52 protein-coding genes, 2 tRNA genes and 1 other RNA gene (2 of these 55 only partly in view) are annotated in these 55,848 nt (G+C 65.7%); 32 read left to right on the forward strand and 23 right to left on the reverse strand.

Annotated elements, in window-relative coordinates:
- Positions 1 to 495 carry the 5' end (the start) of an amino acid permease gene (locus ACFPPB_RS08800; RefSeq protein WP_377326395.1) on the reverse strand. 951 nt of this gene lie to the left of the window's left edge, so only the first 495 of its 1,446 coding nucleotides appear in the window; its start codon is at positions 493 to 495; its stop codon lies off the left edge, out of view.
- A 75-nt stretch (positions 496 to 570) separates the two neighbouring features.
- Entirely contained in the window at positions 571 to 2,055 is a 1,485-nt protein-coding gene (locus tag ACFPPB_RS08805; protein ID WP_377326396.1) for an amino acid permease, read from the reverse strand.
- A gap of 182 nt (positions 2,056 to 2,237) precedes the next feature.
- On the opposite strand from ACFPPB_RS08805, the gene ACFPPB_RS08810 reads away from it, so the two are divergent.
- Positions 2,238 to 2,765, forward strand: coding sequence for an NUDIX hydrolase (locus ACFPPB_RS08810; protein WP_377326397.1), 528 nt, complete (start codon positions 2,238 to 2,240; stop codon positions 2,763 to 2,765).
- 66 nt (positions 2,766 to 2,831) lie between these two features.
- On the opposite strand, the gene ACFPPB_RS08815 is transcribed toward ACFPPB_RS08810, so the two are convergent.
- The 4 genes from ACFPPB_RS08815 to msrA form a co-directional block, all read right to left on the reverse strand.
- Positions 2,832 to 3,353: a 3-hydroxyanthranilate 3,4-dioxygenase gene (locus ACFPPB_RS08815; protein WP_377326398.1), complete on the reverse strand. Its 522-nt coding sequence runs from the start codon at positions 3,351 to 3,353 to the stop codon at positions 2,832 to 2,834.
- A gap of 72 nt (positions 3,354 to 3,425) precedes the next feature.
- Positions 3,426 to 5,315 carry a DNA topoisomerase IV subunit B gene (gene parE / locus ACFPPB_RS08820; protein ID WP_377326399.1) on the reverse strand — a complete coding sequence of 630 codons (1,890 nt, stop codon included), beginning with the start codon at positions 5,313 to 5,315 and terminating at the stop codon, positions 3,426 to 3,428.
- A gap of 75 nt (positions 5,316 to 5,390) precedes the next feature.
- On the reverse strand, positions 5,391 to 7,253 hold the full coding sequence (locus ACFPPB_RS08825) for an ABC transporter ATP-binding protein (RefSeq protein ID WP_377326400.1): 1,863 nt from the start codon (positions 7,251 to 7,253) through the stop codon (positions 5,391 to 5,393).
- Positions 7,254 to 7,344: 91 nt separating this feature from the next.
- The gene (msrA, locus tag ACFPPB_RS08830) at positions 7,345 to 8,055 is read right to left on the reverse strand and encodes a peptide-methionine (S)-S-oxide reductase MsrA (RefSeq protein ID WP_377326401.1); all 711 of its coding nucleotides are present in this window, start codon (positions 8,053 to 8,055) and stop codon (positions 7,345 to 7,347) included.
- A gap of 197 nt (positions 8,056 to 8,252) precedes the next feature.
- On the opposite strand from msrA, the gene ACFPPB_RS08835 reads away from it, so the two are divergent.
- Complete coding sequence (locus ACFPPB_RS08835; protein WP_377326402.1) at positions 8,253 to 9,080, forward strand: arylamine N-acetyltransferase family protein; 828 nt, start codon at positions 8,253 to 8,255, stop codon at positions 9,078 to 9,080.
- 153 nt (positions 9,081 to 9,233) lie between these two features.
- Here the strand turns inward: ACFPPB_RS08835 and ACFPPB_RS08840 are convergent, their stop codons facing one another.
- The 4 genes from ACFPPB_RS08840 to ACFPPB_RS08855 all read right to left on the reverse strand — a co-directional run bounded on the left by ACFPPB_RS08840 (position 9,234) and on the right by ACFPPB_RS08855 (position 11,292).
- Positions 9,234 to 9,461 carry an RNA-binding S4 domain-containing protein gene (locus ACFPPB_RS08840; protein ID WP_377326403.1) on the reverse strand — a complete coding sequence of 76 codons (228 nt, stop codon included), beginning with the start codon at positions 9,459 to 9,461 and terminating at the stop codon, positions 9,234 to 9,236.
- A gap of 42 nt (positions 9,462 to 9,503) precedes the next feature.
- Positions 9,504 to 9,947 carry a barstar family protein gene (locus ACFPPB_RS08845; RefSeq protein ID WP_377326404.1) on the reverse strand — a complete coding sequence of 148 codons (444 nt, stop codon included), beginning with the start codon at positions 9,945 to 9,947 and terminating at the stop codon, positions 9,504 to 9,506.
- Positions 9,944 to 10,357: a guanyl-specific ribonuclease gene (locus ACFPPB_RS08850; RefSeq protein ID WP_377326405.1), complete on the reverse strand. Its 414-nt coding sequence runs from the start codon at positions 10,355 to 10,357 to the stop codon at positions 9,944 to 9,946. Before ACFPPB_RS08850 ends, ACFPPB_RS08845 begins: the two co-directional genes overlap by 4 nt.
- An 83-nt stretch (positions 10,358 to 10,440) precedes the next feature.
- Positions 10,441 to 11,292 (reverse strand): DUF72 domain-containing protein, encoded by an 852-nt coding sequence (locus ACFPPB_RS08855; RefSeq protein WP_377326406.1) that lies wholly within the window; start codon positions 11,290 to 11,292, stop codon positions 10,441 to 10,443.
- Between the two features lie 149 nt (positions 11,293 to 11,441).
- Between ACFPPB_RS08855 and ACFPPB_RS08860 the strand changes: the two genes are divergently transcribed.
- Both ACFPPB_RS08860 and ACFPPB_RS08865 read left to right on the forward strand, forming a co-directional pair.
- Positions 11,442 to 13,097: a serine hydrolase gene (locus tag ACFPPB_RS08860; RefSeq protein WP_377326407.1), complete on the forward strand. Its 1,656-nt coding sequence runs from the start codon at positions 11,442 to 11,444 to the stop codon at positions 13,095 to 13,097.
- Positions 13,098 to 13,255: 158 nt separating this feature from the next.
- Complete coding sequence (locus tag ACFPPB_RS08865; protein ID WP_377326408.1) at positions 13,256 to 13,750, forward strand: DUF3761 domain-containing protein; 495 nt, start codon at positions 13,256 to 13,258, stop codon at positions 13,748 to 13,750.
- Positions 13,751 to 13,810: 60 nt separating this feature from the next.
- On the opposite strand, the gene ACFPPB_RS08870 is transcribed toward ACFPPB_RS08865, so the two are convergent.
- Positions 13,811 to 14,245 carry a VOC family protein gene (locus ACFPPB_RS08870; RefSeq protein WP_377326409.1) on the reverse strand — a complete coding sequence of 145 codons (435 nt, stop codon included), beginning with the start codon at positions 14,243 to 14,245 and terminating at the stop codon, positions 13,811 to 13,813.
- A gap of 61 nt (positions 14,246 to 14,306) precedes the next feature.
- Positions 14,307 to 16,721 (reverse strand): DUF3772 domain-containing protein, encoded by a 2,415-nt coding sequence (locus ACFPPB_RS08875; RefSeq protein WP_377326410.1) that lies wholly within the window; start codon positions 16,719 to 16,721, stop codon positions 14,307 to 14,309.
- Between the two features lie 383 nt (positions 16,722 to 17,104).
- Here ACFPPB_RS08875 and ACFPPB_RS08880 point away from each other — a divergent pair, with 383 nt between their 5' ends.
- From ACFPPB_RS08880 to ACFPPB_RS08890, 3 genes are all read left to right on the forward strand, one after another.
- Positions 17,105 to 17,569, forward strand: coding sequence for a DUF3471 domain-containing protein (locus ACFPPB_RS08880; protein ID WP_377326411.1), 465 nt, complete (start codon positions 17,105 to 17,107; stop codon positions 17,567 to 17,569).
- Positions 17,569 to 19,410, forward strand: a complete 1,842-nt coding sequence (locus tag ACFPPB_RS08885; protein WP_377326514.1) for an ABC transporter ATP-binding protein — start codon at positions 17,569 to 17,571, stop codon at positions 19,408 to 19,410. Before ACFPPB_RS08880 ends, ACFPPB_RS08885 begins: the two co-directional genes overlap by 1 nt.
- Positions 19,411 to 19,497: 87 nt before the next feature.
- The gene (locus tag ACFPPB_RS08890; protein ID WP_377326412.1) at positions 19,498 to 19,965 is read left to right on the forward strand and encodes a GNAT family N-acetyltransferase; all 468 of its coding nucleotides are present in this window, start codon (positions 19,498 to 19,500) and stop codon (positions 19,963 to 19,965) included.
- Between the two features lie 49 nt (positions 19,966 to 20,014).
- On the opposite strand, the gene ACFPPB_RS08895 is transcribed toward ACFPPB_RS08890, so the two are convergent.
- Genes ACFPPB_RS08895 through ACFPPB_RS08905 form a run of 3 tightly spaced genes read right to left on the reverse strand, consistent with a single transcriptional unit; the run spans position 20,015 to position 24,905 of the window.
- A complete protein-coding gene (locus tag ACFPPB_RS08895; RefSeq protein WP_377326413.1) occupies positions 20,015 to 23,068 on the reverse strand; it encodes a GGDEF/EAL domain-containing response regulator in 3,054 nt (1,017 codons plus the stop codon).
- Positions 23,065 to 23,445 carry a response regulator gene (locus tag ACFPPB_RS08900; RefSeq protein ID WP_377326414.1) on the reverse strand — a complete coding sequence of 127 codons (381 nt, stop codon included), beginning with the start codon at positions 23,443 to 23,445 and terminating at the stop codon, positions 23,065 to 23,067. The genes ACFPPB_RS08895 and ACFPPB_RS08900 overlap by 4 nt, the downstream gene beginning before the upstream one ends.
- Complete coding sequence (locus ACFPPB_RS08905; RefSeq protein WP_377326415.1) at positions 23,442 to 24,905, reverse strand: PAS domain S-box protein; 1,464 nt, start codon at positions 24,903 to 24,905, stop codon at positions 23,442 to 23,444. Before ACFPPB_RS08905 ends, ACFPPB_RS08900 begins: the two co-directional genes overlap by 4 nt.
- A 355-nt stretch (positions 24,906 to 25,260) precedes the next feature.
- Here ACFPPB_RS08905 and ACFPPB_RS08910 point away from each other — a divergent pair, with 355 nt between their 5' ends.
- The 7 genes from ACFPPB_RS08910 to ACFPPB_RS08940 all read left to right on the forward strand — a co-directional run bounded on the left by ACFPPB_RS08910 (position 25,261) and on the right by ACFPPB_RS08940 (position 33,916).
- Positions 25,261 to 25,686 (forward strand): heavy metal-responsive transcriptional regulator, encoded by a 426-nt coding sequence (locus ACFPPB_RS08910; protein ID WP_377326416.1) that lies wholly within the window; start codon positions 25,261 to 25,263, stop codon positions 25,684 to 25,686.
- Complete coding sequence (locus tag ACFPPB_RS08915) at positions 25,683 to 28,022, forward strand: heavy metal translocating P-type ATPase (protein WP_377326417.1); 2,340 nt, start codon at positions 25,683 to 25,685, stop codon at positions 28,020 to 28,022. Before ACFPPB_RS08910 ends, ACFPPB_RS08915 begins: the two co-directional genes overlap by 4 nt.
- Positions 28,023 to 28,253: 231 nt before the next feature.
- A complete protein-coding gene (folC, locus tag ACFPPB_RS08920; protein WP_377326418.1) occupies positions 28,254 to 29,549 on the forward strand; it encodes a bifunctional tetrahydrofolate synthase/dihydrofolate synthase in 1,296 nt (431 codons plus the stop codon).
- A 226-nt stretch (positions 29,550 to 29,775) separates the two neighbouring features.
- Positions 29,776 to 30,798 (forward strand): SPOR domain-containing protein, encoded by a 1,023-nt coding sequence (locus tag ACFPPB_RS08925; RefSeq protein ID WP_377326419.1) that lies wholly within the window; start codon positions 29,776 to 29,778, stop codon positions 30,796 to 30,798.
- A gap of 42 nt (positions 30,799 to 30,840) precedes the next feature.
- A complete protein-coding gene (locus ACFPPB_RS08930; protein WP_377326420.1) occupies positions 30,841 to 31,470 on the forward strand; it encodes a CvpA family protein in 630 nt (209 codons plus the stop codon).
- Positions 31,471 to 31,513: 43 nt separating this feature from the next.
- Entirely contained in the window at positions 31,514 to 32,989 is a 1,476-nt protein-coding gene (purF, locus tag ACFPPB_RS08935) for an amidophosphoribosyltransferase (protein WP_377326421.1), read from the forward strand.
- Between the two features lie 105 nt (positions 32,990 to 33,094).
- On the forward strand, positions 33,095 to 33,916 hold the full coding sequence (locus ACFPPB_RS08940; protein WP_377326422.1) for a ferritin-like domain-containing protein: 822 nt from the start codon (positions 33,095 to 33,097) through the stop codon (positions 33,914 to 33,916).
- A gap of 117 nt (positions 33,917 to 34,033) precedes the next feature.
- Here the strand turns inward: ACFPPB_RS08940 and ACFPPB_RS08945 are convergent.
- Positions 34,034 to 34,110: transfer RNA gene (locus ACFPPB_RS08945), tRNA-Pro, on the reverse strand.
- A 167-nt stretch (positions 34,111 to 34,277) separates the two neighbouring features.
- Between ACFPPB_RS08945 and hisS the strand changes: the two genes are divergently transcribed.
- From hisS to ACFPPB_RS08960, 3 genes are read left to right on the forward strand one after another with little or no spacing between them, the layout of a single operon-like run.
- Positions 34,278 to 35,663, forward strand: a complete 1,386-nt coding sequence (hisS, locus tag ACFPPB_RS08950) for a histidine--tRNA ligase (RefSeq protein WP_377326423.1) — start codon at positions 34,278 to 34,280, stop codon at positions 35,661 to 35,663.
- A 51-nt stretch (positions 35,664 to 35,714) separates the two neighbouring features.
- Entirely contained in the window at positions 35,715 to 37,646 is a 1,932-nt protein-coding gene (locus tag ACFPPB_RS08955; protein ID WP_377326424.1) for an HAL/PAL/TAL family ammonia-lyase, read from the forward strand.
- A gap of 26 nt (positions 37,647 to 37,672) precedes the next feature.
- Complete coding sequence (locus ACFPPB_RS08960) at positions 37,673 to 38,071, forward strand: DUF6165 family protein (protein WP_377326425.1); 399 nt, start codon at positions 37,673 to 37,675, stop codon at positions 38,069 to 38,071.
- 95 nt (positions 38,072 to 38,166) lie between these two features.
- Here ACFPPB_RS08960 and ACFPPB_RS08965 read toward each other — a convergent pair whose 3' ends face one another.
- The gene (locus tag ACFPPB_RS08965) at positions 38,167 to 39,225 is read right to left on the reverse strand and encodes a glycosyltransferase family 9 protein (protein ID WP_377326426.1); all 1,059 of its coding nucleotides are present in this window, start codon (positions 39,223 to 39,225) and stop codon (positions 38,167 to 38,169) included.
- 35 nt (positions 39,226 to 39,260) lie between these two features.
- Here ACFPPB_RS08965 and ACFPPB_RS08970 point away from each other — a divergent pair, with 35 nt between their 5' ends.
- The 8 genes from ACFPPB_RS08970 to ACFPPB_RS09005 all read left to right on the forward strand — a co-directional run bounded on the left by ACFPPB_RS08970 (position 39,261) and on the right by ACFPPB_RS09005 (position 44,483).
- Positions 39,261 to 39,992, forward strand: coding sequence for a 3-deoxy-D-manno-octulosonic acid kinase (locus ACFPPB_RS08970; RefSeq protein ID WP_377326427.1), 732 nt, complete (start codon positions 39,261 to 39,263; stop codon positions 39,990 to 39,992).
- Positions 39,989 to 40,747 carry an MBL fold metallo-hydrolase gene (locus tag ACFPPB_RS08975; protein ID WP_377326428.1) on the forward strand — a complete coding sequence of 253 codons (759 nt, stop codon included), beginning with the start codon at positions 39,989 to 39,991 and terminating at the stop codon, positions 40,745 to 40,747. Before ACFPPB_RS08970 ends, ACFPPB_RS08975 begins: the two co-directional genes overlap by 4 nt.
- Before the next feature lie 98 nt (positions 40,748 to 40,845).
- Positions 40,846 to 40,935 (forward strand) — tRNA-Ser (locus tag ACFPPB_RS08980).
- Positions 40,936 to 41,123: 188 nt separating this feature from the next.
- An RNA gene (gene ffs, locus ACFPPB_RS08985) (signal recognition particle sRNA small type) lies at positions 41,124 to 41,220 on the forward strand.
- A 131-nt stretch (positions 41,221 to 41,351) separates the two neighbouring features.
- Entirely contained in the window at positions 41,352 to 43,049 is a 1,698-nt protein-coding gene (gene dnaX, locus ACFPPB_RS08990) for a DNA polymerase III subunit gamma/tau (protein ID WP_377326429.1), read from the forward strand.
- On the forward strand, positions 43,049 to 43,372 hold the full coding sequence (locus ACFPPB_RS08995; RefSeq protein WP_072760871.1) for a YbaB/EbfC family nucleoid-associated protein: 324 nt from the start codon (positions 43,049 to 43,051) through the stop codon (positions 43,370 to 43,372). Before dnaX ends, ACFPPB_RS08995 begins: the two co-directional genes overlap by 1 nt.
- Positions 43,373 to 43,518: 146 nt before the next feature.
- The gene (gene recR, locus ACFPPB_RS09000; RefSeq protein ID WP_377326430.1) at positions 43,519 to 44,118 is read left to right on the forward strand and encodes a recombination mediator RecR; all 600 of its coding nucleotides are present in this window, start codon (positions 43,519 to 43,521) and stop codon (positions 44,116 to 44,118) included.
- A 20-nt stretch (positions 44,119 to 44,138) separates the two neighbouring features.
- Entirely contained in the window at positions 44,139 to 44,483 is a 345-nt protein-coding gene (locus ACFPPB_RS09005) for a histidine triad nucleotide-binding protein (RefSeq protein WP_377326431.1), read from the forward strand.
- Positions 44,484 to 44,540: 57 nt separating this feature from the next.
- On the opposite strand, the gene ACFPPB_RS09010 is transcribed toward ACFPPB_RS09005, so the two are convergent.
- From ACFPPB_RS09010 to ACFPPB_RS09035, 6 genes are all read right to left on the reverse strand, one after another.
- Positions 44,541 to 45,140, reverse strand: coding sequence for a Slp family lipoprotein (locus ACFPPB_RS09010; RefSeq protein WP_377326432.1), 600 nt, complete (start codon positions 45,138 to 45,140; stop codon positions 44,541 to 44,543).
- A 46-nt stretch (positions 45,141 to 45,186) separates the two neighbouring features.
- Complete coding sequence (locus ACFPPB_RS09015; protein ID WP_377326433.1) at positions 45,187 to 47,169, reverse strand: transglutaminase TgpA family protein; 1,983 nt, start codon at positions 47,167 to 47,169, stop codon at positions 45,187 to 45,189.
- Positions 47,166 to 48,119, reverse strand: a complete 954-nt coding sequence (locus tag ACFPPB_RS09020; RefSeq protein ID WP_377326434.1) for a DUF58 domain-containing protein — start codon at positions 48,117 to 48,119, stop codon at positions 47,166 to 47,168. Before ACFPPB_RS09020 ends, ACFPPB_RS09015 begins: the two co-directional genes overlap by 4 nt.
- Complete coding sequence (locus ACFPPB_RS09025) at positions 48,119 to 49,060, reverse strand: AAA family ATPase (protein WP_377326435.1); 942 nt, start codon at positions 49,058 to 49,060, stop codon at positions 48,119 to 48,121. The genes ACFPPB_RS09020 and ACFPPB_RS09025 overlap by 1 nt, the downstream gene beginning before the upstream one ends.
- An 81-nt stretch (positions 49,061 to 49,141) precedes the next feature.
- Positions 49,142 to 49,741 (reverse strand): Maf family protein, encoded by a 600-nt coding sequence (locus ACFPPB_RS09030; RefSeq protein ID WP_377326436.1) that lies wholly within the window; start codon positions 49,739 to 49,741, stop codon positions 49,142 to 49,144.
- Positions 49,738 to 50,193, reverse strand: coding sequence for a hypothetical protein (locus tag ACFPPB_RS09035; RefSeq protein ID WP_377326437.1), 456 nt, complete (start codon positions 50,191 to 50,193; stop codon positions 49,738 to 49,740). Before ACFPPB_RS09035 ends, ACFPPB_RS09030 begins: the two co-directional genes overlap by 4 nt.
- Before the next feature lie 184 nt (positions 50,194 to 50,377).
- Between ACFPPB_RS09035 and ACFPPB_RS09040 the strand changes: the two genes are divergently transcribed.
- The 7 genes from ACFPPB_RS09040 to fabF all read left to right on the forward strand — a co-directional run.
- Positions 50,378 to 50,857, forward strand: a complete 480-nt coding sequence (locus ACFPPB_RS09040; protein WP_377326515.1) for a YceD family protein — start codon at positions 50,378 to 50,380, stop codon at positions 50,855 to 50,857.
- A 68-nt stretch (positions 50,858 to 50,925) separates the two neighbouring features.
- Positions 50,926 to 51,120 (forward strand): 50S ribosomal protein L32, encoded by a 195-nt coding sequence (gene rpmF, locus ACFPPB_RS09045; protein ID WP_072760892.1) that lies wholly within the window; start codon positions 50,926 to 50,928, stop codon positions 51,118 to 51,120.
- A gap of 160 nt (positions 51,121 to 51,280) precedes the next feature.
- Entirely contained in the window at positions 51,281 to 52,255 is a 975-nt protein-coding gene (locus tag ACFPPB_RS09050) for a beta-ketoacyl-ACP synthase III (protein WP_377326438.1), read from the forward strand.
- 136 nt (positions 52,256 to 52,391) lie between these two features.
- Complete coding sequence (gene fabD, locus ACFPPB_RS09055) at positions 52,392 to 53,339, forward strand: ACP S-malonyltransferase (RefSeq protein WP_377326439.1); 948 nt, start codon at positions 52,392 to 52,394, stop codon at positions 53,337 to 53,339.
- Positions 53,340 to 53,390: 51 nt separating this feature from the next.
- Positions 53,391 to 54,134, forward strand: a complete 744-nt coding sequence (gene fabG, locus ACFPPB_RS09060) for a 3-oxoacyl-ACP reductase FabG (RefSeq protein ID WP_377326440.1) — start codon at positions 53,391 to 53,393, stop codon at positions 54,132 to 54,134.
- A gap of 196 nt (positions 54,135 to 54,330) precedes the next feature.
- Positions 54,331 to 54,570 (forward strand): acyl carrier protein, encoded by a 240-nt coding sequence (gene acpP / locus ACFPPB_RS09065; RefSeq protein WP_007805185.1) that lies wholly within the window; start codon positions 54,331 to 54,333, stop codon positions 54,568 to 54,570.
- A gap of 267 nt (positions 54,571 to 54,837) precedes the next feature.
- Positions 54,838 to 55,848, forward strand: partial view of a beta-ketoacyl-ACP synthase II gene (gene fabF / locus ACFPPB_RS09070; RefSeq protein WP_377326441.1) — the 5' portion only. It continues 228 nt past the right edge of the window; 1,011 of the gene's 1,239 nt are visible here — the first part of the coding sequence; its start codon is at positions 54,838 to 54,840; its stop codon lies off the right edge, out of view.

Genomic DNA, 55,848 nt, shown 5'->3' on the forward strand with positions numbered 1-55,848 from the left:
GAACAGCGCGCCGGTCGTCACGAGATGACCGTCCACGTAGGCAAGTGGCGCATTCGTCAGCACGACAGGCAGATGGAGGCCGCAGTTATCGAGCAGGCTGACGAAATAGCCGGTCCAGCTGACCGCGACGGCCGAGGCCGATACGCCGTATTCCAGCACCATGTTCCAGCCGATGAACCAGGCCACCAGTTCGCCCAGCGTGGCGTACGCGTAGGAGTACGAACTGCCCGACATCGGGATCAGGGTCGCGAACTCGGCATAGCACAGTGCAGTGAAACTGCAGCAGATGGCCGCGATCACGAACGAGAGGATGATCGCCGGACCGGCGTGCTCGGCGGCCGCCTGGCCGGTGATCACGAAGATGCCGCCGCCGATCACCGCGCCGATGCCGAGAGCGGTGAGGCCCCAGGGACCCAGCGTCCGTTTCAGGCCTGGGCCGTCACCTTCATCGACGTTCGAGAAATCGGTCTTGCACGCGAGTAGCTGCTTGAGCATGGATGTTCCGGAAATGACACCGGCACGGCGGGTACCGTGCCGGTGATGTTGCTGGCTGAATGGAGGGGCGTCGGATCAATCCGGCTCGGTACCGTTGGCCAGGTGGCTCTTGCGGTAGCCGTAGAGGTAGTAGATCACCAGGCCGACCGCCGCCCAGCTGAAGAAGATGATGATCGTCTTGAGCGAAAGGTTGAAGAACAGCAACAGGCAACCGAACATGGCGAGCGGGCATACCACCCAGGCCATGGGTGTGCGGAACGAGCGGGGACGGTCAGGCTGCTTGACGCGAAGGATCAGCACCCCGAGCGACACCATCATGAAGGCAAAAAGGGTGCCCGAATTCGTGACGTCGGCCAGCGCGCCCACCGGGAACATGGCGCCGAACAGAGATACGAATACGCCGGTGATGATGGTGATCACGTATGGCGTGTGAAAGCGCGGATGGATCTTCGCCAACGAGCTCGGCAGCAGGCCGTCGCGGGCCATGGTGAAGAAGATTCGGGTCTGGCCGTAGGTCATCGTCAGGATGACCGACGGCAGCGCGATGCTCGCCGCGAAACCGATCAGGTTGCCCAACTGGTTGTGGTTGAGCAGACGCATCACGTGCGCCAGTGCTTCCTTGCTGCAGACCAGTGCCTGCGAGGCGTGGCATGCTGCGGCCATTGCGGGTGTACCCGGCTGCAGCGCGAGACCATCCGGGCCGAGCATCGGCTGGGCACCCACCGAGCCGACCGCGGCATAGCTCACCAGCAGATAGTAAACGGTGCAAACGCCTAGCGAGCCGATCAGGCCGATCGGGATGTTGCGGTTCGGATTCTTGGTTTCCTCAGCTGCGGTCGACACGGCGTCGAAGCCGACGTAGGCGAAGAAGATCGAGGCAGCGGCACCAAGTACGCCAATGCCTCCCATCGGACTGCCCCAGCCATTGGGCACGAAGGGCTTGAAGTTCGGGTCCTTCACGGCGGGCAGCGCCACGAAGATGAATAGGGTCAGTGCCGCGACCTTGATCAGCACCAGGAAGGCGTTGACCTTGGCCGACTTCGAGGTGCCGATCACCAGCAGGAAGGTGATCGCCAGTCCGATCAGGAAGGCGAGCAGGTTGAACGTGCCGCCGTCCATCGGGCCGGTGCGCAGGAATTCCGGAAGCCCGAATCCACCATGGGCAAGCAGGCCGTTCACATAGCCTGACCAGCCGACGCAGACGGTACTGGCGGCGATCGTGTATTCCAGCACCAGCGCCCAGCCGACCACCCAGGCCACGCTCTCGCCGAGCACGCCGTAGGTGTAGGTATAGGCGGAGCCGGCGACCGGCACCATCGAGGCCAGCTCGGCGTAGGCCAGCGCGGCCAGCGCGCAGATCACCGCGGCGATCACGAAGGAAATCATCATGCCCGGGCCGGCTTTCTGGCCCGCCTCGGCAGTCAGCACGAAGATGCCGGTGCCGATGATGGCTCCGATGCCGAGCAAGGTGAGCTGGATGGGGCCGAGCTGTCGTGTGAGACCTTTCTTCTCGGCGGTGGCGAGAATCTGATCGAGTGACTTGACGCGCTTGAAAAGCATTTGGTGACTCCCCGTGAAAACAAATGCCACACGCGCCTGTAACCGCGACGGGTATGACGCGACGAGCCGATGTGACGCGCAACCATAACGGAGTGGAGAAAGTGGGACAAGCTGCGACGCAGCTATGATGGGCGTCGTTCCGGCACACTATGTCATAAGTCATGCAGCCTGATTTTTCGCGAATGCTCGCCGATCTGGAGGAATATTCCTCGCGCTTCCCCGAGGATGCGGAGGCGGTCGCCCGGTTCGGCGATTTCCTGCAATCCCACCCTTCGGTATTCGAGCGCAGCCATGTGCAAGGCCATTTCACCGGCTCGGCGTGGCTGGTCAGCGCAGATGGTGAAAAGGTGCTGCTGATGCATCACCGCAAGCTGGACCGCTGGCTGCAGCCCGGTGGCCATGCCGACGGCGATTCCGATCTGGCGCGAGTGGCGCTGCGCGAAGCGCAGGAGGAAACCGGCGTGATAGATCTGCGCGTCGGAAACGGCATCTTCGATGTTGATCGGCATCGCATCATGGCGCGCGCAGACGAAGCGGAACACTGGCATTACGACGTGCGCTATGTGTTGCGCGCCGGCACGGACGATCGCTTCGCGATCAACGGGGAATCGCGGGCGCTGGCATGGCGGCCGGTGGTCGAGGTGGCCGCCGACACCAGCCTCGACGCCTCGCTGCGGCGAATGGCGCGCAAGTGGCTGTTGCACCCGTAGGAGCGCACCCTGTGCGCGATGGCTTTCCCCGTACGCCACCAAGAGCATCGTGCACAGGGTTCGCTCCTACCCGTATTTCGCCGGCGCCGGGTTGAGGTGGCCGCAGGCACTGCAGGTGCGCGCTTCGCGCGAACCGTAGAAGCGATCGAACACCGGCGGGAAATCGCGCTCGATGCTGTCGAGCACGAAATACTGTTCGAACAATTTGTGGTTGCACCGCTCGCAGAACCACAGCAGGCCATCCTTTTCGCCGGCTGCGCGGCGGCGTTCGATGACCAGTCCGATCGAGGCGGGCATGCGTTGCGGCGAATGCGGCACCCGCGGCGGCAGGTAGAAGATCTCGCCGGCCCGGATCGGGATGTCGCGCGCCTGCCCTTCGTCCTGCACCTTCAGCACCATCTCGCCTTCGAGCTGGTAGAAGAACTCCGGGCCTTCGTCGTAGTGGTAGTCGGTGCGTGCATTGGGGCCGCCGACGATCATGATGATGAAGTCGCCGTCGACGATGCACTTGTTGCCGACTGGCGGCTTCAGCAGATGGCGGTGTTCGTCGATCCAGCGCTGGAGGTCGAGCGGCGGTAGCAAGGCCATGCGAGTTGCCCTCGAAAAAACAGTGGACACCATAACGCCGCGTTCCCCACAAAAACAGCCGCCGGCGCGGGATCAGACTTCCAGCGTGGCCAGGTCGCCTTTCTCTTCCAGCCAAGCCTTGCGGTCGCCGGCGCGTTTCTTCGCCAGCAGCATGTCCATCAGCTTGGCGGTGCCGTCGTCGTCGCCGATGGTCAGTTGCACCAGCCGGCGCGTATCCGGGTGGATGGTCGATTCGCGCAGCTGCGGCGGGTTCATTTCGCCCAGGCCCTTGAAGCGGGTGGTGCTGACGGCGCCTTTCATCTTCTCGCGCTCGATCCGCTGCAGCATCGCCTGCTTCTCGCTTTCGTCGAGGCAGTAGAACACCTGCTTGCCCACGTCGACGCGGAACAGCGGCGGCATCGCCACGAACACATGGCCTTCGCTCACCAGCTTCGGGAAATGCCGCAGGAACAGTGCCGCCAGCAAGGTGGCGATGTGCAGGCCGTCGGAGTCGGCGTCGGCCAGGATGATGACCTTGCCGTAGCGCAGGCTGGACAGATCGTCCTTGCCGGGATCGCAACCGATCGCGACGGCGAGGTTGTGCACTTCTTCCGAAGCCAGCACCGACGTCGATTCGACTTCCCAGGTGTTGAGGATCTTGCCGCGCAGCGGCAGGATCGCCTGGAACTCCTTGTCGCGCGCCTGCTTGGCGCTGCCGCCGGCGGAGTCGCCCTCGACCAGGAACAGCTCGGTGCGGGTGAGGTCGGTGGCGGTGCAGTCGGCCAGTTTGCCGGGCAGCTGCGGGCCCTGGGTGATCTTCTTGCGGACGATCTGCTTGGCCGCCTTCAGGCGCGCGCTGGCCCGTTCGATCGCCAGCTGGGCGATGCGCTCGCCCATGTCCACGTTCTGGTTGAGCCACAGGCTGAAGGCGTCGTGGATGACGTTCTCGACCATGCCGGCGGTCTGCCGCGAGGACAACCGCTCCTTGGTCTGGCCGGCGAACTGCGGATCCTGCAGCTTGGCCGACAGCACGAAGGCCAGCCGTTCCCACACGTCTTCCGGCGCCAGCTTGACGCCACGCGGCAGCAGGTTGCGGATCTCGCAGAACTCGCGGATCGCGGTGGTCAGGCCGGTGCGCAGGCCGTTGACGTGGGTGCCGCCCTGCGCGGTGGGAATCAGGTTGACGTAGCTTTCCTGCACCAGCTCGCCTTCCGGCAACCAGGCCAGCGCCACCTCCAGGCCTTCCACGTCGCGCGCCATGTGGTGCACGAACAAGTCGTTAGGCAACGCTTCGGTGCCGTCGAGTTCGCCGCGCAGGTAGTCGCGCAGGCCGTCCTCGTAATGCCACTCGATCGTTTCACCGCTGGCTTCATCGGTGAGCTTCACGTTGAGGCCGGCGCACAGCACCGCCTTGGCGCGCAGCAGGTGCTTGAGCTTCGGCAGCGAGATCTTCGGCGAATCGAAATACTTGGCTTCCGGCCAGAAGCGCAAGGTGGTGCCGCTGCGCTTCTTCGGCACGCTGCCGATCACTTCCAGCGGACTGATCTTGTCGCCGTGCGCGAACACCATTCGATACTCGGACCCATCGCGGCGTATCGTCACCTCGACCCGGTCGGACAGCGCATTGACCACCGAGACGCCCACGCCATGCAGGCCGCCGGAAAAGTTGTAGTTCTTGCCGCTGAATTTTCCGCCCGCGTGCAGCCGGGTCATGATCAGCTCGACGCCGGAGACGCCTTCTTCCGGATGGATGTCCACCGGCATGCCCCGGCCGTCGTCGCTCACTTCCACCGAGCCGTCGTCGTGCAGCACCACTTCGATGGTTTTCGCGTGGCCGGCCAGCGCCTCGTCCACCGAGTTGTCCACCACTTCCTGCACCAGATGGTTCGGGCGGGTGGTATCGGTATACATGCCGGGGCGGCGTTTGACCGGATCCAGGCCGGAGAGGACTTCGATATCGGCGGCGTTGTAGCGACTGCTCATGCGTGTGTTTCGGATGGTTCAAGACAGCGAAGCATGGGGCGCGCGGGCAGGCAGGGTCAAGCCGATCAGCCAGATCTAGCGATACCCCTGCGCCTGCAACGAGAACAGGTGCGCATAGTGGCCGTCCAGCGCCATCAGCTGGCTGTGGCTGCCGTGTTCGATGATGCGGCCGTCCTGGATCACGATGATCTGGTCGGCCATGCGCACGGTGGAGAAGCGGTGCGAGATGAGGATCGCGATGCGGTTGCCGGCCAGTTCGCGGAAGTGCGCGAAGATGTCCGCCTCGGCCTGGGCGTCCATCGCGGCGGTGGGTTCGTCCAGTACCAGGATGTCTGCGCGCGAGCGCATGAAGGCGCGCGCCAGCGCGATCTTCTGCCACTGTCCGCCGGACAGTTCGCGTCCTTCCCGGAACCACTTGCCCAGCTGAGTGTTGAAGCCGGCCGGCAGGCCGTCGATGAACTCGCTGGCCATGCCCTTGTCGCTGGCTTCGCGCCAGCGCGCTTCGTCCTCGAAATGGCTGACGTCGCCGGCGCCGACGTTTTCGCCCACACGCATCTGGTAGCGCGCGAAATCCTGGAAGATCACGCCGATGCGTTGCAGCAAGGTGCTTTCGTCCCAGTCGCGCAAGTCGGTGCCGTCGAGCAGGATGCGGCCGCTGTCGGGCGAGTACAGCCGCGTCAGCAGCTTGATCAAGGTGGTCTTGCCCGAACCGTTCTGGCCGACCATGGCCAGCGATTCGCCGGGGCGGATATGCAGATTGATGTCGTGCAGTGCCGGCTCGCCGGCGCCGGGGTAGGTGAAGCTGACCTGCTCGAAACGGATGCCGTCATCCGGCTTCGCGCCGCGCTGCGCGATGCCGCTGGATGGCGGCACCGGGGTTTCCAGGTATTCGTACAAGGTCGACAGATAGAGGTTGTCTTCGTACATGCCGCCGATTGCCGACAGCATGGCCGAAACCGCCGACTGGCCCTGGCGGAACAGCATCAGGTACATCGTCATCTGGCCCAGCGTGATGCGGCCGACCACGGTGCTCGCGGCGATCCATGCATAGGCGCCGTACAGCGTGATCGTGCCGAGCAGGCCCAGCCCGAAGCCCCAGCTTTCGCGGCGGACGGTGAGGTCGCGGTCGTCGCTGTAGAGCTTGTCGAAGATGTCGCGGTAGCGATCCAGCAACAACGGGCCGAGCTCGTACAGCTTGACCTCCTTGGCGTGGTCCTCGCGAGCCAGTACGGTTTCCAGATACAGCTGCATGCGCGTTTCCGGCGAACGCCAGCGGAACAGCCGGAACGCATCGCCGGAGAACTTGGTCTCGGAAAGGAACGACGGCAACCCGGCCAGCAACAGCACGACCACCGCCCATGGCGAAAAATGGAACAGCAAGGTGCCGTAGCTGATCAGCGAGATCGCGTTCTGGCCCAGCCCGAACGTGCGGGTGACCAGCGACAACGGCCGGCTCGACGCCTCGCGGCGGGCGCGGGTGAGCTTGTCGTAGAACTCGGAATCCTCGAAGTGCGCCAGTTCCAGCGTCAGCGCCTTCTCCAGGATCATCACGTTGACACGCTGCCCCAGCAGCGCGCGCAGCAGCGACTGGCACAGCGACAGCCCACGCTGCGCACCGGCCAACGCCGCCACCAACAGACCTTCCAGGGCTACCCATTCGAATACCGGCCGCAGCGACGGATGGCCGCTGGCTGTCCACGTCCGGCTGGCACTTACCACTGCATCGACGATGTGCGCGCCGACATACGCCACGCCGGCCGGCAACAGGCCGGCGGTGAGCGTCAGCAGCGCCAGCGCGATCGTCAGCGTGCGACTGGTGCTCCACACCAGTTCCAGCGCGCGTCCGCTGTAGCGGAACACGCCCAGGAAACTGCGCGCGAGTTCGGTCGATTCGGCCGGTGGCGGTGAGCCGTGGGGTGAAGAGCTATGCGGCGGCACGTAGGGAGATCGTCAGGGCTGGCGCGCGACCGGCGCGGAAGTCCCGAGATGGGGGCCGCGCCGCTGCACGCAAGTCAGGCAGTGGTCCGACTCAATGCAACTGCACCTCGACGACTTGCCGATCCGGCTGATACAGCGCCGGAAACAACTGCTTGAGGTGCGCCACCTTCGGCGCGTCGTTGTAGACGATGTACGGGTTGTCCGGATGCTCGCTGAAGTAATGCTGGTGGTACGCCTCGGCCGGATAGAACGCCTTCAGCGGCACCACCTGGGTCACGATCGGCGCCGGGAAGGATTTCGCGGCTGTCAGCTGCGCGATATAGCTGGTGGCGATCTTCTTCTGATCGTCGTTGCCGTAGAAGATCACCGAGCGGTACTGCGTGCCGCTGTCCGGACCTTGCCGGTTGAGTTCGGTCGGGTCGAGCGCGACCGAGAAGAACACTTGCAGCAAGCTGCCATAGCTGACCTGCTTCGGGTCGAACTGGATACGCACGGATTCGGCATGACCGGTGCCGCCATCGCTGACCTGCTCGTAGCTCGCCGTGTCCGCGTTTCCGCCGGAGTAGCCGGCCACCACCTTGTGCACGCCCTTGACGTGTTCGAACACCGCCTCGATACCCCAGAAGCAGCCGCCGGCGAGGACCGCCGTCTCGTCGCCTTGTGCGGTTTTCACCGTATCCACGGTTGGCGCCGGCAACTTCACGACATCGCTCGCGGCAGCGGCCGGCTTGCATGCGGTCAACCCGGCCAGCATCAGCGCGGCGGCAAGGGGAAGGGCTTGGAATACGGTGCGACGGATCATGGCGGGCCTCGCTGGCGATGGGGGCGCGTGAAGCGATGTAGGGCTTGTGCAACTACGTGGTAGCGGCCTTGACGGATGCAAGCGCAGCCGATTCGGGCATTCCCATCCGTTATTTCGCTGCCAGGCCGGCAACGGTTACCTGCAGCCGGGTTTCCGGCCGGTTAATATCTGCGGCCTGATTTCGACGAGGCATGCCCATGCACGACAGCATCGACCTGCAGGCTTATTTCCGGCGCATCGGCTGGGAAGGCGCGCTCGTGCCCGACATGTCGACGTTGCAGGCCATCGTCACCGCGCATGTGGCGGTGATTCCGTTCGAGAATCTCAATCCGCTGCTAGGCCTGCCGGTGAGCCTCGAGCCGGCTGCGCTCGAGCGCAAGCTGGTGCACGAAGGGCGCGGCGGCTACTGTTTCGAGCAGAACCTGCTGCTGCAAGCCGTATTGCGGGAGATCGGTTTCGAGGTGTCGGGCCTGATCGCACGCGTGCTGTGGACACAGCCGGAGGATGCGATCACGGCGCAGACCCACATGCTGCTGCGCGTCGAGATGGCAGGCGAAAGCTGGCTGGTCGACGTCGGCTTCGGCGGCCAGACCCTGGTCGGCGTGCTGTGGCTGCAGGCAGATATCGAACAGACGACCCAGCTGGAACCGTTCCGGCTGGTACAGGTGGAGGGCGACTGGCGCATGCAATCGCTGGTGCGCGGACAATGGCTGTCGCTGTATCGCTTCGACCTGCGCCCGGTACCGCCGATCGATTACGTCGTGGCCAACCACTATGTGTCGACGCATCCGGACTCGAAATTCGTGAATCATCTGAATGTGGCGCGCACGCTGTTGGACAGCCGACTGAGTTTGCGCAATCGCGAGTTCACCGTGCGGCGCATGGGGCACGAACCCGAGCGGCATGTGCTGCGTGACGGCGCCGAGGTACGCCGCGTGCTCGAGCGGGAATTCCTGATCGAGCTGCCGGCACACCCGCAGCTCGATCAGCGGCTGGACAATCTGCCGGACAAATTTCCGGCCTAGGGATGCCTGGGGACGCTCTGATTTCGCTCGTCATCCCGGAATCGCGAAGCGATTTCCGGGATCCAATGCCTTTGTGTATCCACGTGCTACATGAAAGACACTGGGTTCCCGCTTTCGCGGGAATGACGAAAATAGAGGTTAATCAGAGCGTCCCTAAGCTTCCGGATCCGCCAGCACGTGGATTTCCACGTCGTCGATGGTGACTGTCTGGCCTGCGTGGATCTTGCAGGTCTTGCGCAGCTCGGTGACGCCGTCGACCTTTACCGCGCCGGTGGCGACGATGGCCTTGCCCGCGCCGCCGCTGTCGCACAGGCCGACCAGCTTCAACAGCATGTTGAGTTCGACGTAAGTGCCTTCCAGTTCAAAATCGATGGTCTGCATGGGAATCCGTGAAAGAAAGTGAAGCCAAGCGTGACACGCTTTTCAGGCGGGCACGTGGCCGTCGTCGAACGCGCTGTCGGGCAGCGCGAGAAATGCGAACCACGGCCTGTCGTTGTCGTTGCCGAAGGTGGCTGCGTCGTCGAGGATGCCGAGCAGGATATTGAAGTCCGCTTCGGCGGCCTGGCGCAACTCGCCGACGTGTTCGAACAGCAGCACGTAGCCCCAGGCGGGCATCCAGCCGAGATCGCGCAGGCAGTCGGCCAGCGCGTCCCAGTTGTGCCCGAACGCAGGCGGCAGCTGCAACGCCACCGCGAGGCGCCGCAGCAGCTCGCCCTTGTCGCGGCAGCCGGCCAGATCGATGCGGCATACGCAGAGGTCGTCGCGGGCGGCGGCTCCGGCGAGACGGTCGAGATCGGCGACGCCGACGAAATACACGCCGCTCTGCGTGGGCTTGGTCAGGTCCAGGTCGAAGCCGTGCGCGCTCATCGGTTCATCTCGAAGCGGCGGAAGCTGCGGTAGTGATCGTCGGTGTAATACCAGACCACCGGGGGCGTACCGCCGGTGATGATGCGTCGGGCGCCGCGGGTTCGCGCACCGGGCGTTTCCACGGTGTACTCGTGGTAGTAGCCGCGCGGCTGCCGCGGCAGCAGGCCTTCGTAGTTGCCGAACACCACGCCGTCCTGGCTGTGTTCGAACGGGCCGCCGCGGACGATCGCCTCCAGGGTGGCGCATGCCTCCGCCGGCAGGAATCCCGGCAACGCGGTCGTTCCGCCCTGGCTGGTGGGTGTCGTCGTGGTGGGGCCGGCCGTGTTGGTCGGCGTGGCGGTGTGCTGTTGCCATAACACCCCGGCGAAGACCAGCGCCGCGAGCAGGATCAAGGGATTGAGTCGGCGCATGTGGACTCGCTGAGTTCGGCGGGAGTGAGCTTAGTGCTGCGGCGCCGGCTGATAAACCGTTGGATGACAACTGCGACTGGTGATCAGCGGTTGCCATCCACTCGCGATTGCAGCGCCATCGCTGCCGCCGGATTGCGGTGCTTGGCGGCGCTGATGAAGAATACGAACACGTCGCGTGGTGGCGTCGGCGGCTGCAGCGCAGCGGCATGCGGCAGGTCGTCGACGTCGTCGCCCGATGCCCAGCTGCGCACGTGCGCGGCCCAGCGGTCCAGCTCATCCGGCGCATAGCCGGTGGGAATCCCGTCGGCGCTGCGCATCAACCGCGCATAGGTGAACTCGCCGGTGAGGTCGGCCAGTGACGGATAGTCGAGCGAGTCGGTGAACACGGTGGGCACGCGGTGCCTGCGCGCCAGCTCCACGTAGCGTGGGCTCAGGAAGCTGGGGTGGCGCACTTCCAGCACGTGGCGCAGCGGCTGGCCGTTCAAATCGCGCGGCAGCGCTTCGAGAAAGGCGGCGAGATCGTCGGCATCGAAGGGCCGCGACGGCGGCAGCTGCCACAAGATAGGCCCCAGCCGGTCGCCCATTTCGGCAAGGCCGCCCTGCACGAAACCCTGGACGCCCTTGCCGACCTCGGCCAGCCGCTTGCCTTCGGTGATGTAACGCGGTGCTTTCAGCGAGAACACGAAACCTTCCGGCGTTTCCGCCGCCCACTTCGCGTAGGTGGCCGCTTTCTGTGCGCCGTAATAAGTGCCGTTGATCTCGATCGCGCTCAGCTGGCGGCTGGCGAATTCCAGCTCGCGCCGCTGCACCAGCCCGGCTGGATAGAAATTGTTGCGCCACGGCGCGTAGGTCCAGCCGCCGATGCCGACCCGGATGGCCGGACCACGGTCGGCGCCTGCGGTGCTGGCAAACAGGTCGGAAGGTGCTGAGGTCATGGATAGTGCGTCGTGAGCGTCGTTCCCTGCATGTTAGCCGCGCCGGGCGCCGTTGCCGACCCGGCTGGCCCTGGCGCCTGTGACTTCCAGCGCTGGTCTTGCGCTGGGTTTGCCGCGATAGTCGAGAAATTGCCACAGTGGAGCCTGCGATGTCCCAGCGATTCGTCTTCCCCCGCCTGGCGGGTTGTTGCGCCTTGTTCGTGGTCGCCTCCGCCGCCTTGGCGCAGACGCCAGCCGCGTCGCCGCCGGCGTCGACCCACGACACCGCGCAACCGATGCTGCCGGCGCAGTTGCAGGATTTCGGCGCCTACGTCGACAGCGCACGCAAGACCTTCGACGTGCCGGGCATCGCGGTGGCGATCGTCAAGGACGGCAAGGTGGTGATGGAGCAGGGTTTCGGCCTGCGCGAAATCGGCAAGCCGGATCCGGTCGATGCGCATACGTTGTTCGCGATCGCCTCCAACACCAAGGCATTCACCGCCGCGGCGCTGCAGCAGCTGGCCGAGCAGGGCAAGCTGAAGATGGACGATAGGGTGATCGACCACCTGCCGTGGTTCCGCATGTCCGATCCGTACGTGACGCACGAGATGCGCATCCGCGACCTGCTGGCGCATCGCAGCGGCCTCTCGCTGGGCGCCGGCGACCTGCTGTACTGGCCGCCGACTTCGTACACCACGAAAGAGGTCGTCCAGCGGCTGCGCAACGTACCGATCAAGAACGGCTTCCGCAGCGGCTACGCCTACGACAACATCTTGTTCGCGGTGGCCACGCTGGTCATCGAGCAGGCGTCCGGTCAGAGCTATGCCGACTACGTGCGCAACCACATCTTCAAGCCGGTCGGCATGGACGAGTCGCTGATCGACATGACCTACCTCAGGCCCGGCATGGACGTGGCGATGGGCCATGCCAAGTCCGACTTCAAGGATCTCGAGCCGGTGCCGCCGATGGCCTGGGTCAACGATCCGGGCGCCGGCGGCATCTACGCCAGCGTGCATGACCTGGCCAAGTGGATGAATGTGCAACTGGCCGGCGGGGTCTTGCCGACGAAGGGCGCGAACGGCAAGCCGGCGCGGCTGTTCTCCGAGGGCAGCCAGAGCCAGATGTGGAGCATGCTGACGCCGATCAAGATCGGCGAACCGCCGATTCCCGAACTGGCTCCGTTGATGCCGCACTTCTACGGCTACGGCGAGAGCTGGTTCCTGTCCGACTACCGCAACCAGCGGCTGGTCTGGCATACCGGCGGCTGGCCGGGCATGGTTTCGCGGGTAACCCTGGTGCCGGAGCTGCACCTGGGTGTGGTGGTGTTGACCAATGCCGAATCCGGTGCCGCGTTCAACGCGGTGACCTATCGCGCGCTGGATGCCTACCTCAACCCGGAACAAAAGACAGACTGGGTCGCGGTCTACGACAAGGCAGTGAAGAAAGCCGAAGCGAAATCCGACGACAGTTACGCGAAGCACGCGGCGGCGCGCAACAAGAACAGCAAACCTTCGTTGCCGCTGGCGAAATACGCGGGCACTTACCGCGATCCGTGGTACGGCGACGTCATCGTCAGCCACGAGAACGGCAAGCTGCGCCTGCGCTTCTCCAAGACGGCGCAGCTGGTCGGCACCATGACACCGTGGCAGAACGACACCTTCACCGTGCGCTGGGACGACCGCTCGCTCAATGCCGACGCGTTCGTGACCTTCGCGCTGGACGTGGACGGCCATGTCATCGGGGTGCGCATGGAGCCGATCTCGCCGCTGACCGATTTCAGTTTCGACTTCCAGGATTTGCGGCTTGCGCCAGTGAAAGTCGACTAGGGCGATACGCAAGTTCATTCGAAACAGCCGTCTGGCGAATGAACGCCATGCCGCGGGTATATATCGCCGTCATGATTTTGCGGCATAGTCGCGCCGCAGGCACGGTCGTTGCGCGTGCCTGGGAGCGTCTTCGCGAATTCACGTTGGAGGGAGTCTGAATGAAATCGTCAAATCTGATGGCCATTGCGTTGGCCTGCCTGCTGGCCGTCCCGGCCGTTTATGCTCAACAAGCGTCCGCGCCCGCCGGTTCCACCGGCCAGTGCAAGGACGGTAGCTACTCCAGTCAGGCCACCAAGAAGGGGGCGTGCAAGGGGCACAAGGGCGTGAAAGAGTGGTATGCCGCCGCCGCGCCGGCCGCAGCCGCCGCCGCGCCGGCCGCAGCCGCCGCACCGGCGGCCGCTGCGGCCCCCGCCGCCGCTCCGGCCCCGAACGGCGCCATGAAGTCCATGAAGTCCCACGCGATGCCTGCGCCTGCCGCCGCTGGCGCACCTGGTGGTGGCCCTGGCATGGTCTGGGTCAACGACAAGAGCAAGGTCTACCATTGCCCCGGCGACAAGTGGTACGGCAAGACCAAGCATGGCGAGTACATGAGCGAGGCCGACGCCAAGACCAAGGGCAACCATGCGGAGCATGGCAAGGCCTGTAAGCCGTAAAGGCTTTCGGGCGTGCGTTCGACGAGAGGCCGGCGCAAAAGCCGGCCTCTTGCTGTCCGGTCAACGCGCTGGAGGCTGCCACGGGTCGTAGCTGCCGAAGTACCACAGGTGGCCTTCCGGGTCGTGGCAGCTGTAGCCGGCGCCGCCGTATGCCTTTTCGGCGTAGTCGTCGACGATCACCGCGCCGGCGGCCTTGGCCTGCTGGTAGTGCGACTTGCAGTTGGCGACGATCACGCAGGCGCACTGCGTTTCGCGGCCGCCGATCTCGTCGGGCTGGACGATGTGCCGACCGAATTCGTTGTCGCGGACTTCACCGAGCATGACCATGCCGTTGCCGAATGTCAGCTGGGCGTGTTCCACGCGGCCTTGCTCGTTTTCGTACACGGCGTTTTTGGTGAACCCGAACGCCTTGCACAGCCAGTCGATCGCGGCATGCGTGTCGCGATAGCGCAGGCAGGGAATGATGGTGCTGCCGGTTTGGCTGGATACAGACATGAGGCTGACTCCATGGCGGGTGTTCATGGGAACGGATGTTGCGGATGCTGCAGACGCCGTATCAATCCCTATCGTCGTGGCTGTCGGCCATCGGCGGCAGCCGGCGCAGCACCATGCTCTGCGGACTCGTCATCGGCAGTTTGGCACGGCGCAGGCGTTCGAGTATCTCGAACAGGAGGTCGCTTTTCACCCCGCTGACGTCGCGTGGGCTGTTGACGTAGGCGATGCAGTTGAACGTTATCGAGCCGGCATCGAGATTTTCCAGGTGCACGCTGGGCGCCGGCATGTTCAAGGTGTCCGGATGCGCGTGCAGCACTTCCAGGATCAGCTCGCGCGCCTTGCCCGCATCGGTATCCAGCGGCATCGACAACTTGATGTTGACGCGGCCCTGGGCATTGGCCAGGGTCACGTTGCGCACGTTCTGGGTGATGAACTGCGAGTTCGGCACGATCATGGTCGAGCGGTCGCCCATCTGGATTTCGGTGGCGCGCACGTTGATCCGGCGGATATCGCCTTCGACGCCGCCGATGGCAACCCAGTCGCCCACCTTCACGGGCCTCTCGGCCAGCAGGATCAGGCCGGAGATGAAGTTCTGCACGATCGCCTGCAAGCCGAAACCGATGCCGACCGAAAGCGCGCTGGCCATCCAGGCGATGCCTTGCAGGTCGACCTTCAGCGCCAGCAGAGCCAGCACGAACACCAGCACGCCGCCGACATAGCCGAGCAGGGTCAGCATCGAGCTCTGCATGCCGGAGTCGAGCGAAGTCTTCGGCAGCAACTGGTCGCTCAGCCAGCGCTTGATCACGCGCAGCACGAGCAGGCCCAGCGCGAATACCAGCACGGCGTCGAAGATATTGCCGGGCACGATATTGAGCGACCCCAGCGTGCCGCCCGACAGCAGCGTGCCCACGCGTGCGACGAGTTCCTGCGGGCCTGCGCCGAACGGCGCCAGCACGATCGCCACCGCCAGGATAAGCAGCATGGCGCGCGTCATGCCGGACAGCAGGGTGCCGGTCTGTTCCAGCGCGCTTGGAGCCAGCCCGAAGCTGTTCTGCAGGCGCGTACCGCTACGGCCCTTGGGGTCGAACACGGTGTCGAAGATGTCGTCTATCAGATACATCAGCAGGTACAGCGCGGTCAGGATCACCCCGACCCACAGCATCTGCCCCGCAATGAAGAACGCAAAGGCGATGTAGCCCATGACCACGCCGAGCAGCACGAGACCGACCGCGACGAATGCCGCCGCGACCACCAGGCCGACCCAGACCGGACGCTGTGCCGTCAGTTCGCCCGCGGCCAGCGTGGCGCGCCGCGACTGGCCCAGCCGAAGCAGCGCGCTGCCCACCAGCAGGCCGATCAGCACGGCGAGCAGCGCGCGTGTCGTCACCGTGATCGCCAGGCTGGCGCCGATGGCGTTGTTGACGCTTTCGACCACGCCGCGCAGCAGGGCAGCGCCACCGAGCAGCGCCGGGAAAGCGCGCAGCCGATGCGCGGCATCGTCGGACAGGGTCGACAGGCGCCAGGACGGACGCTTGCTGGAGAGCATCGCGCGGCCGAGGCCGGTCATGAAGGCGGCGAAGGTCACCAGTCGCACCAGCTTCTTCGCCAGATCGTCCAGATCGTCGCCCAGCAGGTCGTTCCAGCTCAGCGCGAGATAGGCGGAACGCGCGGCCAGTCCGATCGCCAGCGTGTAGGCCAGCGTCATCGCCACGGCCAGTGCACTGCGCCGCAGCCGGCCCGTCGGCATGTGCTCGGTCGTCACTTGCAGCAGCACCCGCTCGATCAGCCAGCGCCCTACGCTGAGCAGCAGCACGGCGGTGATCAGGCACAGCACGAACGGCGTGCGGTTGGGCGGTTGCCAGGCCTGCTGCACGACCGACAGGACGTCGCCGCCCAGCTGTTTCACCCGGCCCACGTCGTCGGGGAACGCCTTGGCCGGATCCGCCCAGAATGCGCGACTGAACGGTGTCGCCGTGCGCGAGCTGAGCTGGGTCTGGAACTGGTCGCGCCGCAGCTCGGCCACGTGGGCGGCCAGCTGGGTGGCTTCGGCGCTCAGCGAGTTGGCCTGCTTGATCTGGCCTTCCAGGTCATTCCTGGCCTTGGTCAGCTCTCTGCGTTGCGAACTCAACTGTGGCGACTCGGGCGGGGCGCCCTTGACTGGCACAGGGCCGAGCACGTCGAGCCGGGTCTGCAGTCCGGCCGACTGCGGCGACAGCGTGGATGCCAGTTGTTCGGCCTGCTGCTGCACGTCCAGCGCGCGGTTGCGCAGATCGCCCAGCGGCACGTCGGTCTTCTTGGAATCCACCGCGGCCTTGATGCCGTCCAGCTGGGCACGCAGCTGGGCCAGCGTCTGCGCCGGGGTGAGCACCGGTGCCGCAGCCGGTGCGGCGGCGGCATCCGGGGCGTTCTGCGCCAGGACGCCGCCGCCGCAGGCGGCCAGCAGCAAAATGAAGAGACAGCGGATCAGAGTAGGCATCCGGGCATGATCGGAGCGCGGCCGCGGGCGGTCAATCATGCTGCTGGAGTTTCGAGGCTGGCGTTCAGTATTGAACTACCCGCCATGGCGCTCGGGCATGAGCTGCTTCTCGCTGACGTTATATGGTCTGCTATGAAACCCAGCCTGCGGCAATCCAGGACGCGCTCATGGGCTCTCGAAAGACGGGTCATTGCGCGAGCGCTTCGCCCCCGGTCACGATGAACGAGGACAGCCGGCGAAGCATTGGCGACTCGGCGCACTGGAAGGTGCCGGTGCGTCGCTCAGCAGCGGTGCCGACATGCTGTCTTACCTGCAGGCAAGCATGGGCCAGCGGAAGACCCCGTTGAACGCCGCGATGGCGCTGATCCACACGCCGCGGCGTGGTGATCCTGGCCGGCGTCACCGGTGCGCCGCAGGAGCTGGGCTTAGCGGCCCTGCTGCCATCCGCGCCGCTGCCGGTGATGCACAAGGCGATAGCCGTGCCGTCTGCGCAGCTCGACGCCTATGTCGGCCAGTACATGCCGGCGCCCGGCGTGGAATTCGCCATCACGATCGATCACGGTCAGCTCTACGCCCAGTTGACCGGGCAGGCCGCGTATCCGGTCTATGCCACGGCGGCGGATCACTTCTTCTATACCGTGGTCGATGCGAGGCTGGATTTCGAGCGCGATGCCAGCGGCAAGGTCGACGCACTGGTGCTGCATCAGAACGGGCTCGACCAGCGGGCACCACGACAACCTTGGCTTGCCTGGTGTCGAAGTCATCAACGCGGGGTGCCGGTCGGCCCTTGCGAAACCACTCGTCAGCAAGCACGTTACAAGCTCTTCCACATCTTGCGATTCCCATGATCTTCCGCTGGTTTGAATCCCTCATCGACGCGTTCAAGGACCCCGTCAACAGCATGCCGCCGAAGTCGGTATGGCGCTTCTACGCGTTCTACCTGCGCCAGGTGTGGCCGGTGTTCGCGGTGGCCATCGTGGTCGGCTTCATGGTGGCGATCATCGAGGTGTCGCTGTTCGGCTTCATCGGCCGCATCGTGGACATGGCCAAGGGGGTGCCCGCGGCGGACTTCTTCCATGAGCACGGCCGCGAGCTGCTGGGCATGGCGCTGGTGGCGCTGGTGGCGCGGCCGGTGTTCAACAGCCTGCACGACCTGCTGGTGAACCAGGCCATCGTGCCCAGCCTCACCAACCGCATCCGCTGGCAGAACCACCGCTACGTGATCCGCCAAAGTCTCGGCTTCTTCCAGAACGACTACGCCGGGCGCATCGCCAACCGCATCATGCAGACCGGCGGGTCGTTGCGCGAGTCGGCGGTGCAGATCGTGGACGCGATCTGGTACGTCGCCATCTACACCGGCAGCGCCATCGCGCTGTTCGCCCGGGCGGACTTCTGGCTGGCCGCGCCGCTGGTGGCCTGGGTGTTCGCCTATGTCGGGTTGCTGTGGTTCTTCATCCCGCGCATCAAGCAGCGTTCGTGGAAGGCGTCGGAGGCGCGTTCGAAGCTGATGGGCCGCATCGTGGACGGCTACAGCAACGTACTCACGCTGAAGCTGTTCGCGCACACCCGGCGCGAGGAGGCCTACGTGGCCGAGGCGATGGGCGAGCAGACCGACAAGCTGCGCCGCATGACCCGCGTCACCACCGTGATGGACGCCAGCATCGCCACGCTCAACGGTTTCCTGATCACCGGCACCTCGGCGCTGGCGCTGTGGCTGTGGAGCGAAGGGCGGGTGACGGTGGGCGCGATCGCCCTGTCCACCGGGCTGGTGATCCGCATCAACAACATGTCCGGCTGGATCATGTGGGTGGTCAACGGCATCTTCGAGAACGTGGGCACGGTGCAGGACGGCATCACCACGATCGCGCAGCCGCGCGCAGTACAGGACCGCGAGGGCGCGATGCCGCTGGAGGTGACCAACGGCGCCGTGCACTTCCACGACATCCACTTCCATTACGGCAAGAAAGGCGGCGTGATCTCGGGGCTGGAACTGGCCGTGCGCGCCGGCGAGAAGATCGGCCTGGTCGGGCCTAGCGGCGCTGGCAAATCCACCCTGGTGAACGTGCTGCTGCGCCTGTACGACCTCGAAGGCGGGCGGATCACCATCGACGGCCAGGACGTGGCGCAGGTGACCCAGGAAAGCCTGCGCTCGCAGATCGGCGTGGTGACGCAGGACACCTCGCTGCTGCACCGCTCGATCCGCGACAACATCCTCTACGGCCGACCCGACGCCAGCGAGGCGCAGATCCACGAAGCCGTGCGCAAGGCGCGCGCCGACGAATTCATTCCGCAGCTAGTCGACGGCGAGGGCCGCGCCGGCTACGAGGCGCTGGTCGGCGAGCGCGGCGTCAAGCTGTCCGGCGGCCAGCGCCAGCGCATCGCGATCGCCCGCGTGCTGCTGAAGGACGCGCCCATCCTGGTGCTGGATGAAGCGACCTCGGCGCTGGATTCCGAAGCCGAGGCCGCCATCCAGGACAGCCTCGACATCCTGATGCAGGGCAAGACCGTGATCGCCATCGCCCATCGCCTGTCCACCATCGCGCGGATGGATCGCCTCGTGGTGCTCGACAAGGGCCGCATCGTGGAAACCGGCACACACGCCGAACTGATCGCACACGAAGGTTTGTATGCGCGGCTGTGGAAGCGGCAGACCGGCGGTTTTGTGGCGGCGGAAGATGCGCTGGGGTAAAGATGCCGTGCCGTTGGTCGTGTTGAGCACAGGCAGCAGATGGCCCAACCTGTCCATCCCGTTCGTGGTGAAACCGAGGTGTCCTTCGTGAACGATCGACTAGTGATACGGCCAGTACGGCGCGAGGACTTTCCCGCCTGGAAAGTTCTGTGGGAAGGCTACAACGCGTTCTACGGCCGAAGCGGGCCAACCGCGCTGCCGGATGAAATCACGCAGACGACCTGGTCGCGCTTCTTCGATGCCTACGAGCCGGTGCACGCGCTCGTCGCCGAGGAGGCCGGCGAGCTGCTGGGCCTGGCGCACTTCCTGTTCCACCGCAGCACCATCCAGCTCGCCCCGAGCTGCTACCTGCAGGACTTGTTCACGGTCGCGGCGGCCCGCGGCAAGGGCGTCGGCCGCTCGCTGATCAATGGGGTCTACGAGCGAGCGGAGCAGGCGGGTTCGCCACGTGTGTATTGGCAAACCCACGAGACGAACGCCGCGGCCATGCAGCTGTACGACAAGGTCGCCGAGAAGTCCGGGTTCGTCGTGTACCGCAAGCTGCTGCAGGGGTAGGCAGAGCCGCCAGTCGCTTAGAACGACGAGACAGCTGCGGCGGCTCGGTTCAAGGGGTGCCGATCGCCGGTGATGCCGACAAACCCGCCAGCACTTCCTCGAACACGTCGGCCGGCATCGGCCGCCCGAGGAAATAGCCTTGCAGGACGTCGCAGCGCAACAGGCGCAGCAGTTTGGCCTGTTCTTCATTCTCCACACCCTCGGCGACCACGCGCAGCGACAACGAATGGGCAAGGTTGATGATGTTGGTGATCATGCCCATGGTCTCCGGACTCTGCGTCAGCGTGGCGATGAACGACTGGTCGATCTTGATCTCGTCCGCCGGCAGGCGCGTCAGGTAGTTGAGTGACGAGTAGCCGGTGCCGAAGTCGTCGATGGAGATGTGGCAGCCGAGTTCCCGCAGCTTTTCGAGCAGCGGGACATTGTGGTCGATATCGTCCATCAGCAGGCTCTCGGTGATCTCGATGTCGATGCCCTGGTCCGCGCGATACGGTTCGAGAATCGCCCGGTACTGGTCGAGAAAGCCGCCGTAGCGCAGTTCGCGCGCGGACACGTTGACCGCGATCCGCAGGTCGGGCTGGTAGCGGGCCCGCCAATCCACGACGTGCGCCAGCGCATCGCGCAGCAAGTACTGTCCCACCGGCACGATCAGCCCGGTCTCTTCCAGTACGGATATGAAGTCCGCGGGCTGGATCAGTTCGCCCGGACGGCGCCAGCGCAGCAGCGCCTCGGCGCCGAGCAGCCGGTTGCCGACGGTGGAAAACTTGGGTTGATAGAACAGTTCGAACTCGTCCTGATCGAGAGCGTGGCGCAGATCATTCTCGAGTTTCAGCCGGCGGGTGGCGCGGCCTTGCAGGTTCTCGCTGAATACGTACAACAGCTCGTCGCGCCGGTCTGCTTCGGCCAGCGCGGACATTCCGTTGCGTTCGAGCATCTCGCCGTTGTCGCCATGCTGCGGCGCGATGGCGACGCCGCATTGCGGGTTGATGTAGAGCTCTTCGCCGTCGATCGTGAAAGCCTGGTTCTCGAACCTGCGCAGCTGTGCGTGAAGTCGCTCTATCTCCGCGGCGAGCCGGTCGGTGATGGGGTAGGCCAGCAGGAAGGTGCTGCCCTCGGGATGGGCCACGAAACCGGAAGCGGCGAACAGGCGGCGCAGGCGTATGCCGATCTGCGCCAGGCAGTGGTCGCCGAACGCGCGGCCACGCGAGTCGTTGATATAGGCAAAGCGCCGGATATTGAGCACGCAGACGATTACCGGGCCGCAGTCCAGCATGGACTGCACGTGCTCGCGAAACGCGCTGCGGTTGGGCAGTCCGGTCACCGAGTTGTGGTAGGCGAGGTATTCCAGTCGCTCGCTCTTGGCGATGAAATCGGCGGCATGGTCGATCTCCTCGGCAAGCTGCTGGAGCAGGCCGATTTCCTCCTCGTCGTAGTCGCGCACCGATTCCGAAAACAGTGTGAGCACGCCCCAGGGTTCGGTGCCCAGGGGCAGTGCCACCTCCGACATGACACCGGCCCGCTTCATCTCCTGGCGAAGCTCGGCGGGAACGTCCGCCACGGCGAATTCGCCGATGACGATCTTGTGCTTCTCCCGAAACGCCTGAATGCCGGGGTGTCGATGATAGCGGCCAGGCGCGTTGACCGGCATGGGTTCGTCCGGCGCGACCGATTGCAGAATGGCCGCGTCGCCATAGCTCGCGGCCACGCGCAGCGTGCCGACCACGGTGCCCTCGCCGATACATGCCGCCTTGAATTCGCCCTGGTCGACGGCGACGCGACAGGCGTTGTGCAACAGTCCGCTGCGGTCGGTCGCCCGCACCACGATGTTGCCGATGGCGCTGAGTACCGCGTGGATGTGGACGAGCCGGCTGATCCTGGCTTCCTGGGCGAGACGTTCGGTATCGTCATGATTGGCGCCGCGGTAACCGACCGCGCGGCCGTCGATGTCCAGTACAGGGTTCGCCGTGCTCTCCAGAATGCGCACTCCGCCGTCGCGGTGGCGCCAGCGCAGCGGCTGCCGCTGCCATGGCCGTGGATGCTCGAGAAAGGACGCCACGCGCTCGGCGACGATGGCGCGGTCCTCGGAGTGGATCAGCGTCGCCACGTTGTGGCCCAACAGCTCGTCGGCGGAATAACCGAGGATATGCTGCACGGCGTTGTTGGTGTAGAGCAGCCGGCCTTCGCGATCGACTTCCCAGATCCAATCCTGGCTTGCCTCGATGAGGCTGCGGAAGCGTTCCTCGCTCTCATGCAAGGCGCGTCCGGCGCGCTCGCGCTCGGTGATGTCGCGGATAAACATCGTGTAGATCCGGCCTTGCGGGCTGTCCAGGATCGAGACGGTTGCCTCGATCGTGAATTCGCTGCCGTCGCGCCGCAGGGCGCGCAGCAGGCGCGGCCCGGTTTGCCCGTCGTCGGGCTCCCCGGTCAATGCCTGGCAAAACGGGAGAGGGAAAAATTCGCTGAGCGGGCTTTGCAGGGTCGTCGCACGCTTGCACCCGAACATGGTTTCGGCGGCGGCGTTGAAAAGCAGGATCTTCTGTTGCTCGTCGAAGGCGACGATCGCATCGAGCGCCGACTCGATCAGGCCGGACAGGCGCGCTTCGGTCTGCGCCAGCTCCTGGTATGCGCGTTCGAGTTCGTCGCTCTTGTCTTCCAGTTTGCGCACCAGCGTTTCGCTGTACTGCCGGAGGATCGGCGACTCCAGCTCCCGCGGTGCCGACGAGGCGGCGGTACTGCGCGGCGCGCTGGCGGCCGCTTGCAGCGCGGCAATGATGACGTCGGTGGGCGCAGGCTTGCAGATATACGCATCCGCACCGGCATTTCGCGCCAGTTCGCGATCGGTGGGCGAGTTGTAGGTGCTGGTGTAGAGCACCAGCGGGAGATGGCTGAAGCGCTTGTCTTTCCGCACCTCCAGGCTGAGCAGGTAGCCGTCCATGCGCGGCATGAGGATGTCGGACACCACGCCATCGACCGTCTCGTGCTCGAGTACATCGAGCGCCTCGATGCCATTGACCGCCTCGAGCACGTCATGCCCTTCCGCCTCCAACTGGAGACGCAGCAGCTTGAGGTTGGTCGGCCCGTCGTCGACGATCAGGATCTTCATCCGGTGACCGCTCGTTGCAGGTAGGCGGCGGCCTGCGCGGGAAACGCGCGGGTGTCGATCGGTTTGGCGATGTAGCCGTCGCAGCCTGCATCGAGCGCGCGCTCCCGGTCGCCTTTCATCGCGTAGGCGGTGAGCGCGACGATGGGGACGTGCTTGAAGCGGTCTTCGGCCTTGAGCTTTCGGGTGAGGGTCAAGCCATCCATGCCTGGCAACGAGATGTCCATGAAGATGAGGTCGGGGACGGTATCTCGAAGGAACACCAGCGCCTGCTCGGCGTCGACCGCCTGATCCACCAGGTAGCCTTCCAGCTCGAGTACGCACAATGCCAGTTTCAGGTTGATGGGGTTGTCGTCGATGACGAGAATGCGCTGCTTCATGCTGACAGTGCTCGAGGTGGCAGCAAGACCGTGACGGTGGTGCCGCGTCCGAGTTCGCTTTCCACGGCGATGGTGCCGTGCTGGATCTCGATCAGCTTCCGGGTCAGCGCAAGACCGAGTCCGGTGCCCTGGAAGCGATTCGCGGCACCGCGTTCGATCCGCTGGAATTCGACGAACAGGCGGGGCAGATCTTCGGTCGCGATGCCGATGCCGGTGTCCGTGACCTGGAGTTGCAACTCCCCGCCGGGAAGGTGCTTGGCGCAGATATCCACGCGTCCACCGGGATGAGTGAATTTGACCGCGTTGGAAAGCAGGTTCAGCAGGATCTGCTTGAACTTGTGACGATCGAGGCTGACATGATCGAGCGCCGGCGCGATGGTGGTGTTCACCTCGATCCGTTTCTGGTCGACCTGTGGCGAGAGCACGGCGCAGACTTCGCCGATGGCTTGCGGCAGCGGGAAATCCTCCTCCTGCAATTCCATGCGGCCCGCCTCGATCTTGGCGAGGTCGAGCAGGTTGTTGACCAGATGCAGCAAATGCTGGCTGCAGTCGAGGATGTCGCCCAGAAACTCCTTCTGCTTGTCTTCCAGCGCGCCGGCCTTGCCGTCCGCCAGCAGTTGCGAAAAGCCGATGATGCCGTTCAGCGGCGTACGCAGCTCGTGCGACATGTTGGCCAGGAACTGGCTTTTCAGCCGGTTCGCCTCCTGCAGAGCGGCCTCGGCCTGCTTGCGTTCGGTGATGTCGCGAATCGCGCTGGATACCAGCAACCCGCTCTCGGTCTGCAGCGGGCTCAGACTGATGTCGACGGGGAATTCGGTGCCGTCCTTGCGCAGGCCGAAGAATTCCAGGCCGGTTCCCATGTTGCGGGCCCGCGGCTGCTCGTGGAAGCCCGCGCGTTGACCGGAATGCCGGTTGCGATGACGTGTCGGCATCAGCATCTCGATCGACTGGCCAAGCAACTCTTCGCGCTTCCAGCCGAACAGGGACACCGCCCGCGCGTTCGCCAGCTCGATCAGGCCATCGCGGTTGACGATCACCATGGCATCCGGCGCCGACTCGAACAGGTCCCTGAATTTTTCCTCGGAGCGCCTGCGCGCGGTGACGTCGCGCACGACGCCGATGACCATCGTCCCCTCGTCCATCACGATGGGGCTTAGGCTGATTTCCACCGAAAATTCTTCGCCGTCCTTGCGCCGGCCGTAGAGTTCCGGGTTTGCCCCCATTGTGCGGGTGCGCTGCTGCGCAAAAAATCCGTTGCCGTGGCCGGCATGCGCCGTTCGGAATCGCTCGGGCAGCAGAATATCCACCGATTGCCCGACAAGTTCGCTGCGCGAATAACGAAAAACGCGCTCGGCGTGCGAGTTGGCGAACAAGATCCGCCCGCCGGATTCGGCCATGACGATCGCGTCCGGCATGGCTTCAAGTAGATCGTTCAGTTGCTGCCCGGCTAGATCGAACATGAGCTATCTCCCTCAGGCCATCAGCAGAATCGGCCAACTCACGTACCACATGCTTGCGGACGGCCCTCCGGCCACAAGCGAGAGCAGTCGTGCAACTTGTGAAAAAAACGTTGTTCAAAGGAACCGGACGAACCGCGGGATCATGCAATTCGAGACGATCGAAATGTCTCAGGCAAAACCCGCCCCCATGCGCGCTGCTGAAGCGGACTATACGCCCAGCGGGCGGGATGGGCATCGCCGTTCCGGCACGCCCTAAGGCACGGGCAACTCCGGCAGGCCGAGTGCTCCCTACCAATGGGCTTCTTGTCGCAGGCTCTTGACTCTGGACCTTGATCAAGGGTCTAGAGTATTCGGCATGAACATGCAGACTTCCTCCCTGACCATCGGTGCCGTCGCCAAGCGCGTAGGCGTGGCGATCGACACGATCCGCTATTACGAGCGCGAGGGCCTGCTGCCCGAGCCGCAGCGGCGTGCCTCGGGCTATCGCAGTTATGGCGAGGGCACGGTTGCGCAGCTGCGCTTCATCCGGCGGGCCAAGGAGCTGGGTTTTACGCTGGAGGAGATCCGCGAGCTGCTGGCGTTGTCCGCCGATCGCCAGCGCGGAGTGAAGGCGGTGAAGCAGCGCGCGCAGCAGCGGCTCGCCGCGGTCGAGCAGCGCATCGCCGAATTGCAGCGCGTGCGCGGCGGGCTGGCGCAGCTGGTGGCGTCGTGTCCGGGGCATGGCAAGCCGGAGGAGTGTCCGATCCTGCGTGCCTTGAGCGACACCGGAGTGAAGCCATGAGCGCGCACGGTTCCTGCTGCGCGGGCAGCGGCAAGCCGACGGCAGGTGTCGCGGTCGATCCTGTGTGCGGCATGACGGTGGATCCGTCGACCGCGAAACATCACGCCGAGCAGGATGGCCGCACGCATTACTTCTGCTCCGCACGCTGCCGGGAGAAGTTCGTGGCCGACCCGTCCGCTTATCTGGAAGAGCGCGCCGCGCCGCCGCCGGCGCCAACGGGCACCGTCCATACCTGCCCGATGCACCCGCAGATCCGGCAGTCCGGCCCCGGTCATTGTCCCATCTGCGGCATGGCGCTGGAACCGATGACGCCGACGCTGGACGAGGACGATGGCGGCGAGTTGTCTTCGATGACCAGGCGGTTCTGGACCCTGCTGGCGCTGACCGTGCCGGTGTTCGTGCTGGCGATGGGGCCGCATCTGTTCGGCTGGCATCTGCCCGCGCCATGGGACGGTGCGGCCGGCTGGGTCGAGGCGGTGCTGGCCAGCATCGTGGTGTTGTGGGGCGGCGCACCGTTCTTCGCGCGCGGCTGGCACTCGCTCAGCCCGTGGCGTCCGAACATGTACACGCTGATCGCGCTGGGCACCGGCGTGGCGTGGCTGTACAGCGCGGTGGCGTTCCTGCTGCCGGGGATCTTCCCGGCCGGTTTCCGCGACATGCACGGGCGGGTCGCGGTGTATTTCGAATCGGCGGCGGTGATCGTCACCCTGGTCACGCTGGGCGATTTTCTGGAGTTGCGTGCGCGCCGGCGCACCGGGGCGGCACTGAAGGCGCTGCTGGGCCTGGTGCCGAAAACCGCACGGCGGGTCGCGGCGGACGGCAGCGAAGCCGATGTTCCGCTGAACGAAGTGCATGCCGGCGACGTGCTGCGCGTGCGCCCCGGCGAGAAGGTGCCGGTCGACGGCGTGGTGCTGGACGGCGAGAGCCATGTCGACGAGTCGATGCTGACCGGCGAGCCGATGCCGGTGGCCAAGGCGAAGGACGATGCGCTCACCGGCGGCACCGTGAACCAGGATGGCGCGCTCACGATGCGCGCACTGAAAGTCGGCGGCGCGACGATGCTGGCGCAGATCGTGGCGCTGGTGGCGCAGGCGCAGCGCAGCAAGGCGCCGCTGCAGCGCGTGGCCGATCGGGTGGCTGCGTGGTTCGTGCCGGCGGTGGTGGTGGTCGCGCTGCTGGCATTTGCGGCCTGGGGGTTGCTGGGGCCCGCACCGCGGATGACGCACGCGCTGATCGCCGCGGTGTCGGTGCTGATCATCGCCTGCCCCTGCGCGCTGGGTCTGGCCACGCCGATCTCGATCATGGTGGCCAGCGGCCGTGGCGCGCTGAGCGGCGTGCTGTTCAAGGACGCCAGCGCGATCGAAGCCATGCGCGGGATCGACACGCTGGTGGTGGACAAGACCGGCACGCTGACCATGGGCAAGCCGGCGCTGACCGAACTGGTGAGCCTGGATGGCCGGCCGCGCGAGCGTCTGCTGGCCGTGGCGGCGGCGCTGGAGCGGGCTAGCGAACATCCGCTGGCGCGGGCGATTGTCGTTGCAGCGGAAGCGGAAGGCGCGGCGACGCTGACCGCGACGGATTTCCGCTCGCTGACCGGCCGCGGGGTCGGCGCAAACGTCGATGGCAGCGCCGTGGCGCTGGGCAATGCGAAGCTGATGGCGGAGTTGCATATCGCGATGGCCGACGCCGCCAGCGCCCGCGCCGAACAACTGCGCGGGCAGGGCGCCACCGTGATGTTCCTGGCCATCGACGGCACGCTCGCTGCCTTGCTGGCGGTGGCCGACAGGATCAAGCCGGGCGCGCCGGCGGCGCTCGAGGCGCTGCACGCGGCCGGCCTGCGCATCGTGATGCTGACCGGCGACAACCTCACCACCGCCCATGCGGTGGCGCGGGAGCTGAATATCGATGAGGTACATGCGGATGTCTCTCCCGCGGACAAGGCCGCCGCGGTGAATGCCCTGCGCGCCGAGGGTCGCCGCGTGGCGATGGCCGGCGACGGCATCAACGACGCTCCCGCGCTGGCCGCGGCCGACATCGGCATCGCGATGGGCAACGGCACCGACGTGGCGATGGAAAGCGCGCAGGTGACCCTGGTGCGGGGCGAGCTGGACGCGATCATGCAGGCGCACTCGCTGTCGCGGGCGACGGTGCGCAATATCCGGCAAAACCTGTTCTTCGCCTTCATCTACAACGCGGTCGGCGTACCGCTGGCGGCCGGCGTGCTGTACCCGTGGCTCGGCATCACGCTGTCGCCGATGATCGCGGCGCTGGCGATGAGCCTCAGCTCGGTCTCGGTGGTGAGCAACGCGTTGCGGCTGCGCAAGACCCCGCTGTAGAAGATGATGTTGCGGGAAAATTGTAGGAGCGACCTCGGTCGCGATGCTTTCGATGTTCCCGCAGTCGCCAGACTCAAGAGCATCGCGACCGAGGTCGCTACTACAGAGGCTGCGGAGTAAAACAAATCGTGCCGAGCCATCTGTTCGGCCGAGGCAATGCTTTAGACTTCGCGCCTGCCTGTCCGCGCGGTTGTGCGGATGCCGTTCGACCCTCACGCACAAAGTCATCGCATGACCCGCAATCTCGCCGAATGGTTGACGTATCAGGAACGCGTCAACGTGCGCAGCATCGAGCTGGGGCTCGACCGGGTGCGCGAGGTATGGCGGCGGACGGGAGCGCCCGCCCCCGCCCGCCGGGTGATCACGGTGGGCGGCACCAACGGCAAGGGTTCCACCGTGGCCTTGCTCGAAGCGATGCTGACAGCCGCCGGCCTGCGGGTCGGCGCGTTCACCTCGCCGCATCTGGTCGACTACAACGAGCGCATACGGATCGACGGCGCGAACGCCGCCGACGCCGCGCTGATTGCCTCGTTCGAGCGGATCGAGGCGGCGCGCGGCGCGCCTTCGGGCGATGCCATCCCGTTGACCTATTTCGAGTTCGGTACGCTGGCGGCGCTGGACCTGTTCGCGCGTGCCGGACTGGACGTGGCGGTGCTGGAAGTGGGGCTCGGCGGGCGGCTGGACGCGGTCAACATCGTCGACGCGGATGTGGCCATCATCACCACGGTGGACATGGATCACATGGACTGGCTGGGGCTGGACCGCGACAGCATCGGCCGCGAGAAGGCCGGCATCGCGCGGGCCGGGCGACCGGTGATCGTGGGTGAACTCGATCCGCCGGCAGGGCTGCTCGACGCGCTGACGGCATGCGGTGCGCGGGTCGAGCGGGCGGGCCTCGATTTTCACGTCGAACGCCATGCCGACGGCTGGTGCTGGCAACACCGCGACGGCACGGCGATGGAGCTGCCCGATTCTGCACTGGCGGCGCCGGTGCAGTTCGCCAATGCGGCGGCAGCGATCGCGGCGCTGCATGCGCTGTGGGTGGACGACCCGTCATTCGCGTCGAAGGACGTCTTCGCCGCGGTCAGCGCCGGTCTGCACGAGGTGCGTGTGGCGGCGCGATTGCAGTCGCTGGGCGGCGACCCGGAGCTGGTCGTTGACGTGGGCCACAACCCGCAGGCCGCCCGCGCATTGGCCGAATGGCTGGACATCCAGCCCGCCGCACGCGTGCATGCTGTGTACGGGGCGCTGGCCGACAAGGACGTGGCCGGCGTGATCGGCGCGCTGGGTGCGCGCATCGACCATTGGCATCTGGCCGGGCTGGATCACGCGACGCCACGCGGCCTGGCCGCGCCGGCGCTGGCCGAGATCCTGCGGCAGACCTTGCCGCAGGCGGCGTTCGATGCGCATGCCGACGTGGCGACGGCGCTCGCCGCCGCCCGTGCGACGGCGCAGCCGGGGGAGCGCATTCTGGCATTCGGCTCGTTTTTCGTGGCCGGGGCCATCGTGGCTGAACACAGCACTTAGGGATGCTCTGATTAACCTCTAATTTTTGTCATTTCCGCGAAAGCGGGAACCCAGTGTCTTTTATGTAACATGTTGATACACGCAGACAGTGGGTCCCGGATATCGCTTCGCGATTCCGGGATGACGAGCAAAATCAGAGCATCCTCATGCCACCTGACCGGGCATCCGGCGCGGGCAGGTATAATCGCGCCGTTGCGTGCCGCGTTTGCCGTCTTGGAGTGAAGTCTTGAATACACGCCTGCTGGGTGCTGCCGTATTGATTGCCTTGGCGATCCTGTTCTTGCCGATGATCTTCTCCGGTAAGCCGCCAGCTTCCGGCGGGGACCAGGCGGTGAGCCTGGCGATACCTCCGGCGCCAGATCGCGACCTGCAGACCAAGACGATGAGCCTGAATCCGGATGCACCCGTCGGCACCCCAGCTGCCACGGCGTCCGCTGCCGCTCCGAAGACGCCGGCCACCACGACCGCGCCGGTATCGGGCGACCAGTTGGCCACGGTGAACATCGGCTCGAACCGCCCGCGCGACGGTGAAACCGACCCCGACGCCGGCAAGAAGCCGGTGGCGACGATGGTGACCACCGGCGCGGGCACCTCGCCCGGGCAGGCGGTGATCCCGATGCACGCCACGCCGGCCGCCAGCGCACCCGCGATCAAATCGCAGCCGGTGGCCGCCGCGCCCAGGACGGCGGCCACCACGCCAGCGGCGACCGCCCCCGAAGTCGGGCGTGGCAGTTACACGGTCAACCTCAGCGCCTACGCCAGCGCGGCCGGTGCAGCGAACCTGGAGAGGCGCGTGCGCGCGCTGGGCTATCCGGTAGCGGGCCATTCGATCACCCAGGGCGGCCAGCCGCGCACTCTGGTCATCGCGGGGCCGTTCGAGACGCGTGCGGCTGCCGAAGCGGCGCGCCTGAAAATCACCCAGTCGGTTCCCGGTGTGCCGGCGCGGCTGCAGCAGGATGCCAGCCACGACGATGCCGCCTCGGCCGCACCCGTAGCCCATGCGGCGGCGAGGGCCGGCGGCTGGGCGGTGCAACTGGCCGCGATGAGCAGTCAGGCCGATGCGAACGCGCTGCGCGACAAGTTGCGCGCGAACGGTTTCGACGGCTACGTCGATACGGTGCAGTCCGCGGGCAAGCAGTTGTGGCGCGTGCGCGCAGGTCCGCAGACGCAGCGCGCCGACGCAGCGCGCGTGCACGATCAGATCAAGGCCAAGCTGGGCATCGACGGCAACGTCGTTTCGGTACCCTGAGTATCATGCACGCACCAGCATGCGAACCGGGCAGGTGAGCGGATGAACTGGACCGATTACATCATCATCGGTGTGCTCGCCATCTCGGTGATGATCGGGCTGTGGCGAGGGCTCATTTCCGAAGTGCTGGCGCTGGCGATCTGGATCGTCGCGTTCTGGGTGGCGTGGACTTTCGGGCCGCGGGTCGCGGCTCATTTCGAGCGCGTCATCGAGCTGCCGTCGGCACGGATCATCGTCGGCTACGGCATCTGCTTCGTGACCGTGCTGATACTCGGCGCGCTGCTGCGTTTCGTGATCGGCAAGCTGATCCAGAGCACCGGCTTGTCCGGCACCGATCGCCTGCTCGGCATGATTTTCGGCTTTGCCCGCGGCGTGTTGCTGGTGACGCTGCTGGTGTTTCTGGTTGGCTTTACCGCGTTCACGCGGGATCCGTGGTGGCAGCAATCGACGCTGCTGCCGCAGTTCCGGCATGTAGCGGCCTGGCTCGAGCAGCGAGTGCCACCCAGTGTGCGCGACCACCTGAATCCATCGGCGGTGCTCGACCACCTGCCCAGCTTGCCGAGGTCGCTGCCTGCCCCCATATCAGGCGGGCCCGCTCCGGCAACGACCTCGGAACACAGGATCGCACCAGCGGCTGCCGGCAGTGCATCCGGGCGCCCGAAGAGTTTCTGAGCACGACTTTCTGAACGCAACATCCTGAAGCAGGCTACACATCATGTGCGGAATCATCGGCATCGTCGGTACCACCGAAGTGGCATCGGCGCTTTATGACGGACTGACGGTGCTGCAGCATCGCGGCCAGGATGCGGCCGGCATCGCCACCGTGGACGGCTCGCGGCTGCGCCTGCACAAGGGCAACGGCCTGGTGCGCGACGTGTTCAGCCAGGCCGCGATGAGCGGTCTGCGCGGACGCATCGGCATCGGCCACTGCCGCTACCCGACGGCCGGTTCGGAAGGATCGGCCGAGGCGCAGCCGTTCTATGTGAATTCGCCATACGGCATCGCGTTCGCGCACAACGGCAACCTGGTGAATACCGACGTGCTGCGTCGCGAGATGTTCCAGGACGACCGGCGCCACATCAACACCGAATCCGACTCCGAGGTGCTGCTGAACGTGCTGGCGCACGAGCTGCAGATCCAGGACCGGATGGAGCTGACCCCCGACCACATCTTCAAGGCGGTCGCCGGCGTGCATGCGCGCGCCCGCGGCGGCTATGCCTGCGTGGCGCTGGTGCTCGGCTACGGCCTGGTCGCATTCCGCGATCCGCACGGCATCCGCCCGCTGGTGCTGGGCGAGCGGGTCACCCCGGAAGGTCGCGAGTATGCGGTGGCGTCCGAGTCGGTCGCCTTCGACGTGCTGGGTTTCAAGCGCGTGCGCGACGTCATGCCGGGCGAGGCGGTGATCATCACCGACCAGGGCAAGCTCCACACCCGCCACTGCGCCGAGCGCGTGCTGCACACGCCGTGCATCTTCGAATACGTCTACCTGGCGCGGCCCGATTCCATGATCGAGGACGTCTCGGTATACAAGGCGCGCCTGCGCATGGGCGAGAAACTGGCCGAGAAGATCCTGCGCGAGCGGCCCGATCACGGCATCGACGCGGTGATCCCGATTCCCGATACCGCGCGCACCGCCGCCAGCGCGCTGGCCGGCGCGCTCGGCGTGCCGTTTCGCGAGGGCTTCGTCAAGAACCGCTACATCGGCCGCACCTTCATCATGCCGGGGCAGGGCGAACGGGTGAAATCGGTGCGCCGCAAGCTCAATCCGGTGGAGCTGGAATTCCGCAAGAAGAACGTGCTGCTGGTGGACGATTCGATCGTGCGCGGTACCACCTCGAAGCAGATCATCCAGATGGCCCGCGACGCCGGTGCGAAGAACGTCTACTTCGCCTCCGCCGCGCCGCCGGTGCGCTATCCGAATGTCTATGGCATCGACATGCCCTCCACCTCCGAGCTGGTCGCCGCCGGCCATACCGAGCAGGAAGTCGAACAGATGCTCGGCGCCGACTGGCTGATCTACCAGGATCTGAAGGACCTGATCTGGGCGGTGCAGGACGGCAACGAAAACCTGAAGCAGTTCGACACTTCGTGCTTCTCGGGCGAATACGTCACCGGTCTAGACCAGCGCTATCTGGAACAGATCCAGATGCTTCGCTCGGACGACGCCAAGGCCGCCCGCCGGGTCGTGTAACCGCTCCCTTGTAGGAGCCCGCCGGCGGGCGATGCTCTTGTTTTGATTTCCTGCCAACCATCAGAACAAGAGCATCGCCCGCGAGCGGGCTCCTACCGAAACGCCATGACCGATCTTCACGCCGCCGCCAAGCGCTGTCTGGATGCTATCGATCCAGCCGAAAAGCTGCGCCTGACGCATGCGACGTGGCAGGCATTCCAGGCTGACACCTTGCATCCGGATCCTGCATCGCCGCTGCCCGACCCGATTGCTGCACCCGGGCGCCCCGGCAGACCAAAACTGGTCAACGCACGTCAGGTACCCCAACGTGGACTCGGCAGCGCCGAAGGGCGCGCCGCGCTAGTGCACGCGGTGGCGCATATCGAATTCAATGCGATCAACCTGGCCTGGGACGCGGTCTATCGCTACCGGGGCAAGCCGGCGGCGTATTACCGCGACTGGGCCAGCTGCGCCAACGACGAGGCGCGCCACTTCGCGATGCTGCAGGGGCGGCTGGCCGAGCTGGGCCATGTCTACGGCGACTTCGACGCGCATGACGGCCTGTGGGCGATGGCCGAGAAAACCGCCCATCACGACACCGCACGCATGGCGCTGGTACCGCGCGTGCTGGAAGCGCGCGGGCTGGACGTGACCCCCGGCATGATCGAGCGGCTGCGCCATCTGGGCGACACGGGCACGGTGGCGATCCTGGAAGTGATCCTGCGGGAAGAGGTCGCCCACGTCGCCGCCGGTACCCGCTGGTATCACCACTGCTGCGAGCGCGATGGGCTGGAACCGGTCAGCACCTTCTTCGAACTGCTGCGCGACTACATGGGGGTCAGTCTGCGCGGCCCATTCAACCTGCCGGCCCGGCGCGAGGCAGGATTTGTCGAGGAAGAACTCGATCGCCTCACGGCGCTGGCGCTGGAAAGCCGCGCGGTGTTGTAGGAGCCCGCTGGCGGGTGATGCTTTTCTTCTGTCGCGGCTGAAGCCGCTCCTACAAAGGTTATTGTCGGTTTGCAGGCATAAAAAAGCCGGCGCGAGGCCGGCTTTTCATCGAATTTTTGGTCGGGGAGACAGGATTCGAACCTGCGACTTCTACGTCCCGAACGTAGCGCTCTACCAGGCTGAGCTACACCCCGTGGGAAGCCGCGTATCTTAATCGTCGCGCGGGGGCTTGGCAACAGGTTCGACGGATCGCGTGGCCGGCACGACTGCGGAGGGTGCACGGCGTTCTGCTAGTCTTGACGGCTGCCGTCGCGCGGTCAACCGTCGGACGGAATATCCCCCATCGTCAGTAGAGGATTTCATGGCGCTTACCCCGGCCCGCACCATGCCAGGCGTGCTCGAGCTGCTGCCGCTCGACCAGATCGCGTTCCAGCGCATGCTCGACGTGATCCGTCGCAACTACGAGCGTTTCGGCTTCCTGCCGATCGAGACGCCGGTGATCGAATACTCCGACGTGCTGCTGACCAAGACCGGTGGCGAGACCGAGCGGCAGGTGTATTTCGTGCAGTCCACCGGCGCGCTGAACGCCGGCAAGGCCGACGAGGGCGTGCCCGAGCTGGCGCTGCGCTTCGATCTCACCGTGCCGCTGGCGCGCTACGTCGCCGAGCATGAGCGCGAACTGAGCTTTCCGTTCCGCCGCTACCAGATGCAGCGGGTGTATCGCGGCGAGCGCGCGCAGCGCGGCCGTTTCCGCGAGTTCTACCAGTGCGACATCGACGTGATCGGCAAGGATGCGCTGTCGGTGCGTTACGACGCCGAGATCCCGGCGGTGATCTACAGCGTGTTCCGCGAACTCAACATCGGCGCCTTCACCATCCACCTCAACAACCGCAAGCTGATGCGCGGCTATTTCGAGAGGCTGGGCATTGTCGACGACGAGCAGCAGATGCTGGTGCTGCGCGAAGTGGACAAGCTGGACAAGCGCGGCGCAGATTACGTGCGCGACACGCTCACCGGCGAAACGTTCGGCTTGAGTGCCGAAGTGGCGCAGAAGATCCTCGCCTTCGTGCAGGTGCGCTCGACCTCGCTGCAGGATGCCCACGCCAAGCTCGATGCGCTGGGCGCCGGTCCGGCGGCGATGGAGCAGGGACGCGCGGAACTGAAGGAAGTGCTGGACCTGATCCACGCATTCGGTGTGCCGGAGACGCATGTCGCGCTGAACCTCTCGATCGCGCGCGGCCTCGACTACTACACCGGTACGGTCTACGAAACGACCTTGAACGATCACCCCCAGATCGGCTCGATCTGCTCGGGCGGACGCTACGAAAACCTGGCCAGCCAGTACACCAAGTCGCAGCTGCCCGGCGTCGGCATCTCGATCGGGCTCACGCGCCTTTACTGGCAGCTGCGCGATGCCGGCTTGATCAATACCGCGACCAGCACCGTCGATGTACTGGTGACCCAGATGGACGCGGCGCAGCTGCCGGCCTATCTCGCGCTGGCCGGCGAGTTGCGCGGCGCCGGCATCGCCACCGAGGTGGTGCTGGAAGGCAGCAAGCTCGGCAAGCAGTTCAAATATGCCGACCGCGCGGGCATCCGCTTCGTGATCGTGCTGGGCGAGGACGAGATCGCCAAGGGCGTGGTGACGGTGAAGGATCTGCGCCGCGAGGACCAGTTCGAGGTAGCGCGCAGCGAACTGATCAAGGCCTTGCGAGTGGAGCTGGAACAAGCCGCGGCGATGGGCTGAACCTGTGGCTCGGCGATCAGGGGCTAGACGACATTCTTCAGTGAGGCAGCAGTGAGCAAATTAGGCACCATCGTTCTCGACGGCAATAGCCTCACCCGCGCCCAGTTGGTGGCGGTGGCGCGCAACGGCAACAAGGTTTCACTGGACCCTGCGGGATTAAAGCGCGTGCAGCGTGCCGCCGACTTCCTGGCCGAGAAGGTCAGCTGCGGCGAGCCCATCTATGGCGTCACCACCGGCTTCGGCAGCAATGCCGACAAGCTGCTGGGCGCGCATCGCCTGCGCGACGAATTGCCGGGAGCTGCTCTGATCAAGGATGGTCCCCACAATCCCGAGGGCACGCTGCTGGAAGAACTGCAGCACAACCTGATCATCACCCACGCCGTGTGCGTGGGTAAGCCGTTCGGCGAGGACGTGGTGCGGGCGATGTTGCTGATCCGCATCAATACGCTGATGCGTGGCCATTCCGGCATCCGCGTGAGTACGCTCGAAGCCTTGACCGCGATGCTCAACGCCGGCGTGGTGCCGGTGGTGCCGGAGAAGGGTTCGGTCGGTGCCAGCGGCGATCTCGCACCGCTGTCGCATCTGGCGATCGTGCTGCTCGGCGGCGGCGAAGCGTTCTACCATGGCGAGCGCTTGCCGGGTGCGCGAGCGCTGGAGCGAGCGGGACTGACGCCGATCCGGCTGTCGTTCAAGGAAGGCCTGGCGCTCAATAACGGCACCGCACAGATGCTGGCGACGGGCGTACTGGCGCTGGACACGCTGGAGCAGTTGCTGGATACCGCCGACCTGGCCGCGTCGATGACGCTGGACGCGTTCGCCGGCCGCAGCGGTGCGCTGCGGCCGGAAGTGCATGCACTGCGTCCGCACCCTGGCCAGGTCGAAACCGCGGCGCACGTGCGCGAGCTGCTGGCCGAGTCCAACTTGATCGACATTCCGTACCACCTGGTGCCGCGCTTCAAGTCGTGGAGCGCCGAAGCGTGGAGCGAGCCGGACGATCAGGCGCTCAGCTTCGACATCGGCTGGGACTGGGTGCCGGCCAACCAGCGGCATGGCCGCGAGGCGTTCTACAGCCGTTTCCTGCCGTTCAAGGGAGGCAAGAAACACCAGCCGCAGGACGCCTACAGTTTGCGCTGCATGCCGCAGGTCCATGGCGCGGTGCGCGATGCCTGGGCGCAGGCGTGCCGGGTGTTCGACATCGAACTGAATTCGGTCACCGACAACCCGCTGATCTTCCCGGACAACGACGACGCGCAGTCCATCGAGAACGTACCCATCGAAGAAAGGGTGATCTCGGCCGGCCATTTCCACGGCATGCCGCTGGCGCTGGCGATGAGCTACGTGAAGGCGGCGATCCCGGTACTGGCCTCGATTTCGGAGCGCCGTCTCGCCAAGCTGGTCGATCCGGCGACGAACGACGGTCTGCCGGCGTTCCTCACCGGCAACGAGGACGGCACCGACTCCGGTTTCATGATCGTGCAGTACACCGCCGCGGCGCTGGTCAACGACCTGGCCACGCGTGCGCATCCGGCCAGCGTGTACTCGGTGCCGACCAGCGCGAATGCGGAAGATCACGTATCGATGGGGGCGAACGAGGCGCGCCACGTGCTGGAAATGACCGAGGATCTAAGTCACGTGCTGGCGCTGGAGCTGTACACCGCGGCACAGGCGCTGGACTATCGCCAGACGATGTTGAACGCCGCGTGCCGGCTGGCCAGCCGCGGCGGCTGGCAGGCGCTGGCCGCCAAGATCAGCAACGCCCCGCGCGAGGACCAGCCGCATTACGCGCAGTTCGTCGCCGAAGTGCAACAGCTCTGCGCGGCGCTGGCCGGTGCCGGCGATTTCCATGCCGGGGCCAGCGTGCGCGATGCCCATGCGATCCTGCGCCAGCACATCGCCTTCATGCATCGCGACCGCCCTATGGACGGCGATGTGCGCACGGTCTGCGCCCTGGTGCAGCAAGGCGCCTTTCGTTCCGCTGCCTGACCATCATTCCTGAAGGAAACAAGTCCATGAGCCTGATCCAGACCCCGGTTTCCTACGGCGAGCTGATCGACAAGATCACCATCCTCGAAATCAAGTCGCGGCGCATCGGCGACGAGGCCAAGCTGGCCAATGTGCGCAACGAGCTGGACCTGCTCAACGCGACCTGGGCCAACGACGCGGCCTCGCATACCGACATCGCCGAAGAGCGCGCGCGCCTGCTGGCGGTGAACGAACTGCTGTGGGACATCGAGGACAAGATTCGGCTGAAGGAGCGTGCGCAGGCGTTCGACCAGGAGTTCATCGAGCTGGCCCGCGCGGTGTATTTCCGCAACGACGAGCGCGCGGCGTTCAAGCGCGAAATCAACCTCAAACTCGGCTCGCAGCTGGTCGAGGAAAAGTCGTACCAGGATTACCGCGCGGTGTAATTCTTTCGTGTAGGAGCCCGCTGGCGGGCGATGCTGTTGCTTTTGTTTTGGATCTCCCAACCATCAGAGCAACAGCATCGCCCGCCAGCGGGCTCCTACAGGAGTTTCATGTCGCGCGCAGCGGCTTCGTAGCGTTCGATCACCTCGTCGATACCGATCAGGTCCATCACGCCCGGCTTCTCGATCTTGCTGCCCCAGGGAATTTCGCTGGCCGGCTTGCCCAGATACTTTCGTGCCGCCTCGTCGTACTTGTTCACACACCAGCGCCGATCGGAGTAGGGACCGGAGCGATCCGGATTGCTGGCCGCGTGCAGGCCCAGCACCTTGGTGCCGACCGTATTGGCCATGTGCATCGGGCCCGAATCCGGTGTGAGCAGCAGTTGCGCGCGACCGAACAAGGCCATCAATTTCTTCAACGTGTCCTTGCCGGTAAGGTCGAGCGGTTTGCGCCGGCAGGCCATCAGTACGGCATCGGCCATCGTGCGTTCGCCAGCGGAAGGACCGCCGGTCAGCACCACCCGCCAGCCGCGTGCGGCAACATGATCCATCACGGCCGCGTAGCGCTCCGGCCGCCAGTTGCGGAGCGCATGGCTGGAAGTGGGGCTGACCAGCAGGGTCGGCGTGTCGCCGGGCAGCTGTTCGGAGGCCCAGAGGCATGCTTCCTCGGGGATCGGAATGTCCCAGCGCACCTGCGTCTGCTTCAGTCCGAGCGGTTCGCAGAAGCTGCCGATCGCTTCCAGTACGTGCTCGCCGTTGCGCGCCGGAATGCGCTCGTTGATGACCAGGCCGTGCAGATCCTTCGCCCGTGCTCGGTCGTAGCCGATCCGCCGGTCGGCCTTGATACCCAGGCTCAGCAGATTGGAACGCATGGCCACCTGCATCTGCAACAATGCATCGAAGCGTCGCCCGCGCAGCGCCGCATGCACGGCGCGCATGCCGGCCCAACCCGCGGTCTTGTCGAACGTGACGAACTCCACGCCGGGCAGGTCGCCGACCAGCTTGCGTTCCAGCTTGCCCACGACCCACGTCAGCGCGACGTGCGGCCACGCCTGCTGCAGCGTGCGCACCAGCGGCACCACGTGGGTGACGTCGCCGATGGCGGAGGTGCGCAGCAGGCAGATCGAGGCGGCGGCAGTCGTCGGGTTCGGGGTCATGGGGTCTGGGTTAGAATCGAGGGCAGTCACCGGGCATGATGATGCAGGAACGAACCTACAAGGATGCCGAAGGCGCGATTCTGTTCGACGCGGCGGTGTCGCCACAAGTCGGGCACGGCTGGTTTGCGCCGGACTATTGGCGTGCGCAGGGCGCGCTGCACACTCAGGCCGGTGGTCGCGGCGGCGTGGCCATCGTTGCGGCGCCGGTGGGCGAATGCGTGTTGCGGCACTACCGTCGCGGCGGCCTGGTCGCGGCCTTGATGGGCGACCGCTACCTGTGGACGGGTGCGGATAGGACCCGTCCCTTCAAGGAGTTCCGTCTGCTGGCCGAGATCACTCGGCTTGGCCTGCCGGGACCTGCGGTGGTGGCTGCACGCTATTGCCGCCGCGGCCTGCTCTATAGCGCCGACCTGATCACACGCCGTATCGCCGACGCGCAGACGTTGGCCGAGCGTCTCGCCGCAGAGCGCCTGGATGGCGAGCTGGCGGAGGAAGTGGGTGCCTTGGTCGCGCGCTTTCACCGTGCCGGTATCTGGCATGCGGACCTGAATGCGCACAACGTGCTGGTGACGTCGGACGAGTTGTATCTGATCGACTTCGATCGCGGTCGCGTGCGCACGCCGGCAACCGCGTGGCAGCAGGCCAATCTGCGGCGGTTGCGCCGTTCGCTGTGCAAGCTCGGTGCTGCCAGCGGGGGCGAGGCGGCGTTCGAGGAAACCATCTGGCAGCCCCTGCTTTATCGTTACCAGCGGACCTTGGACGCATGAACTGGCATCTGCATTTTCTCGGCGTAGGCGCCGCGCATGCGGTGGAGCTCGGTTCTTCCGCCGTGGTGATCGAGCGTGGCGACGAACCCCTGCTGCTGATCGATTGCGGGCCGGACACGCTGGATCGTTACGTGGCCGCGTACGGCACATTGCCGCGCGCGCTGTTCATCACGCATACCCACATGGACCACGTGGCGGGGCTGGAGCAGCTGTTCATCAGGCTGTGGTTCGACCAGCGCCTGCGCGGGAGCACCAAAGTGTTCGTGCATGCCGGTTTGCTGCCGTGGCTGCAGGCGAGGGCGGCCGACTATCCTGGCGCACTGGCCGAAGGCGGCGTGAATTTCTGGGAAGCATTCCGGCTGCTGCCGTGCACGCGCGGTTTCTGGCTCGACGGCCTGTGGTTCGACGTGTTTGCCACGCGGCACCATGTGCCGGGTACTTCCTACGGCCTCGCGCTCGATGGCAGTTTTGTCTACACCGGCGACACCCGCCCGATCCCCGAGACGCTCGCCCGTTACGCCGGCGGCAGCGAGGTGATCGCGCACGATTGCAGCCTGGTCGGCAACCCGTCGCATACCGGCATCGACGACGTCGAGCGTGAGTATCCCGACGCGCTGCGTTCGAGATTGCTGCTGTACCACTATGGCAGCGCGGCCGATGGCGCCGCGCTGGCCGCGCGCGGCTACCGCATCGCCAGCGCAAACGAGCGCATCGCGTTACCTGTTCCGGCCAAGCCACGGGCTGACGCAGGCTGAACCGCGCATCCATTTGCTTGCCTGTATCGGGGCCTGCAGTTATCCTTCCGCTTCTTTGCCGGGCGTCACTTGCCCGGCAAAGGCGGTTTCACCCATGCGGAGAGGTGTCCGAGTGGTTGAAGGAGCACGCCTGGAAAGTGTGTATACGGTAAAACGTATCGCGGGTTCGAATCCCGCTCTCTCCGCCAGTGAGTGAAATCGCGCAAGGCAGGTTGGGTTCGACAAATTCGTCTGGAACGAATTTGGACAGCCGTAGGCTGGCCCTTCGCGGAAGCGAAGGGCGAGTCCCAGGAAGGGACGAGCTATCCCGCTCTCTCCGCCAACTTGCAGTTCCACATCAGTTTCCGGGCTCAGCAGCCCACGTCTATGGTGGCCCCGTCGGTCCCCCCGCGACGATAGTTCGCAAACTCCGCCAGGTCCGGAAGGAAGCAACGGTAGCGAATGATTCGGGTGCCGGGGTGTGGCTGGCGGGGCCGCCGCCTTTTCTAGGCGAGCCCGCGCGGGCAGGGCCACAGTCCTCGTCGGGCCGATCGCGGCTGAAGCCGCTCCTACCGAAACCCTGCCCGACTTGGCACAATCGACCTTCGCCCCAAGGTAATCAGGCATGTCTTATCAGGTACTCGCCCGCAAGTGGCGCCCGCGCAAGTTCGCCGAGCTGGTCGGGCAGGAACATGTCGTACGCGCGCTCACCAATGCGCTCGATACCGGGCGCATGCATCATGCCTACCTTTTCACCGGCACCCGCGGCGTCGGCAAGACCACGATCGCGCGCATCTTCGCCAAGTCGCTGAATTGCGAGCGTGGGCAGTCGGCCGACCCCTGCGGCGAGTGCGCGGTATGTACGGCGGTGGATGAAGGCCGCTTTGTCGACCTGCTGGAAATCGATGCGGCCAGCAACACCGGCGTGGACGACGTGCGCGAAGTGATCGAGAACGCGCAGTACGCACCGTCGCGCGGCCGCTTCAAGGTGTACCTGGTCGACGAGGTGCACATGTTGTCGAAGAATGCCTTCAACGCGTTGCTGAAAACGCTGGAAGAGCCGCCGCCGCACGTGAAGTTCCTGCTGGCCACCACCGACCCGCAGAAGCTGCCCGTGACGGTGCTGTCGCGTTGCCTGAAGTTCAACCTGAAGCGGTTGCTGCCGGAACAGATATCCGGCCAGATGCGGCACATTCTTGCTGCCGAGAACATTGCCTACGAAGACAGCGCGATCGGCGAGCTGGCCCGTGCGGCGGACGGTTCCCTGCGTGACGGCCTGTCGCTGCTCGACCAGGCGATTGCCTACGGTGGCGGCGCGCTGCATGCGGACGATGTGCGCACCATGCTTGGCAGCGTGGCGCGTGGGCAGGTGTTGGGTGTGCTCGATGCGCTGGCTTCCGGGGATGGCGAGCGGCTGCTGGCCGAATGCACGCAGATCGCCTCGTACTCGCCGGACTTCGGCGGCGTGCTGGACGATATCGCCAGCGTGCTGCACCGGTTGCAGCTGATCCAGCTGATTCCCGGTTATCGGCCGGACGAAGACGGTGACGACGACAACGCGCTGGCTGCCCTGGCCGAACGGATGACGCCGGAGGACGTGCAGCTGTACTACCAGATTGCCACCTCGGGCCGCCGCGACCTGGCACTGGCCCCGGATGCGCGCACCGGCTTCGAGATGGCGTTGCTGCGGATGCTGGCATTCCGGCCCGGCGATGACGCGCCAAGCGCACGTGCGGAACGCCCGGCCGTGGGCAGCCCTGTGCCGGCGGCACCGTCACCGCGATCGACCGCCGCAACGGCTCGCCCGGCTGCGGCGACAGAACGCCGACCCGACCCGGCGCCGCCAGCCCGTGCGGAACCGCCATCGAGTCCGGCGGCAGCCCCTGCCGTGGCACCGGTGGCGCGGGATGCCGGCGGCCTGCCGAACTGGGAAAGCCTGATCGAGCGTGCCGGACTGCGCGGCCCGTTCGGCCTGCTGGCGCAGAACGCGGTCCTGCGCGAGCGCGACGGACAGACCCTGGTGCTCGCGTTGCAGCCGGCGCACATGAGTCTGGCGGTGGAGCCGATGGTCAGCCAGATGGAAGAACGGATCGGGCAGGCGCTGGGCGAGCGCATTCGCCTGCGCTTCGTCAGTCACGGCCAGAGTGACGCGGCAGCGGAAACCCCGGCGGCGCGTGCGGCGCAGGTACGCGACGCGGCACAGGCTGCGGCCGAGCAGTCGATCGCCGACGATCCGGTCGTTCAAGCGATGAAGCGCGAGTTCGGCGCCCGCGTCGTGCCGCAGTCCGTCAAACCTTTTGACAATGAATCCGGAGCAGTGTGATGAGAGGACAGATCGGTCAGCTGATGCAGCAGGCCCAGCGCATGCAGGAAGACATGAAACGTGCGCAGGAGGAAATCGCCAAGCTGGAAGTCACCGGCAGTGCCGGCGGCGGCCTGGTCAGCGTGGTGATGACGGGTGCGCATGAGGTGCGTCGCGTGCAGATCGACCGGCAGACGTTTGCCGACGATCCGGAGATGGCCGAGGACCTGGTCGCCGCCGCGGTCAACGATGCGGTGAACAAGGTGGCCGAGCTCAGCAAGAACAAGCTCGGCGGCGTTACCGCCGGGCTGAATCTTCCGGCCGGCTTCAAGATGCCGTTCTGACGGATTCCGTGTAGGAGCCCGCTGGCGGGCGATGCTTTTGCTCTGAATCTCTCCAGACATCAGAGCTTGTGTTTTGCCGACCATCAGAGCAAGAGCATCGCCCGCCAGCGGGCTCCTACGTACACACACACGCTATCGAGACAAGAATGAGCGGTTCGCCACTTCTCGCCGAATTGATAGACGCCCTGCGCTGCCTGCCCGGCGTGGGCGGCAAGAGTGCGCAGCGGATGGCCTTCCATTTGCTGGAACGTGAGCGGGAGCGCGGGTTGAAGCTGGCTGCCGTGCTGGAGCAGGCGATGCAGCGCATAGGCCATTGCAGCCAGTGCCGCAATTTCAGCGAAGAGCCGTTGTGCTCGTTGTGCGCCAGCAGCAGTCGCGACCGCCAGGTGTTGTGCGTGGTCGAATCGCCGACCGATCTGGCGGCGATCGAACAGGCCACCGGCTATCGCGGCCAGTATTTCGTGCTGATGGGGCGGTTGTCGCCGCTGGACGGGCTGGGGCCGGAAGAGCTGGGGCTGGCACAGCTGACCCAGCGTCTGGGCGAAGGCGAGATCGAGGAAATGATCATCGCCACCAATCCCACGGTGGAAGGCGAAGCGACCGCGCATTATCTGGCCCAGCTGGCCCGCGCTGGCGGCGTGCGGCCGACCCGACTGGCGCACGGCGTGCCGCTGGGCGGCGAACTGGAATACGTCGATCGCAGCACCTTGGCGCATGCATTCGGCAGTCGCCAGCTGCTTGATTGAAACAACAGAGGAACAGGCGAATGAGCGATACCATTTTCAGCAAGATCATCCGCCGCGAGATTCCGGCCGTTATCGTCTACGAGAACGACGAGGTGCTGGCGTTTCGCGACCTCAATCCGCAGGCGCCGGTGCACGTGCTGTTCGTGCCGAAGCGCTCGCTGGCAACGCTCAATGAAGCGACCGCGAGCGACGCGGAATTGCTTGGCCATCTGCTGCTGGCCACCGCGGACTACGCGAAGCAGGAAGGTTTTGCCGAGCAGGGTTATCGCACGGTGATCAACTGCAACGAAAATGGCGGACAGACCGTGTTCCATCTGCACGTGCATTTGCTGGCCGGCCGGCGCATGCATTGGCCGCCGGGCTGAATGCGCCACCCGCACATGAAAGCGCCGGCGTGATGCCGGCGTTTTCATGTGCGGGTATTACTTCGGTGGCGGCGGTGGCGGCTGCCGCACAATGATTACCCGTCGCGGGCCGCCCCAATATCCGGGGCCCCATGCACCCCAGTACGGGGAGCCCCAGTACGGACCGAAGCCCGGACCCCAGAACGGGTCATAGAAGCCGGGCGGATAGTCCACCACGATCGGGCGTTTCGGCCACAGGTAGACGACGTCGGCTTCCACCCGCGGGTAGGCGTAGTCGAACTCGCCGACCTTCTGCGACACGGTGCCGTGCAGCGTGCCGGTTACGGTGAGCTCGCGTCCGCGGGTGAAGACTTCCGGATCGTAGAAGCCGTCGCGGCAGGCGACGAAGCGGCCCTGGTTTGCGCCGGCGTTGCCCGCTTGCGGGCGCGCCTGGCTGTCCAGCGGGCGCGCAAGCAGATAGAAGCAGGTCTGTTGCGGACCCGGCTCGGTCTTGATGATCTCGCCGCCCCAGCGCACGCGGGTGCCACCGGCGCCGCCTTGCTGGGCGCTGGCGGTGGAGACGTCGGTATAGGTGCCTTCCAGCGGTTTGGGGATCGTCGCGCAACCGGCCAACAAGGCGATGGCCGCGGCGAGGGTGAGGGGGCGGTACAGGGACATGGGATATCTCCGTCTTGGGCTACGGCATGCGCCGTCGCGTCTGCTCTTATTTGACCACGTTGACGACCCGAAAATCCCGCATGGCGCGTTGAAACGTGCGTAATGATTCAGGCGGCGGTTCGTCATGGGCGTAACGCAATTCCAGGTAACAGCTCATCAACCTCGCTAGTTCGTCGCGCTGCCCGGGCAACGCACGCGCGGCCCGGCTCAGGTAGTGCTGCGGACCTTCGGCGAGCCCGCGCGCAACGCCCGCACGTGCAAGTTTTCGTTCCAGTTCGCGCAGCGCGTCTTGCAAAGGATCGCGTGGCCATCGACGCAACAAAGTCCACGCCAGCCCGATCGCTATGAACAGCACGCTGCTGATCGCCAGCAGTACGCCCAGCGTCGCGGTATCGGTATCGCGGACGCCGAAAGGCGTCAGCAGACCACGCTGGCGCAAAGCGTCGAAACCGATAACGCCTTGGTCCCACCAGTGGTTGACGATGTCCCAGCGATTGCGCAGACCTTGCAGCCAGTCGTTGCGATACCACGGCAATTGATCGCCCGCGGCGGCAGCGGCTCCCAGCGAGACTCGTTCCGGCCGTACCGCACCCGTGGGGTCGATCCGCACCCAGCCGCGGCCGGCAAGCCACACCTCGCTCCATGCATGCGCATCGGAATAACGCACCAGCAGGTACTGGCCGAACTTGTTCCAGTAGCCGCCTTGATAGCCGGTGACTACCCGCGAGGGGATTCCGGCGGCGCGCATCAGCACGGTGAACGCCGACGAATAGTGTTCGCAGAAACCCTCATGGGTATCGAACAGGAAGTCGTCCACCGAATCGCGCCCCAGCGGCGCCGGCGCCAGGGTGTAGCGGAAGCCGCCATCGTGAAACAGAGTGAGCGCGGCCTGCACGATCGCGGCATCGTCGTCGCCGTAGCGCTGCCGCCATTGTGCGGCCAGCGCCCGCGTGCGCGGATTGAAACCCGCAGGCAGTTGCAGGCCGCGGTGGCGCGAACGTTCGTCCAGTGTGGATTGCAGCCGGTAACGCAATGCGGATCGTGCGGAATAGCTGAGTTCGTCATTCACCGGCTTGTCGGCCAGCACTTCGCGGTCGGCCTGCAGACTGGCCTGCGCCGGTGCCTGCAGCGGCATGTCCAGGGTGGGCAGCACGCGCTGATGGGTCGGCTGCAGGCTGATCCGGTACTGGATGGCGCCGTCGGCTTCCAGCGTTGCCGGTTCCCGTGGCACGGCATACCGGGCATCGCGATATCGCCAGCTGCGGCCGTCGAAATTCCACATCACATAGGCACGGAAATAGCGCAGGTTCGCCGGCGGCGGTGCGCCGTCGAAGCTGACACGCATGGCCGGATGGTCGTCGGTGAGCAGGTCGGTGAAGTTGCCTGGCGACATGCTGTTGCTGAGACCGGTGCGCGCCGGTCCCGGCGAAGGCGCACCCCACAACGGTGAGCTCAATCGCGGCACCAGCAGGAACGCCAGCAGCGCCAGCGGCAGCGCCGCCGCCGACAAGGCCAGCCCCGGCAGCAGGCCGCGCGCCAGGCTGGTGGGTGCCTGTCCCGGTTCCAGCGCGCGTAAAGTCGCCAGTGCCGGCAGCAGGCCCAGCGCGACCACGATGGTGGCGAGCAGCCCTTGATCGAACAACAGCGCCGTCATCAATCCGAAGCAGGCGAAGCTGCTGCCGACGCGGGCATCGCGGGCGGTCTCGGTCTCCAGCAGTTTCAGGATCAGCAGGCCGACGGCCAGCGCGCTGCCCGGCTCACGGCCGAAGATGCTGCCGTACTGGACGATCACCGCCTGCGTCAGCAAAGCCAGCAGCGGCAGCTTGAGCCAGCGCGGTACGCGGCCGGCTTGCCGACGCCGCTGCCACCAGCGCCAGCCGAGCGTCAGCGCCAGCGCCATGCTGAGCCACCAGGGCAGGTGCGGCGCATGCAGCCCCAGTACCAGGGCCATGGTCAGGCTGAGCAGATCGAACGCACGCAGGTCGATCGGCGGCTCGACCGCTTTCCTGCGCGACGCCGGCGACCTCACGGCAGCTGCGCCAGCGCGCTCATGCAGCGCGCGTAATGCAGCGGACCGCTGTTGCTGGCGATTTCGTCGCCGGGCAGCCACAGGCTGTAGCTGCAACGCTGGGCCTGCGCCTCGTTCAACCAGCGTGCGAGGCGGGCGATGCGTGCCTCGTTGTCCAGCGCACTCAGTTGGCGCCAGTCCAGCTGCCATTGCGGACGGCTCTGCGGCTGTTCGAAATCCTTCACCAGCAGATGGTCGTGACGGGCGCTGGCCTTCCAGGCGATATGCCGTTGCGGATCGCCCGCCCGGTAGTCGCGCAATGCGGCCAGCTCGTCGCCGCGATGCAGACGCATGTGGCGCGCGTCATCGGCAGGCGCGTGCGGCGAAGGCCCGGCGACTTCCGGTCGCGGCCACACCAGTACCGATTGATCGGGATGCAGCCAGCTCCATACGCGAAACAGGCCCAGCGGCCAGGTGCTCCACAGGCGCAGCCGCGGCAGTGGCTGCCAGCCGCGTTGCGTGGTGGGCAAGGCGAGCTTCACCTGGGTGGTGGTGTTGGCATCGATCGCGAACGCGACGGTGTCGCCGCCCAGGTCGAGCCGGATCGCGTTGCGCAGGCGGCCGGAATCGAAGGCCAGGGTGAGTTCGATGGCTTGGCCGGCGACGGCGTGACCGGCGCGGATGTGGCTCAGGCGCAAACCGTCCAGACTGCGAAACGCCACCAGCATGCTCGCCGCGCTGGCTGCGCCGAGCAGGCAGGTGAGCAGCAACGCGGCGTTGTTGGCGTAATTCAGCGCGCCGACCAGCATCACCAGCAGCAGCACCGAGAAGCCGATGCCGAAGCCGCTGGGCACGATATAGATGCGTCGCCGATGCAGTTCGATCGGCAGGCTCTCGGGCCGGCGATAGCGGGTAAGCGCCGGCAGCCGCCGTTCGGCCCATTGCTGGAAGCGCTGCAGCGGGTCGCGCATCAATCCACCGCGACCTCGGCCAGCAGCTGTCGCGCCAGCGTATCGCCGTTGACGCCGCGTGCCGGCAGCAGGCGGTGCGCAGCCAATGGCACGAACAGCGCCTGGATGTCTTCCGGCAGCACATGGCTGCGCCCGGACAGCAGCGCCCACGCGCGTGCAGCGCCCAGCAGGGCCAGGCCGGCGCGCGGCGACAAGCCCACGCGGATGTCGGCATGGCGGCGGCTGGCGGCGAGCAAGGCCTGCAGATAGTCGAGCAGGGCCGCGCTGGCGGTGATCGCCTGCGCCCGCCGGTGCAGTCCGATCAACGCATTGCCATCGAGCTGGGGATTCAGTTGCGCCAGCAGGTCGCGGCGATCGCTGCCGGTGAGCAGGGCACGTTCGGCGGCGGCATCCGGATAGTCCAGCGACAGTCGCAGCATGAAACGGTCGAGCTGCGAATCGGGCAGCGGGAAGGTGCCGTTGAGGTCGAGCGGGTTTTGGGTGGCCACGACGAAGAAAGGTTGTGCCAGCGCATGCGTCTGGCCGTCGATGGTGACCTGATCTTCGGCCATCGCTTCCAGCAGCGCGCTCTGTGTCTTCGGACTGGCGCGGTTGATCTCGTCAGCCAGCAGCAGGCCGGTGAAGATCGGGCCGGGATGAAAGCGGAACTGGCCAGTCTCGCGCTCGTACACGCTGACGCCGATGATGTCCGACGGCAGCAGGTCGCTGGTGAACTGCACGCGCTGGAACTCCAGCGCGAAGGTGGCTGCCAGTGCGTGCGCCAGCGTGGTCTTGCCCACGCCAGGCACGTCTTCCAGCAGCAGATGCCCGCCGGCGATCAGGCAGGTGAACGCGAGTTTCACCTGGCGCGGCTTGCCCAGCAGCACGCGGTTGACCTGGGCCATCGCGGCCTCCAGGCGCTGCTGCAGAGGTTCTTCGTGGGGTTGGGTGATGGCGGACATGGTTTTTCTGCAGTGGCAGGGAGCGTGGAGTGCCACGCGGACACGATGGCGGCAGTGTAGCGATGGTTCGGTGCGTCGGACCTACGGCAGATCGATGCCTGTTTCACGCAACAGCCGCGCCAGTGCGATCAGCGGCAGCCCGATCAGCGCGCTGGGATCACGGTTGTCGATCGACTCGAACAGGCTGATGCCGAGGCCCTCGCACTTGAAACTGCCGGCACAGTCGAGCGGCTGTTCGCGTTCTATGTAACGGTGGATCTCCGCCACAGCCAGTTCGCGAAAGCGCACACGGGTGTGGTCGACATGGGTATGCCGCCGCCCGTCGCGGGTATCGAGCAGGCACAGCGCGGTATGAAAGTGCACGTCGCGGCCCGAGCTGGCGGCGAGCTGGGCGCGGGCGCGTTCGGCGGAGCCGGGCTTGTCGAGAATCAGGCCGTCGAGTTCGGCGACCTGGTCGGAGCCGATCACCAGCGCGTCGCGCGCACTGCCTGCCGCCGCTTCTGCCTTGGCGATGGCCAGCCGCAGGGCGCGCTCCGCCGGCGCTTCATCCGGCAATGGGGCCTCATCGGTGCCCGGAGCCGATTGCTCGAAATCGGCGACCAGCCGGCGCAGCAGCTCGGCGCGGTAGCGCGAGGTCGAGCCCAGCACGATCCGGGGCCTCGTGGCGTGGGGCGCCATCATGTATCCGAATCGCGCCGGATGTGCTCGCGCATGGCGCTGTTCAGGTCGCTCTGGGCCTGGGTGAGCGCCTGCAGCAGCGGCTGCAGGCGGTCGCGGGTGCTGCGCATCGAGGCGGCGGCCTCGTCGAGCTCCTGCTGACTGGCCTGCGGCGAGCGGTCGCGTATCCACAGGCGTTGCTGCAACAGGCCGCGCAGGCCGGCGTCGATCGCATGTTGCGCGTCCTGTTCGCTGGCGGCGGGCAGGTCGGGATTGAGCGACATCACCGCGTGTGCCTGCTGCAGGCCGGATCGGCAGGTCTTGAGATCCGCTTCGAGCCGGTCGGCCAGGTCGAGCAGGCTTCGCAGGCTGGCGCCGCGCTGCGCCTGGCGTCGGCGCAGCACCCAGGTCGCCCCCAGCAGGGCCATCAACAGCACCAGCAGCACGGCGGTGCCGAGCGTCAAATAGGGGTTCAAGGGCAGCGGCTCGGGCGACAGGGAGATTCAGTCTGCCGCATTGGGGCCGGATCAGGCAAAATAGCTCGCTTCCGGCGCATGTTGATGCCGTACCGGCGTCGCGCCAGTTGACTTCGGGCGCCTTCGAACCTAACATTTCGCGATTATGTCCGTGACACTGCCAGAGTCCGTGGACGCTTGGCGCATGGTCTCGGCGCGGCGTTCGTTCGAGGGAACGCTACCCATCGCGGCCATGTCACGCCTTTGCGAGGTGTTGGCGAGTGCTGACGGGGGAGTGCAGTTCGAGCTGGATTTCGGGCGCGACAGCCTCGGCATCAGCTATGTCGATGTTCGCGCCCAGGCCTCGCTGGCACTGACCTGTCAGCGCACGCTGGAGCCGTTTGTACTGCCGGTCGAGGTGAATACCCGGCTTGGCCTGATCAGACAGGAGCGCGACGAGGCTGGCTTGCCGCCTGATTGCGAACCGCTGCTGGTGGCCGAGGACGGCCGATTGAATCCGGCGGATGTGATTGAAGACGAATTGTTGTTGGTGCTGCCGCTGGTTCCGGTCAACCCGGACAGCAGCCTGCCCGACGAAGTGACAGGCTACGACCCGGACGACCTTACGACCGGTGACGAGCGCTCCGAAAATCCGTTCGCGGTACTGCGCGAACTGAAGAAGTAACCACCGATCCGGTCATCCGATCCGGGTCATGCCGCAACAGATCATCAAGTTTCCGTTGGAGAATTACCATGGCAGTTGCCAAGAGCCGCCGTACCCCGTCCACCCGCGGCATGCGTCGTTCGCACGACGCGCTGAAGACCGTGCAGCTGTCCACCGATCCGACCAGTGGCGAAGTGCATCTGCGCCATCACGTCACCAAGGACGGCTACTATCGCGGCAAGAAAGTGATCGACACCAAGGGTGCGGTGGCGGTCGAGGATTGATCGATTCCACGGAATCCCCCAGGGATCCCGGAATGTGGTCATGCGAGACGGCGCGGTGACGCGCCGTTTTGCGTTTAATCGCGCCGGAACGTAACGTTGCGGTGTTGTGCAGACGCCGCCCGTGGCGTGCGATCCTCCGTATTCGTCGATGGATAGCTGAATGTCCCAGATCTACACCCGCATCATAGCCACCGGCAGCGCCTTGCCCGAGCGCGTGGTCACCAACGCCGATCTGGAAAAGATCGTCGACACCAGTGACGAGTGGATACACAGCCGTACCGGCATTCGCCAGCGCCACATCGCGGCCGACGGCGAGACCACCGGCGATCTGGCTTTTCTCGCCGCGCAGCGTGCGCTGGAAGCGGCCGGAATCAAGGCTTCCGAGCTCGACCTGATCGTTCTCGGCACGACCACGCCGGACATCATCTTTCCGTCGACCGCCTGCCTGGTGCAGCACCGGCTCGGTGCCAACGGCTGCGCCGCGTTCGACGTCAACGCGGCGTGCTCGGGCTTCGTCTATGCGCTGGGCATCGCCGACAAGTTCATCAAGAGCGGGCAGTCGAAGAAGGTGCTGGTGATCGGTGCCGAGACGCTGACCCGCATGGTCGACTGGACCGAACGCGAAAGCTGCGTGCTGTTCGGCGATGGCGCCGGTGCTGTGGTGCTTGAGGCTTCCAGCGCGCCGGGCATCTATGCCACCTGCCTGCATGCAGATGGCGGCTACAAGCATCTGCTGTACAACCCGGTCGGCGTGTCGGTCGGCTTCAAGGACGAACCCAATCACGGCGTGCGCATCAAGATGTCCGGTCGCGAAGTGTTCAAGGTCGCGGTGAAGACGCTGGACTCGCTGGTCGATGAAACGCTGCAGGCGGCCGGCATGATCGAATCGGATATCGACTGGCTGATTCCGCACCAGGCCAACCTGCGGATCATAGAGGCGACCGCCAAGCGCCTGAAGATGTCGATGGAACGGGTCATCGTGACGGTCGACAAGCATGCCAACACCTCGTCCGGCTCGGTACCGCTGGCGCTCGATTACGCGGTGCGTTCGGGCAAGGTGCAGCGCGGCCAGAACCTGCTGCTGGAGGCGTTCGGCGGCGGCTTCACCTGGGCTTCGACGTTGCTGCGCTACTGAGTCGCTGTACTGCAAGTTCTCCAGGACGCCGCCTCCGGGCGGCGTCTGTTTTCCGGCCGGCAAAAACCGAATACAGCTGCGTATGGGCGGCGATGCTGGCACCATGACGCTTTTGGCCGACGGAGTCCGCGCATCCATGAGTTCCACTTCCGCCACGCTCGCTTTCGTTTTTCCCGGGCAGGGGTCGCAGTCGGTCGGCATGCTGGCCGAGCTGGCCGCCGCGCATGCCGAAGTGCAGGCGACGTTCGAAGAGGCCTCGCAGGGCGCCGGGCTCGATCTGTGGAACTTGAGCGCGCACGGACCGGAAGAGCAGCTCAACCGCACCGAAAACACCCAGCCGGCATTGCTCGCCGCCAGCGTGGCGGTGTGGCGGGTTTGGCGGAAACTCGGTGGCGCGCAGCCGGCACAGTTGTCCGGTCACAGCCTGGGCGAATACAGCGCGCTGGTCTGCACCGGCGCGTTGTCGCTGCATGACGCGGCTGCCCTGGTGGCCGAGCGCGGCCGGCTGATGCAGGCGGCCGTGCCGGCTGGCGTCGGCGCGATGGCGGCGATCCTCGGTGGCGACGACGCGCAGATCGCCGCGGTATGCGAGGAAGTGGCGCAAGGGCAGGTGGTATCGCCGGCCAACTTCAATTCGCCCGGCCAGCTGGTGATCGCCGGCAACGCCGAGGCGGTCGAGCGTGCGTTGGCCACGCTTGCCGAGCTGGGTGTGAAGAAAGCCATCAGGCTGGCGGTGTCGGTGCCGTCGCACTGCGCGCTGATGCGTGAAGCGGCCGATCGGCTGGGCGAACGGATGGCCTCGATCGTCTGGCACCTGCCGTCGATCCCGGTGGTGCAGAACGCTGAAGCGCGCAGTTACGGCACGGTGGAAGAGATTCGCGGCGCACTGCAGCGCCAGCTGTATCTGCCGGTGCGCTGGACCGAATGCGTGCAGGCACTGGCAGCCGGTGGCGCCGCCCGGGTCGCCGAATGCGGTCCGGGCAAGGTGCTGACCGGCCTGGTCAAGCGTATCGACAAGACTCTCGAGGCGCGCGCCATCGGCGCGCCGGCCGAGCTCGATGCCGCGCGCGCCGAATGGGTGTGATCTCTCGCGGCACGCATGATTCCCTTTATTGAATGTCAGGAACCCCTACAGATGAGCAATCCACTGCAAGGTGAAATCGCGCTGGTCACCGGCGCCAGCCGCGGCATCGGCGCGGCCATCGCCGACGAGCTGGCGGCGATGGGCGCCACCGTGATCGGCACCGCGACCAGCGAGAGCGGTGCCGGCGCGATCGACGACCGGCTGGCTGCGCATGGCGGCCATGGCCGCGTGCTGAACGTTACCGACAGTGCCGCCGTCGACGCCCTGGTCGACAGCATCGCCAAGGAATTCGGTGCGGTGTCGATCCTGGTCAACAACGCCGGCATCACCCGCGACCAGCTGCTGATGCGGATGCGCGAGGAAGACTGGAACATCATCCTCGATACCAACCTCAGCTCGGTCTATCGCACCTCCAAGGCGGTGATGCGCGGCATGATGAAGGCGCGCAAGGGCCGCATCATCTCGATCGCCTCGGTGATCGGTCTCACCGGCAACCCGGGCCAGGCCAACTATGCCGCGGCCAAGGCAGGCATCATCGCGTTCTCCAAGTCGCTGGCGCGCGAGATCGGCAGCCGTGGCATCACCGTCAACGTCGTGGCACCCGGCTTCATCGACACCGACATGACCCGCGCGCTGCCGGAAGAGTCGAAGCAGGCGCTGCTCGGCCAGATCGCGCTGGGCCGGCTGGGCGAGGCCGAAGATATCGCCAAGGCAGTGGGTTTCCTGGCCTCGCCGGCCGCGGCCTACATCACCGGCGAGACCTTGCACGTCAACGGCGGCATGTATATGGCGTAAGGCTTGCGAAGCAGTTGTCGCCAGCGGGCTCGTTTTAGGCGACAATTGCGCTTTCGCGTCGGTGCCCATGGACCGCTTCCTGGTATCACCGGCGAATCGTGGCGGCCTCGCGGTTTAGCCACTACAATGCCGCCGGCCTTTTGCGGGCATCACGCCGGCACAGACAAACATTTACTCCTTGAGAGGTATGGGCAACATGAGCACCATCGAAGAGCGCGTCAAGAAAATCGTCATCGAGCAGTTGGGCGTGAAAGAAGATGAAGTCACGGCGAACGCTTCGTTCGTGGACGATCTGGGCGCAGACTCGCTGGACACGGTGGAACTGGTGATGGCGCTCGAGGAAGAGTTCGAGACCGAGATTCCCGACGAAGACGCCGAGAAGATCACCACCGTGCAGCAGGCCGTGGATTACATCAAGGCCCACTCCAAGGATTGATTGGCACGGAATGGATTGATCGGGCACCGATCGATTCGGGATTTCATGCCCCCTGCCGGACTGGCAGGCATTTCACTGGCCAGTCCTTCCATGTGGGGATATCGAACGCTGCGCCTTCCCGGCGCAGTTTTCGTTTCTGCATTTTGTAACGTCCTACCCCGTATGGTGGGCGGGATGCGTCCCTGCCACGGTGGATGACGTATCTGCGATTCGCATCGCGAAGTACCCGCCGACGGTGGTTTTGCGGAATACACGAAGGAATACAGCATGAGCAAGCGTCGAGTAGTAGTGACCGGCATGGGCATCATCTCGCCGGTCGGCAACGACATCGCCACCGCCTGGGACCATGTTCTCAAGGGCGTCAGCGGGATCGGCCCGGTCACCCATTTCGATACCTCCGCTTATTCCACGCGCATCGCCGGTCAGGTCAGCGGCTTCGATCCGGCGCAGTGGATGCCGGTCAAGGACGTCAAGAAGATGGATCCATTCATCCACTACGGCGTGGCGGCGGGCACCCAGGCGCTGCGCGATTCCGGGCTGGAAGTGACCGAAGAAAACGCGCCGCGCATCGGCGTGGCGGTCGGCGCCGGCATCGGCGGCCTGTACACGATCGAGGCGACCACGCTGGAACTGGCTGCCAAGGGGCCACGCCGGGTCTCGCCGTTCTACGTGCCCAGCTCGATCATCAACATGGTGTCGGGCCAGCTGTCGATCATGTTCGGGCTGAAGGGGCCGAACATCGCCTGCGTCACCGCGTGCACCACGGCGACTCACAACATCGGCCTGGCTGCGCGGATGATCCAGTACGGCGATGCCGATGCGATGATTGCCGGCGGCACCGAGTTCGCCACCACCGGCACCGCGATGGCCGGCTTCTGCTCGGCCAAGGCGATGTCTACCCGCAACGACGACCCGACCAGGGCCAGCCGTCCGTGGGACAAGGACCGTGACGGCTTCGTGCTGTCCGACGGTGCCGGCGTGTTGATGCTGGAAGAGTACGAACACGCCAAGGCGCGTGGCGCCCGGATCTACGCCGAGCTGGTCGGTTTCGGCATGAGCGGCGATGCGTTCCACATGACCGCGCCGAGCGAGGGTGGCGAAGGCGCTGCCCGCTGCATGCAGAGCGCACTGAACGATGCCCACCTCGCGCCGACCGACGTGCAATACGTCAATGCGCATGGCACCTCGACGCCGCTCGGCGATCTGGGGGAGGTGATGGCGGCGAAGAAGATCTTCGGCGATCACGCCTACAAGCTGGCGATGAGCTCGACCAAGTCG

Source organism: Rhodanobacter terrae (assembly GCF_042657005.1).
Lineage (GTDB): Bacteria > Pseudomonadota > Gammaproteobacteria > Xanthomonadales > Rhodanobacteraceae > Rhodanobacter > Rhodanobacter terrae.

Excerpts from the sequence above, each read along its gene's own strand:
- ACFPPB_RS08805 (WP_377326396.1), bottom strand. The coding sequence starts at position 2,055 with ATGCTTTTCAAGCGCGTCAAGTCACTCGATCAGATTCTCGCCACCGCC.
- ACFPPB_RS08810 (WP_377326397.1), top strand. The coding sequence starts at position 2,238 with ATGCTCGCCGATCTGGAGGAATATTCCTCGCGCTTCCCCGAGGATGCG.
- ACFPPB_RS08815 (WP_377326398.1), bottom strand. The coding sequence starts at position 3,353 with ATGGCCTTGCTACCGCCGCTCGACCTCCAGCGCTGGATCGACGAACAC.
- parE (WP_377326399.1), bottom strand. The coding sequence starts at position 5,315 with ATGAGCAGTCGCTACAACGCCGCCGATATCGAAGTCCTCTCCGGCCTG.
- msrA (WP_377326401.1), bottom strand. The coding sequence starts at position 8,055 with ATGATCCGTCGCACCGTATTCCAAGCCCTTCCCCTTGCCGCCGCGCTG.
- ACFPPB_RS08835 (WP_377326402.1), top strand. The coding sequence starts at position 8,253 with ATGCACGACAGCATCGACCTGCAGGCTTATTTCCGGCGCATCGGCTGG.
- ACFPPB_RS08840 (WP_377326403.1), bottom strand. The coding sequence starts at position 9,461 with ATGCAGACCATCGATTTTGAACTGGAAGGCACTTACGTCGAACTCAAC.
- ACFPPB_RS08845 (WP_377326404.1), bottom strand. The coding sequence starts at position 9,947 with ATGAGCGCGCACGGCTTCGACCTGGACCTGACCAAGCCCACGCAGAGC.
- ACFPPB_RS08850 (WP_377326405.1), bottom strand. The coding sequence starts at position 10,357 with ATGCGCCGACTCAATCCCTTGATCCTGCTCGCGGCGCTGGTCTTCGCC.
- ACFPPB_RS08855 (WP_377326406.1), bottom strand. The coding sequence starts at position 11,292 with ATGACCTCAGCACCTTCCGACCTGTTTGCCAGCACCGCAGGCGCCGAC.
- ACFPPB_RS08860 (WP_377326407.1), top strand. The coding sequence starts at position 11,442 with ATGTCCCAGCGATTCGTCTTCCCCCGCCTGGCGGGTTGTTGCGCCTTG.
- ACFPPB_RS08865 (WP_377326408.1), top strand. The coding sequence starts at position 13,256 with ATGAAATCGTCAAATCTGATGGCCATTGCGTTGGCCTGCCTGCTGGCC.
- ACFPPB_RS08870 (WP_377326409.1), bottom strand. The coding sequence starts at position 14,245 with ATGTCTGTATCCAGCCAAACCGGCAGCACCATCATTCCCTGCCTGCGC.
- ACFPPB_RS08875 (WP_377326410.1), bottom strand. The coding sequence starts at position 16,721 with ATGCCTACTCTGATCCGCTGTCTCTTCATTTTGCTGCTGGCCGCCTGC.
- ACFPPB_RS08895 (WP_377326413.1), bottom strand. The coding sequence starts at position 23,068 with ATGAAGATCCTGATCGTCGACGACGGGCCGACCAACCTCAAGCTGCTG.
- ACFPPB_RS08900 (WP_377326414.1), bottom strand. The coding sequence starts at position 23,445 with ATGAAGCAGCGCATTCTCGTCATCGACGACAACCCCATCAACCTGAAA.
- ACFPPB_RS08905 (WP_377326415.1), bottom strand. The coding sequence starts at position 24,905 with ATGTTCGATCTAGCCGGGCAGCAACTGAACGATCTACTTGAAGCCATG.
- ACFPPB_RS08910 (WP_377326416.1), top strand. The coding sequence starts at position 25,261 with ATGAACATGCAGACTTCCTCCCTGACCATCGGTGCCGTCGCCAAGCGC.
- ACFPPB_RS08915 (WP_377326417.1), top strand. The coding sequence starts at position 25,683 with ATGAGCGCGCACGGTTCCTGCTGCGCGGGCAGCGGCAAGCCGACGGCA.
- folC (WP_377326418.1), top strand. The coding sequence starts at position 28,254 with ATGACCCGCAATCTCGCCGAATGGTTGACGTATCAGGAACGCGTCAAC.
- ACFPPB_RS08930 (WP_377326420.1), top strand. The coding sequence starts at position 30,841 with ATGAACTGGACCGATTACATCATCATCGGTGTGCTCGCCATCTCGGTG.
- purF (WP_377326421.1), top strand. The coding sequence starts at position 31,514 with ATGTGCGGAATCATCGGCATCGTCGGTACCACCGAAGTGGCATCGGCG.
- ACFPPB_RS08940 (WP_377326422.1), top strand. The coding sequence starts at position 33,095 with ATGACCGATCTTCACGCCGCCGCCAAGCGCTGTCTGGATGCTATCGAT.
- hisS (WP_377326423.1), top strand. The coding sequence starts at position 34,278 with ATGGCGCTTACCCCGGCCCGCACCATGCCAGGCGTGCTCGAGCTGCTG.
- ACFPPB_RS08960 (WP_377326425.1), top strand. The coding sequence starts at position 37,673 with ATGAGCCTGATCCAGACCCCGGTTTCCTACGGCGAGCTGATCGACAAG.
- ACFPPB_RS08965 (WP_377326426.1), bottom strand. The coding sequence starts at position 39,225 with ATGACCCCGAACCCGACGACTGCCGCCGCCTCGATCTGCCTGCTGCGC.
- ACFPPB_RS08970 (WP_377326427.1), top strand. The coding sequence starts at position 39,261 with ATGATGATGCAGGAACGAACCTACAAGGATGCCGAAGGCGCGATTCTG.
- ACFPPB_RS08975 (WP_377326428.1), top strand. The coding sequence starts at position 39,989 with ATGAACTGGCATCTGCATTTTCTCGGCGTAGGCGCCGCGCATGCGGTG.
- dnaX (WP_377326429.1), top strand. The coding sequence starts at position 41,352 with ATGTCTTATCAGGTACTCGCCCGCAAGTGGCGCCCGCGCAAGTTCGCC.
- ACFPPB_RS08995 (WP_072760871.1), top strand. The coding sequence starts at position 43,049 with ATGAGAGGACAGATCGGTCAGCTGATGCAGCAGGCCCAGCGCATGCAG.
- recR (WP_377326430.1), top strand. The coding sequence starts at position 43,519 with ATGAGCGGTTCGCCACTTCTCGCCGAATTGATAGACGCCCTGCGCTGC.
- ACFPPB_RS09005 (WP_377326431.1), top strand. The coding sequence starts at position 44,139 with ATGAGCGATACCATTTTCAGCAAGATCATCCGCCGCGAGATTCCGGCC.
- ACFPPB_RS09010 (WP_377326432.1), bottom strand. The coding sequence starts at position 45,140 with ATGTCCCTGTACCGCCCCCTCACCCTCGCCGCGGCCATCGCCTTGTTG.
- ACFPPB_RS09020 (WP_377326434.1), bottom strand. The coding sequence starts at position 48,119 with ATGCGCGACCCGCTGCAGCGCTTCCAGCAATGGGCCGAACGGCGGCTG.
- ACFPPB_RS09025 (WP_377326435.1), bottom strand. The coding sequence starts at position 49,060 with ATGTCCGCCATCACCCAACCCCACGAAGAACCTCTGCAGCAGCGCCTG.
- ACFPPB_RS09030 (WP_377326436.1), bottom strand. The coding sequence starts at position 49,741 with ATGATGGCGCCCCACGCCACGAGGCCCCGGATCGTGCTGGGCTCGACC.
- ACFPPB_RS09040 (WP_377326515.1), top strand. The coding sequence starts at position 50,378 with ATGGTCTCGGCGCGGCGTTCGTTCGAGGGAACGCTACCCATCGCGGCC.
- rpmF (WP_072760892.1), top strand. The coding sequence starts at position 50,926 with ATGGCAGTTGCCAAGAGCCGCCGTACCCCGTCCACCCGCGGCATGCGT.
- ACFPPB_RS09050 (WP_377326438.1), top strand. The coding sequence starts at position 51,281 with ATGTCCCAGATCTACACCCGCATCATAGCCACCGGCAGCGCCTTGCCC.
- fabD (WP_377326439.1), top strand. The coding sequence starts at position 52,392 with ATGAGTTCCACTTCCGCCACGCTCGCTTTCGTTTTTCCCGGGCAGGGG.
- fabG (WP_377326440.1), top strand. The coding sequence starts at position 53,391 with ATGAGCAATCCACTGCAAGGTGAAATCGCGCTGGTCACCGGCGCCAGC.
- acpP (WP_007805185.1), top strand. The coding sequence starts at position 54,331 with ATGAGCACCATCGAAGAGCGCGTCAAGAAAATCGTCATCGAGCAGTTG.